The organism is Coprobacillus cateniformis, from assembly GCF_009767585.1.
Classification (GTDB): Bacteria; Bacillota_I; Bacilli_A; order Erysipelotrichales; family Coprobacillaceae; genus Coprobacillus; species Coprobacillus cateniformis.
The window spans coordinates 1,297,461-1,355,131 of sequence record NZ_WSNW01000001.1 but is presented as its reverse complement, the minus strand read 5'-3'; the positions used below and the strand labels follow the sequence as shown (position 1 = coordinate 1,355,131).

Here is a 57,671-nt window from a genome sequence, read left to right as displayed (position 1 = left end):
TATTTAATCTTTGCATCTATATTAGGTATTGCGGACAAAGTTCAAGAACAACTTGGAAAAATGTGTCCAACATTCAATGAACAATCAAATCTTGATACGATTTATACAATGCATATGGTTCATATGTTTGCTTATAATAGTATGCGTGCTTCAGCATCAGCACATGCTCAGGCTGAGGCTGCCAGATCTGGTGGATTTGGTGGTGGTTCTTCATTTGGAGGAGGCGGAGGAGGCTTCTCAGGTGGAGGCGGTGGCGGTGTTCGCTAGAAGGAGATAGAAAAATGAAAAAGATAGCTTTACTAACAATGATTGGTGCATTATGTTTAACTGGTTGTTCTATAGTAAAAGAAGAAGATAAAACAGCACCAGCATTAGAATTAACAAAAACAAGAGTACAGGTTGGAGTGAATTCACAAGTTGATTATCAATCTTATATTCAAAAAGCAATTGATGAAGTTGATGGAGATTTAATTTCAGCAGTTCAATATAATGAAATTGACACTTCAAAGACTGGTCAATATGAAGTTCAATACACTGTTAAGGATGAAAGTGGCAATGAAAGCAAACAAACATTATTGGTAGATGTTGTAAAATACTTTCAAAATGGAATCTTTAGTCCGTTAGGTGTAAAAGCAGATACAGTTGATAATCCAGAAGATGTAACAGTTCTTGTGAATAAATTACATCAGATTCCAGAAGGATGGACTCCAGATGATTTAGAACCAGTTATTGATAATGCTAATCAGAAATTAAGAAAAGAAGCAAATGAGGCTTATACAAAATTTTATAATGCTGCAAAAGCAAAAGGTATCGATATTTATTCTATATCTGGATATCGTACAAACGCAACTCAAACCTTATATTGGAATAATCAAGTGAAAGTTTATGGTGAGGAATATGCATCTCAATATAGTGCTTATCCAGGAAGAAGTGAGCATCAATTAGGTTTAGCAATTGATGTTTCATACACAACTCAAGGAGATCGTTTAAGTGAAAAAGTTGCTGATAGCGCAATTGGTAAGTTTATAATCAGTGATGCTTATAAATATGGATTTACCTTAAGATATAAGAAAGATAAGGTTGCTATTACAAATTATGGATACGAACCATGGCATATTCGTTATGTTGGTATAGATTTAGCAACAAAATTACATGATCAGAATTTAACTTTAGAGGAATATTACAAACAATAGGAGGAGTTATGGATACAGCAAAGTTTTATAAAGTCTCATATGAGCAATTTGAAGAAGGTTTCTTAGATTATAATGCTAATGCTTCAAAAGAAATAATTCATAATATTTATAATGAATTGAAGTTACCCAAAAGAGCAACGAAAGGATCAGCAGGGTATGATTTTTATACTCCTATTGATGTTTATCTTAAACCTGGAGAAACATTAAAAATACCAACAGGTATACGTTGTGAAATGAATGAGAGATGGGTTCTTATGATCTATCCAAGAAGTGGATTAGGATTTAAATATCGTTTACAGCTTAATAATACAGTTGGAGTTATTGATAGTGATTATTTTTATTCTGATAATGAAGGTCATATTTTCATTAAAATAACAAATGATTCTAATGAAGGAAAAATTGTAGATGTCAAAAAAGGACAAGGTATCGCTCAAGGAATTTTTATGCAATATGGTATTGTTGAAGATGATGATGTATCAGAGTTGCGTAATGGAGGATTTGGGAGCACAACCAGATAAGGAGTTTATATGAAAATAATTAAATTAATAGTAGCAATGTTATTGATTGTAGGCTGTTCAGCCCCAAAAGATACAACAAAAGACACACCTGTAACAAAAGAAAATAAAGTCTCATTTACAGCAGTTGGAGATAATCTTATGCATCAGTTATTGTTAGATAAAGCCAAGACTGATAATGGTTATGATTTTAGCCCTTATTATACAAATATCAAGCCATTCATTGAAAAGAGTGATCTGGCATTTGTGAATCAGGAAACAATTTTAGGTGGAGGTAAAGCTTCAGGATATCCTAATTTTAATACACCTGATATTATGGCAAAGAATTTACAGGATGTTGGTTTTGATATTGTGAATGGTGCAACAAATCATTCATTAGACAAGGGTGGAGATGCTATATTAAATTCTATTAAAGTTTTCCAGCAATATAAGAATATGAAATACATAGGTTTATATGAATCTCAAGAAAAAAGAGATGATATTACTGTTGTTGAACAAAATGGAATTAAGATTGCTCTGTTATCGTATAATCAATTAACAAATGGTCACAAAATGCCAAATTCGTATTGTATGAATCTTTTTGATGAAGACGTTATTAAAAAAGATGTAGAGAATGCAAAAGAAATTAGTGATTTTGTTGTTGTGTCATGCCATTGGGGAAATGAATACGATACAGAACCAGATGCTTTTCAAAAGAAATATGCAAAATTATTTGCTGATTTAGGAGTGGATGTTATCTTAGGAACTCATTCACATACTTTACAACCAGTAGAATGGGTAGAAGGCAAAGATGGTCATAAGACATTAGTTGCATATAGTTTAGGTAACTTTGTAAGTGGTATGATGGAAGAAGAAACACAATTGGAAGGTATGATATCTTTTGACTTAAAGAAAGAAGATAATCGTTGTTCTATTGAAAATGTAGTTTTAACACCTTTGGTTAATCATTATGAAATTACTAACTTAAAAGATGCTTATGGAACAAGACAAAATTTTACTGTTTATAGATTAAAAGATTATACAGAAGAACTTGCAAAGAAACATGGTCTTAATGGTTATGAAGGTATTCAAATTTCTATAGCAAAGATGAAAGAGAAAGTAAATAAAAGAATATCGAGTGGAATTCAAATTGATATGTAGATGTGTAGAATTCATCTAATAAATTTGATTGTCTTTTAAATAATGGCATATATAACTTTGCCATTATTTTTCTTATTACTGGATAGTTTATATCGAATGGATAGTCGTGAAATATATAATATTGTAGGAATAAATAGATTATTGCATTAACAACTGGCTAGAATTATATTTTAGTTTTTATTTATTTGTAGTGTTATAAATTGGATATTATATTTCTTATATAGAAAAAAATCTTTGAAAATGTATTGAAGAAGAAAAGAATCAAGATGTTATTAAATATAAGAATTTTTTGAATCTATAAAGTCATAATTTACCATTTTATCATGAAATATTGAGTTTTGGATACAATCAAGAACAAAAGAAAAGGTAATTTTTGTGATTTGATAAAAGGGCTATAAAAAAATGTAGAAGTATGCTATAATACAGACGTTAAACTAGAAATTGGGAGAAGAATATGATTGGTTATTATAATTATACGGTTATATTAACGTATTTAAGTCTAATCAGTGCTTTATTTGGGACACATTTGGCATTTCAGGGAGAAACTGTTGCTGCTCTCACATGTTTGTTATTATGTGGAGCTTTTGACTCATTCGATGGAATGGTTGCTCGTACCAAAAAAGGTAGAACTGAAGCAGAAAAGAAGTTTGGTATACAAATAGATTCACTTGTTGATATGTTTAGTTTTGGTATCTTTCCAGCAATCATTGGTTATACAATGGGACTTACTGGCTGGTTATGGGGAATTATATTTGGTATCTATGCTATTTGTGCAGTGAGTCGACTTGGATATTTTAATGTTGTCGAGGAAATGAGACAAAAAGAAACAACTGAAAAACGTAAATATTATCAAGGACTACCTGTAACAAGTGCTTCTTTAATTTTTCCAGCAATTTACTTGTTAAAGGGATTTTTGAGTCCTTTGTTAACATATAGCATATATGGATGGTGTATGGCACTTGTGGCTATTGCTTTTGTTGTTGATTTTAAGGTGATTAAACCAGGATTAAAAGGTATTATAGGAATGGCTTTTGTAGGATTTCTCATTTTTATAGGATTGATGTTTGTATAATGAAAATTTATGATAGAAATGGTCAAGAGGTCATTGTTGATCAGGGCCAGAATAATCTCTTAAAATTATTATATAGTCATTTTTTAGGAAGATGTGTGCTCAAAGTGCTAACCCTTCCTTTTATTACCCATATTGGTGGGATGTATATGAATAGTTCTTTTTCAAAACGTAAAATTCAGCCATTTATTCATAACAATCACATTGATATGAGTCAATATGTTCAAAAGGAATATAGCAGTTATAATGATTTTTTTACAAGACATATTATTGAAGGTCAAAGACAAATTCGATTAGAAGAAAATATTTTTATAGCACCTGCTGATTCAAAACTTACATACTATCCAATTACTGAAAATATTCAATTAAAAATAAAAGATTCTCTCTATAGTTTAGAAGACTTATTACAAAATGTAGAATTAGCGAAACAATATCATGGAGGCATCTGTTTAATCTTTAGATTAACAGTTGATGATTATCATCGATACTGTTTTGTTGATTCAGGAACAAAAGAAAAGGATTGTTATATTCAAGGGATTTTCCATACAGTTAATCCAATTGCAAATGATTATTATCCAATATATAAACGTAATTCACGCTCATATTCTGTATTGCATACAGATCATTTTAATGATGTTATTTATATGGAAGTGGGAGCAATGATGGTTGGTAAGATTGTGAATCACGATTTACAAAGTTTCCAAAAGGGGCAAGAAAAAGGTTATTTTGAATTTGGTGGTTCAACAATCGTTGTCCTACTTAAAAAGGATATTATAGATGTTGATGAAGACATTATTAGAAATTCTAGTCATCATGATGAAACAAGAGTTCTTATGGGTGAAAAAATAGGTATAAAAAAGAGAAAGGCTATGTTAAAATAGTTACGCATAATTATTAGAGGAGGAAATATAAATGTCAAAGGTTATAGCAGTCACAAATCAAAAAGGTGGCGTTGGAAAAACAACAACAAGTGTTAATTTAAGTGCTGCGCTTGCGTATATGGGAAAGAAAGTGCTATTGGTTGATATTGATCCTCAAGCAAATGCTACACAAGGAATAGGTGTAGATCGTTCATCGTTATCATTAACAGTGTATGATGCAATTACACAAAGTACACCATTAAAAGACATTATTATTTCTACAGATGTAAAAAATTTAGATATAGTTCCTGCTAATATAGATTTGGCAGGTGTTGAAATTGAACTATCACAAGTAAAATCAGGTAGAGAACAAAGAATTAGAAATGCATTGGAAACAGTGAAAGAACGCTATGACTTTGTAATTATTGATTGTCCCCCTGCGTTGGGACTATTAAATACAAATGCTTTGACAGCCTCAGATGCAGTATTGATACCAGTTCAATGTGAATATTATGCATTGGAAGGATTAACACAATTACTTAATACTATTTTATTAACACAAAAAGTTTTTAATGAGAAATTAACTATTGAGGGTGTTCTTTTAACAATGTTAGATTCACGTACAAATTTAGGTATCGAAGTTTCTCAGGAAGTGAGAAAATACTTTAGAGAAAAAGTCTATGATGTTGTCATTCCTAGAAATATTAAATTATCAGAAGCACCATCTGAAGGATTAAATATCTTTGATTATGATAATACATCTGAAGGTGCAAAAGCATATGCAAAATTAGCTAAGGAAGTGGTGAAACGTAATGCCAGCAAGTAAAAAAACAAAGAAGTTAGGAAAAGGATTGGATGCTATTTTTGGAGAGGCATCACAAGGTGGAGATTTACAATCAGTCATTAGTGCTATTGAGAAAAAAGCCCCACAGTTATCCCAGGTAGAAGTTAAGTTAAAAGATATTAGACCTAATCCATATCAGCCTAGAAAGCATTTTGATGAAGAAAAGTTAAATGAGTTAGCTGTTTCAATCAAAGAACATGGAATTTTCCAGCCAATTATTTTGAAAGAATCTGTTCAGGGCTATGAAATTGTTGCTGGAGAAAGACGTTTTAGAGCAGCATCTATTGTTGGTTTAGAGGAAGTTCCAGCTATTATAGTTGATTTTTCGGATCAGCAAATGATGGAGATTGCATTATTAGAAAATATTCAAAGAGAAGACTTAAATGCAATTGAAGAAGCTCAAGCATATCAGTCTATGATGAAGAAATTGAAGCTGACACAAGAAGAATTATCAAAACGTGTTGGAAAATCAAGAGCTCATATTGCAAACACAGTAAGACTTTTAAAAATGCCTAAAAAGTTACAAGATTATGTTTTAGAAGGTACATTAACAATGGGTCATATTAAACCATTGATTACAATAGATGAAAAGAAAGCTTTAGAAGTTGCTCAAAAAGCAATTGATAACGAATTGTCTGTTAGAGAAGTTGAAGATATTGTGAAAGGTATCAAACTTCAGGATGCAAGAAAAGCGAAGCCTAAAGAGGAGAAGCCTAAAGAATATGTTTATGTAGAAGGATTATTAAGAAAAAAATATCGTACAAAAATTAAAGTAGATGATAATACGATTACAATTAAATATTCTGATACAAAGGATTTAAATAGAATATTAGAAATTATGGGAGTTATTGAAGAAGACTAAAGATAGAGGTATCTATCTTTTTGTTTACAGGGAGATATTATGGAGAAGAAGATTAATTTATTAGAGGGACCAATATTTTCAAGCTTAATGAAATTAGCATTACCAATTATGGGAACATCCTTAATTCAAATGGCTTACAATTTAACAGATATGATTTGGATTGGAAGAATCGGTGCTAATGCAGTTGCTGCTGTTGGTAGTGCTGGGATGTATATGTGGTTATCTAATGGTATCAGTACACTTGCAAAGATGGGTGGACAAGTTCGTGTTGGTCAATCAATTGGCTCACAGAATAAAAAAGATGCTGCTCAATATGCTTCTGCTACTATTCAGTTAGGAATCATTTTTGGAGTTATTTATGGAATGATTACATTATTATTTCATAGTCAGATGATAGGATTTTTTCATTTGACATCACCTGATGTTATTAAAGATGCAGAAATATATCTAATTATTACTTGTGGGTTTGTTGTTATTAATTTTGTTAATCAGATATTTACAAGTTTGATGACTGCTATTGGAAATAGTCATCATCCATTTGTTGCGACTGCTATTGGATTGGTTATTAATATTGTCTTAGATCCATTATTAATATTTGGACTTCATATGGGTGTTATGGGAGCTGCTATAGCAACAGTTATTGCCCAGGCAATTGTGTTGATATTGATGTTATACTATGCTAAAAAAGATAAAATACTATTTGATGAGATGAGAGTCATGCAAAAAAATACATCCTCTATATTTATGAAGATTATTAAAATAGGATTTCCAACAGGTATACAAAGTATGTGTTTTACTTTCATTTCAATGGTTATTGCTAGATTCATTGCAGGATATGGGGATGTAGCAATTGCAGTGCAAAAGGTAGGATCGCAGATAGAATCTATATCTTGGATGAGTGCAGAAGGCTTTGGAAATGCATTGAATGCCTTTGTGGCACAAAATTATGGTGCAGAAAATATAGAAAGAGTTAAAAAAGGAACTTTTTCAGCCCTTAAGACTTGCATGATATGGGGTGTTTTTACAACGCTTGTGTTACTTATATTTCCACAGTTTATATTCCAAATTTTTATTAGTGAAAAAGATGTTATACCTTTAGGTATAGATTATTTACAAATACTCGCTTTTTCACAATTGTTTATGTGTATAGAAAGTACTTTAGCAGGAGCGTTAAATGGGCTTGGAAAAACCTTTATCCCTTCCTCAGTATCCATTGTACTCACAGTGGCAAGAATACCTCTTGTTATGATTTTATCAACAACCTTCTTAGCACTTAATGGAATTTGGTGGTCTATTTCTATATCAAGTATTGCTAAAGGAGTTGTTATAGCTATCTGTTACAGTAGAGTCATGAAGAAAATAAAAGCAGAATAAAATATTATGGATACTGTAGGGATATTTAGTGATGAAGCAGTTTCTAAAAAATCTATAAATTTTGAAGATATTGTTGATAGTATTGTTTAAGTAACATGGCTTGAATTATTATGAGAAACCTTGCTATTAAGTAAATGACATGATTAAATCATTTAATGATAATTTTTATCTCTAGTATATGAAAAGACATATCATTGAATATGTCTTTTTCTAAAGGTATTATTTAAATTTAGTTGCAGATACACCATTAATACTTTCTGCTTCACCATACTTTATTAAATCTTTATGAGTTCTTTGAAAGTATTTAGTACGTTCATATTCTTTTGGATATTTCTTGTAAGCTTCTTCGATTTTTCTAGGATCATCAATAGGAATCTGTAATTGATGAAAATATTGAATAATGTTTATGAAATCATCCTGATTTTTGGCTTTCCATAAATACGTACCTTCAGCAGTTTTAAGATCAACCAATACTGAAAATGTATATTGACTAAATAATCCAAAGTTGACAAAGCGTGCTTTTAAATTAAGACTGATTTCTTGTACTGAAGATAAATCAAATTGGATATCATCATTTTTTTGATTGCGATATCTCACAATTGTTCCATTGATATGAAGAGGTGTATTATGTCTTTCACGATCTTTATCATAAGGTTGACCATCTATAATAATATAAAAACTTTGACGAGAAACAAATTCTTTTTTTGTATCCTGAATAGCTATTGCTGGAATTGCATCTTCTTCATAAGTTTCTTGTAAATCATTTTCTGGCAAAACATCTTGAGAAAATTCTTTTAATAAGCTATCTTGTGTAGTAATACTATTAATATTTTTAAAGAATTCAATCTGAGTATCTTGATGTTTATGAATGACTGTTTGAATACCACCATCATAAAGATACATCATTGTCTTTGCATAGCTTGCGATCATTGCATCATGAGTAACAAGAAGAATCGTTGTCCCAGTTTGATTTAAATGAGATAAAATTTTGAGAACTTTATGCGAGTTCTTGGAGTCTAGATTACCAGTTGGTTCATCACAAACAAGAATTTTAGGTTGATTAATTAATGCACGGGCAATAGCAATTCTTTGACATTCTCCACCTGAACATTCATTAGGGAATTTATCAAGTAAATCTTCTATTTCTAAGTCTCGAGCAATTTCAACAACTCTATTTTGAAGTGTTTTTGGATTTTCTTTAGCCAACATTGCAGGTGATGCAATATTGTCAAAAACTGAAAGATAGGAAATGAGATTATGATCCTGAAATACAAAACCTAAATACTCATATCTAAATTGACATAATTCATTTTTATTAAGTGTTGAAATATCCTTGTTCATGATTCTGATACTTCCACTTGATATTTTATCAAGTGTAGATAAACAATTAAGAAGTGTGCTTTTTCCAGAACCAGAAGGTCCCATAATACAAATAAAATCACCTTCATCTAAAACAAAATTTACATTATCTAATGCATAAATATTTTTACCACGTTTCAAAAATATATCTGGGTCATAAACCTTTGTAATATTATTGGCCTCTATTAAGATATTTGACATTATTCGTAACCTCCTTTAAAGTTATTCTTTCTTTTATAAAAATATATATCATAATAGCCATATAAATACAGAAATAAGAAACAGCAATGCCTATAATTGTTGAAATACTTAATAAATTTTCTAAATATGACTTATATAAGAGTTCACCTAAAAAAAGAAATGGAATAATTATAACTAATATCAGAAAAAGCAAATTCTTAATGATTAAAATTAATTTTAATTTTTGGGGACTATAACCAATAGCATAATAAGTGGCTAATGGCATTCTTTGTTCATGATCATATATAGTGAATCGGAGTAGAAAACATAAACCAATCATGATAATTGTCATCAAAAAACATGGAAAAACAATGGCTGCAACTACAGGGTTATATGATGAGAAAAATAATAAGAAGATAATAATAGGAATAATACAGACATTTAAATTCATTAATGTTGCCATAACTCTTGAAAATTCACTGAAATGTGATAGACCATTCATCAAAATAGGGTGTTTTAATAGTATTGAATTATGCATTAAATCATATATAAGTGGAATCGTTGTATTAACTATTAAAATAATGCCAGCTAATGCATAAACAAATGACATTAAGAGATTTTGAAATGATAAATCAGAATTCATTAATTGAAATAACGATTGCACTGTTAAAAAGACAATAAAACAGGAAATAATGATTGAAAAAATAGGTGTCTTCTTTTTATGAATTGCACTCATTTGAGGTTTATATGGTGGTTTAGCTAAAACAGATTTATGAGAAACATATTTTGCAAGATCAGTGTCTAAACGTACAAATTGATGTGCACTTATTGCAAGAATAACAAGAAGTGTGAAAATAACAAAACAGAAGTTATAAAGAATAACTGTCGGTACCTGGTAGTTCATCTGAACTGATGATGTTCCTGATAATGTATAATTAATGATATACATAATACCATTTCCTAAAGCAATTCCAATAAGAAAGGCTATAGCAGTGAGACCTCCAAATTGAATCATAAGGTAAGTAAATAAATCTTTAGGTGACCTTCCTGATAATAAGAGAATAGAAAATTCTTGTTTTTTATTGATAATGAAATATTTTGTGACAAAAGCACTCAAAATAAAGGCAATGAATGCAGGTAAAGCGGGTATAGCATTGAGTGATGCTCTTGTTTCAATCGGAAACTCAAAATGTGTAAAAGCATCATACATTGCCAGAAAACTAAACTCAAATGCAGAAAGAAATATAAGAATGATAAGTAGTAAATGATATTCTTTCTTTCTGTTATGGTAAACCTTTCTTATAAATGTTAACATAACATTCACCTCTCTTATCTAAATAATAACACACAACAAAAATAATATAAATAATAATATGATATTATATATATATTAATCATAATTTTTATGTTCATACAAATGTATATTTGACAATCTCATAAGATTCTTCACTTATCATATATCCTAGTATACTTATTTATTGGTGAAAGTATAATAAGTTTTTATTTAAAGTCACGTTAATAATTACATATCATTAAAAGGGATTACCTCTACTCTATGTAGTAATCAAAACTATATTAATATTGACATTATCCGACAGATTTGGTAACGTATACATAAGAGGAAGAATATGAGGAGATAGATTATGAAAATTATTACAGATACAGGTTCATTATACTCACCTGAAGAAGGAAAAAAGATTGGTATTGATGTATTACCCCTAAATGTTATGGTAGATCATAAAAACTATCAAGAATATGTGGACATTCAAAGTTCAGAATTTATTGAAATAGTGAAACAAGGACATGTTCCTACATCATCACAACCTGCAATAGGAGTGACAATGGAAGTGTTTGAAAAGTATCCAGATGAAGAACTTCTTGTCATTAATATGGCAGATGGGTTATCTGGAACTTATCAGAGTACATTGGGAGTTAAAGAAAGTATGGATCATCCAGAGCATATACATGTCATGAATTCTATGACTTTATGTGGACCGCAAAGATATTTAGTAGAAAAAGCTGTCCGTTTAAGGGATGAAGGACTTTCATTAGAAGATATCAAGAAAGAACTCTATAAAAGTATTGCAGGTGAAGTTTCATTTTTAATTCCACAAGATTTTGGTTTCTTAAAAAGAGGTGGTAGATTAACTCCATTGGCTGCAACTGTTGGTGGTATGTTACGTATTACTCCTATTATGACAAAAACTAAGGATGCAAAAAGACTTGAAAAATTTGCCATGAAAAAAACATTCAAAAGTGCTATTAAAGAAATTATTAAATACTTTCAGGATAATGGAATTAACGAAAATTATAAAATTTATATTTCACATGCAGGAGTGCTTGAACAAGCGAAATCAGCAATGGAACAAATCCGAGCTGTCTTTGAAAATGTTGCTATTGAAATATACGATTTATCTCCAGCATTTATTACTCAAGGTGGACCTGGGTGTATTGCTATTCAAACGATAAGGAAATAACATCAAAAGATGTTATTTTTTTAAAAATATGTTGAAACGTTTCAAAATAAATTGACAAACGATTACAGAGTGTGTATATTATAATTGTGAAACGTTTCAAAATAATTAGGGAGGAATTTATATGGAAGCATTAACTGAAAAATTGACAAACTTATTATTACCCATTTCAAACGCATTGAATAATAATAAACATCTAACTGCTGTTAAAAATGCAATGATGTTTACAATTCCGTTTATGATTGTTGGTGGTATCTTTTGTTTATTAGCACAACCACCTGTACCATCAACATTGGAACCAACGAATTTCTTTTATTCTTTCTTATTGTCATGGAAAGCTTGGGCAACAGCGAATGGTGGTGTCTTATTGCCAGTATTTAATTTGACAATTAACTTTATTGCTGTTTATGTTGCTTTTGGAGTCGCTTATGAATTAGCAAAAGATTATGCAATTGATAAATTAGCAGCTGGATTTTGTTCACTATTTATTTTCTTTTTAACTTCTGCTGCACCCTTCACTGATAAAACACTAGGAACTATTATTTCTTGTGGTAACTTAGGTGGTGTAGGTATGTTCTATGCAATAATTGTTGCATTTGTTGTTTGTGAGATCTATAGATTTTGTAAAGTGAAAAATTTTAAAATCAAATTACCAGAGCAAGTACCACCTAATGTTTCTGCACCTTTTGAGGCATTAATTCCATTTACAATCTCTACATTACTTTTCTTAGTTTTAAATATTATCAGTTTGAATGTGATGGATTCAAATCTTTGTAAATTAATTTATGCAATTATTCAACCACTTTTATCAGCATCTGGCTCATTACCATCAGTCATTATGATTAGTATATTATTGAGTTTATTTTGGTTTATGGGGATTCATGGAAACAATTTGGTTGGATCAGTTCTCACACCTATTACAACTGCTAATTTAGCCATTAATGCGCAATTTATTATGACTGGTCAAGGATCTCCAACACCTTTGGCAGGTGCATTTATGACGATATTTGGGAACTGGATGTCTTATCCAGCTATGATGTTAGTGTTCTTTTTAGTCGCAAAATCAGCACAGTTAAAGTCATTACGTAAACTTGCGTTGGTTCCAGATTTATTTAACATTAATGAACCATTAACATTTGGTGTACCAATTGTTATGAACGTTCTCTTAGCATTACCTATTATGATATGTAATGTCATTATGTGTACCGCTGCCTATTTATTAATGGATTCAGGCATTGTGGGAAGTATTTATATAAGTTTACCATTTACTTGTCCAGGCATTTTAAATCTATTTTTATCAACAGGAGACGTGAAAACAATATTCATGTGGTTGATTATGTTTGCTGTAGACGTTGTGATTCTCTTCCCATTTGTCAAAATGTATGATAAACAACTTTTAAAAGAAGAAAATGCAAGTATAGATGAATAAAAAAGAGGATAAATAAAAAGAGTTATGATATAATGACTATTACTAGAGAAATTAGGTGATTATATGGTAACAATTAAAGATATCGCAAAAAAATTAAATTTAGGAGTATCAACTGTTTCCATGGCTTTAAATGGAAATTCTAAAATTAAAGAAGAAACAAGAACTCTCGTTCTTAATGCTGCAAAAGAGTTAGGATATGTGAAGAATGGACTTGCTGTTGATTTACAACAAGGACATTCTCAGCTTATTTTGCTTGTTGTTGAAGACGCATCTAGACCATTCTTTTCTAAGGTGATTGATTTTATTCAAAGAAGAGTTGCTTATCATAATTTTGATTTGCTCATTACAACAACATATTTAAAACATGATCATACAGCTAAAAAATATATTTCTGAGCATCGTGCTGCTGGTGCCATTATTTATACAATGAATATTGATGATGATTTTATACTTCAATACGCTTCACCTGACTTTCCAATCGTTGTCATGGGAAGAGAAATCAAGGGAGACTATGTCACATCTTTACCAAAATTTAATAAAACATGTACAATTACAGAATATTTTATTTCACATGGATTTCATAAAATTGCATTGGTATTAGGTGCTTTAGATACATTAGGCTCAATTAGAAGATTAGAAAATTATTTACAATCATTAGATAATGCCCATATTTGTATTGATGAAAATAAAATGTTTTATGCAGAAGCAAGTACTTATGAAGCCGGTTATGAGGTTACAAAAACAATGATAGAATATATTCGTCAAGGTGATATAGATTCAATTGTTTATGCTAATGATGATATAGCAATTGGTGGTCTGTTGTGTTTAAATGCTCATGGCATTAAAGTTCCAGATGATGTCTCTATTATTGGTGGAACAAATTTATTACAGTCAAAAATAGTGACGCCAGCTTTAAGTACTTTGGGTTCTAATGATGAAACATTATCTTATCATTATGCGGTTGATTATTTAGTAGCTGCAATATTAAAAAATGACACTTCTGTAGTAGAACAAAAATATGAAGAGAGATTCAAGAATTTAAAAGAAGTCATTATTGAAAGAGAAACAGTAAAACTCCTAAAGAAAGTCATTCGGTAAAATGTCAAGAAAATAAATAAAATCTTTTTTAGATAAATCAAAAACCATCATCTAAAAAAGAGTACACTAAAAAGAAGTATGAAAAAATTTATGAAATTGACAAATTACTCAATGACTGTGTCATGAGACACAGAAACGTATAATTTACTGTCACGTAGCAAGACATAAATTAAACGAACTAGTTTTCTTGATGTAAGGACGAGTGCTCTACGATGCTTGTGTGTAGAGGCTTCGTTATACTTCTTACGATAAAAAGAAGTCGTATAATCAAAGCCATGCATCACTGACATCTGTGTGGATTGAGTTATGTAATATTTTAAATATTTATTACATGAATTCGCTGAATGTTTTTCATCAGCAATAAAATTGCCCGAGTCATTCTTCTTCCAATGGAAACCGGCATATTTAGCCAATGAAGCATCACTTTTGAAATAGGAAATATCACCAATTTCAGAAAGTATACCTGCTGCAAAGACAGGTCCGATACCTGTTATAGACATCAGAGATTGATATCCGTTAGGATAAAGACCTTTCATTTCCTTCTCAATGGCCTTATCAACCATCTTGATTTGAGATTCAATGCATTGAATCAGGTTGATAGAAGCAGTAATTGAGATAGTTATAGGGTCATATGCAGTTTTATCAAGTCTATAGGAAGAACGAATCGCTTTATCAAAAAGAGAAGCAATTTTACCATAATCATCACATCTGTTTTGAGAAGCAGATTTGAAATATTCAATGATTTCATCCAAAGGTTTTTCAGCCAAATCAAAAGGGGAAGCATAATCAGTTAAAAATTTCGTGTTGGAAGCAGAAAAATTATCACTGAAAGGCAAATCCTTATGAGGAAGGGTCATAAGACCAGAAACCTTTAAATAGATATTGTTGAGAACGTAATTCTTTTCTCTAATAAGCTGCTCAGCTAAATGATAACGTTCACGAGTGAGACGTTTAAGAGCGATATGTTGAGCAGCTTTAAAGGGACGAAGCTTTTTACAGCGACCAACACGAGCAAAATCTGCAATCAAAAAAGCATCACCCAGATCAGTTTTTTCCATTTCAATATAAGACTTCTTATAATTGGCAATGGATTTGGCATTAACAGAATATATGATGACAGAAGTGCCGACAATCGAAAGCTGAGATGAAAGATAAGCACAAATATGATAGTCATATATAGAAGTTGATTCAGTAACGATGATGATGGAATCGAACTTTTCTTTATCAACAAAAGCCAAGACAGATGTAATGAGAAGATCACATCCATCAGGGTTATTTGGAAAAGAGAGATTAAAGAAAACATCCTGATTAAAGTTAACAGCACAGACTTGATTATTTTTGGTTGAAACATCAATACCTACAAAGAGAGTGTTCATGGGATCACCACCTTTCAAAAAAGATAAAACTAGAAACAAAATATTGGAAAGACCTCCGTTCTTTAGACATGATGCGACCTCGCCATAAGAATAGAACAATACAGATCAAAGGCTACGTATCACAAAAGTATTGAACAAACAACATTCGGTAAGCAGAGACATTCTAAAGTTGAGAAACAGACTTTCTATAGAAGATATCATGAAGATACTTCAAGGAGAATTAGAATAAATTCCAATAATAGAGTGACTAGTAACTCTATTATAACTTAGGAAAATCCAATATTGAAATAAACTTGTAAAGATGACTAGTCATCTTTACAAAATATATTATACGAGGAGAATAAGTATGAAAGCAATTATGGTTATGTTTGATACATTAACGAGAAACTATCTTTCAACTTATGGAAATGATTGGTGCCATACACCAAATTTTAAAAGACTGGAAGAAAAATGTTGTGTCATGGATCGATTCTATGGAGGAAGTATGCCATGTATGCCAGCAAGACGAGAAATTCACACTGGAAAATATAATTTTTTACATAGAAGTTGGGGGCCATTAGAGCCGTTTGATTTTTCAGTGATTGAAGCATTAGGGAAGGCTGGAATTTATACACATCTTTGTACAGATCATTCACATTATTTTGAGGATGGAGGTTGTACTTATCATAATAGATATGCTTCTTGGGAAGGATTTAGAGGACAGGAAGGAGATCGCTGGAAACCACGTCTCAATGTTCCAGATATAGAAACATCAAAATATGGTAAAAAAGGAATATCATTGACTCAACATATAGCAAATAAATCTGCTCAGCAAAAAGAACAAGATATGTCATCAGTCAAAACATTTATAGCTGGATTAGAGTTTATTGAAGAACATAGACAAAATGATAATTGGTTTTTAACAATTGAATCATTTGATCCACATGAGCCTTTTTATGTTCCTGACAAATATCGTAAAATGTATGACCTTCCTCAAGAAATCAATTTAAATTGGCCTGCCTATATGCCAGTTGATGATGATTTGGATATCGTTGCATTAAGAAAGGAGTATGCCTCTTTAATGACAATGTGTGATGTTTATCTTGGAAAAGTTCTGGATATGATGGATAAGTACAATATGTGGGATGATACAATGCTGATTGTGAACACGGATCATGGATTCTTACTAGGAGAACATAATTACTTAGGAAAGAATTTCTGGCCAATGCATCAAGAAGTTATTCATACACCTTTTTATATACATGTTCCTCATCAATCTGTTGGGAGAAGACAAGCTCTGTGTCAAACTATTGATATTGCTCCAACATTACTTGATTATTTTGAGATCGACATACCAGAAAATATGGAGGGAAAATCTTTATTGCCAGTTGTTACAGATGATAAATGTATTCATGACTATGCCTTATTTGGTATTCATGGTGGCCATGTCAATATTACTGATGGTGAATATGTATTCATGAAAGCCAGTTGTAATGAAGCGAATCAACCATATGTAGAATGTACATTAATGCCAACTCAGATGCGTGGCTTTTTCCAAAATGAAGTTTTACAAACAATGAAATTAGAAAAAGGTAACAAAATGAGTCAAGGAGTTCCTTATTTGAAAATGAAAGGAAAGACTTATTTAAAATCAGATTTATTTGGTGATCTTTTGTTTGATGTAAGAGATACTGAAGTTCAAATTGAGGATAAGAAAATTCGAAATAGGTTACAGAATGCCATGATTCATATGATGAAATCTATTGATGCACCAGATGAGGAATATGAACGCCTAGGATTAGAGAAAAACTAATATATCAATATTTATGAGATTGGAGGAAGTGTCTTGAAATCTGTGAATCTATTAATTAAACCAGCTTCATCTTTATGTCAAATGGATTGTAGGTATTGTTTTTATAAAGATGTTGCCAATCATAGAAAAGAATATGAAGTTAAAATGATGCAAAGAGAGACTGTTGATGTATTGATAGAAAAAGCCTGCTCATTTGCTGGTGAAAATGGATTCATTACTTTTGGATTTCAAGGAGGAGAACCAACTTTAGCAGGAATTGAATTCTTTGAATATTTTTGTCAGAAAGTGATAAATACGAAATTATCATCACAAAAAATACAATATCTTATACAAACAAATGCTTTAAAGCTTCATCAGCAATGGTGTGATTTATTTATTAGATATAAATTCTTAGTTGGTGTATCGTTAGATGGCTATAAAGAAAATCATGATTCTTTAAGAACAATAGATAATCATGCCTCTTTTTCTCTTGTTATGAAATCAATTAATTTATTAAAAAAGAATAAAATTGATTTTAATATATTAACAGTTCTTACCAATCAGCTTGCTAAACACCCACAGAAATTATATCATTTATATAAAAAACAAAATTTTGAATATGTTCAATTTATACCTTGTCTCAATGATTTGAATTATTTAAATCAATATGCATTAGATAGTCATTTGTTTTCAAATTTTTATAAAAAGCTCTTTAAATTGTGGATGAAAGATTATTACTCTCATAAATATATTCATATCACACTATTTGAAGATATATTGGCATTACTACAAAAACAACCACCAATGACATGTGGATTTATAGGTCAATGTCAACCTAACTTTATTATTGAAGCCAATGGTTCAGTCTATCCATGTGACTTTTATGCATTAGATGAATATCAATTAGGAAATATAAAGGAATTAGATTTTAAAGAAATGTCAAAAAATAAACTCTTTTCAGATTTTTCTAGAATAGAGAATTCAATTCCTTCATTATGTGAAAAGTGTAAATTTTCTCAAATTTGTCATGGTGGATGTAAAAGAATGAGAAGTGTTTATATACAAGAAAACTATTGTGGATATCAAGACTTACTTGAAGATTTACTTCCTGAATTTTATAAATTATTATATAATCACTAACAATAGAAACCCCAGTAAACTAGGGTTTCTATTTATTTAATTCATGATTTTCAAGTGAATTAGGGATAAGTTTTTGATATGTTTTTTGAATCCACTTCTTTGTGAATCCATTTTTATAGTGATAGTGTGATTTTTCAAGTTCTTCTGAATATTGGTCATAAGGTATAAGTTTAAAGTTTTTTAGCTGTCTATCATAGTAGTTAATGATAGGTATGTAGTCAATATTTCGAATAGATATTTGATTATTCTGTTCTACTACATCAAGTGTTACCATCATTGAGACATTATAAGCATTCTTAAATTCTTGATGAGTACGATCAACAATATGATCAGCTGATACAAAATTTCCCAATGAATACATACAGAGTGTTCGATTGTTATTAATCCATTCCATTGTTTGTGAGCAATGTGGATGATTTCCAATAATAATATCTACACCCAAATCACTTAAATACTTAGAAAGTTCTTTTTGTTGATTATTTATATCATATGTAAATTCTGTTCCCCAATGCATCATTGCAATAAGGACATCACAATTTTTACGTGTTTCTTCTACTTCTTTTTTGAGAATTGTTTTATATTCAGATGTGAATTTTCTATCGCTTGGTCGATTGAATAATCCAACTTTTGAACGATTCTTATCTTGTACAATCTGATTTGTTGCATATGTATAAGAAACATAACCAAAACGAATGCCATTAATCGTTTGATAACGTCCCTTATTACGATCATCTTGGTTTTCATAAGTTCCTACAGATATAATATCTTTTTCTTTGAGAAACTTTAATGTATTATCAATTCCTTTGTTACCACGATCATTTGCATGATTATTCGCAGTAGAGACGACTTCTAAGCCTAGAGACGCAACTTGCTCACCGATTTCACGAGATGCATTAAACGAATAACCAACACCAGATATTTTTAATTCAGTTCCACCAATAGGAGTTTCTAAGTTAGCAATTGATAAATCATCTTTTTGAAAAAATGGTTTTACAAGATCGTAATAACCCTTATCCTGTGAATCTTTCTCAATCCAATCATAATATGGTTGTTCATATAATAAATCACCTACAAAAGTACAATGTACTGTTTGTGTTTGTGGTGTAATATCTTGTTGTGGAGCTTCTGCTGTTTGACATCCTGTTAGAAACATAACTGCAACTATGTAAATAATTCTCTTTCTCATTTTTATCACCATATTTATTGTAGAATAAAGTCGAAGAGAAAACAACATTTTTAAAATATGAAAATTGATTTCATCTTCTGAAAATTGTTATGAAAAAATGAATTCTTTCATTATAATGAAATAGAAATAAAAGGAGGAATGAAATATGAGTTTTCCAAAAGGATTTTATTGGGGTGGAGCAACAGCTGCGAACCAATTAGAAGGTGGTTGGCAAGAAGGTGGTAAAGGTATCTCTTGTCCTGATATTTGTACAGGTGGTACTGCCACAACAAGCAAAAGAATTACGCCAGTTTTAGAAGAAGGAACATTTTATCCATCACATGATGCAATTGATCATTATCATAGATTTAAAGAAGATATTGCATTGTTTGCAGAAATGGGCTTTAAGATGTATCGTTTTTCTATTGCTTGGACAAGAATATTCCCAAATGGAGATGAATCTGAACCTAATGAAGCAGGATTAAAGTTCTATGAGGATTTAATAGATGAATGTTTAAAATATAATATTGAACCATTAGTGACAATTTCTCACTATGAAGTGCCTTTTCATTTAACAAAGAAATGGAATTCATGGACTGATCGCAGAATGATTGATTGTTATTTGAATTTCTGTAAAGCAATCTTTACAAGATACAAGGGGAAAGTGAAATATTGGTTAACTTTTAATGAAATCAATTCAGCGACAACTGCTATGGGAGCATTTTTAGGACAAGGAATTCTCAATGAAATTAAACCAATGGATTTTATGGATCAAATAGATGTTCCTAACAATCGTTTCCAAGGTTTACATCATCAGTTTTTAGCAAGTGCTTTGGCTGTGAAAATGGCTCATGAGATTGATCCAAATTATCAAGTTGGATGTATGCAAATTATGGCAACAAGTTATGGGTTAACATGTCAGCCATCAGATCAAATTGAAAATCAGCAAAAGAATCATATTATGAACTGGTTCTGTAGTGATGTTCAATGTCGTGGAAAATATCCAAACTATATGAATAGATATTTTAAAGAAAATAATATTACAATACATATGGAGCCAGGGGATGATGAAATCTTAGCAGCTGGGCCAGTTGATTTCTATACATGTTCTTACTATATGTCAAATTGTCAAACTGCTGATCCAGAAAAACAAAAGGCAGGAAAAGGAAATATTTTAGGTGGAGTTCCAAATCCATATTTAAAAGCAAGTGATTGGGGTTGGCAAATTGATCCAGAAGGTTTACGTTATTCATTAAATGAAATTTGGGATCGCTATGAATTACCAATCTTTGTTGTAGAAAATGGTTTAGGTGCTTATGATAAGATTGAAGAAGACGGCCAAGTCAAAGATGATTATCGTATTGATTATTTGAGAAGTCATATTGAACAAATGCATGAAGCTGTATTAGATGGTGTTGATTTAAGAGGATATACACCTTGGGGATGTATTGACTTAGTATCAGCTTCTACTGGTGAGATGGCAAAAAGATATGGATTTATCTTCGTAGAAAGATATGATGATGGAACTGGAGATTTTTCTAGAAGAAGAAAAGAGTCATTCTATTGGTATCAAAAAGTTATTCAAACAAATGGTGAAGATTTAGGATAGATATTTCTATCCTTTTTTCAATTTTTGCTGAATATCTGTCTGTTTTGAACAAAGTTAGTATAATAAAGATGAGGTGAGAGTATGGTTCAAGAAGCAAAGGAAGAAGATTTAAAAGATATTTATTCATTAATATGTGAGTTAGAACAAGAACAAATCAATCAAGAACATTTTAGAGATGTCTATAATCAGGGCTTAAAAAGTCCACATGTTAAGTTTTATGTTTATTTTTATGAAAAAAAGATTATTGGATTTATAAGTTTATATATTCATCAATATTTACACCATCATGGTGCTACAGGTGAGATTGTAGAATTGGTGGTTATGCCAGAATATCGAGGTCTACGTGTTGGAGATCGTTTGCTTAGACATGTTGAAAAAATTGCCAAAGAAAAAGGTTTGGTTGAGTTAGAAATTTCAACATCAACATATAGAAAAAAAGCCCATCACTTCTATGAAGCACATGGGTATTTAAAAAATCATTATAATTTTACGAAAGAACTTTAAAATGCTACATCATTGGTGTCATCACCATTTCCACTGACAGGAAATGCATCACCAAGATATGTTGGTTCTGGTTTATAGATGCATGCGACAACATCTTTAACGCGAGCTGCCACTTCTCTTAAATCACGCATTGTTTGACCAGAATATGAACGAGGATTAGCAGGAACACCAACAGCCTCAATCCCTAATTGATTACCTATGTATAAAGCACGATAAAGGTGGTAGTCCTGAGTGACAATAATCACCTTTTTAGCTTTGAAAATTTCTTTGGCACGGTATAGGCTTTCATATGTTGAAAAACCAGCATGATCCATAAAAATAGCGGAAGAAGGAACACCATTTTCAATCGCAAATGTTTTCATAATACCAACTTCATTATAATCTTCTTGACCATGATCACCAGACATAATGATTTTTGAGGCTTTTCCATCTTTATATAATTGAATAGCTACTTCAAGTCTATCATTAAGCATAGGTGTGGGTTTATTGTTTCTCACTCCTGCACCTAGGACCAATATACAATCGGCATCTTCCAATGATGCATTGACTTGTTTTTTAGTTGTTGCATATACATAAACATTACTACCAGCAATCAAAACAACAGCCACCACAATAACGACACCTATCATCATAAATCCTTTTTTTATCACATTCATAAGATCACCTCATACATCATTATATTACATGATTGATGTGAACATCTTAAGAACATGTTAAGAAATCTATCACTTGATCTAAAGAATCGAGAATCTTTGTTGTCATTTTCTCAAATTCTTGTTCAGGGTATTTCATATCTGGTATACAAATGACATCAATATTTCCACTATATGCTGCTTGAATTCCTGCTTCACTATCTTCTAAAACAATAGCATCACTAGGATTCACTCCTAATTTCTCACAAGCACGCAAAAATACCTCAGGATGAGGTTTTCCATGAGTCACCTCATCACCACAGATAGAATCATCAAAATACTTGATGATATCTGCCAAGCCTAAAATATGATCAACTCTTTTACGAGTACTCGATGTTGCCACTATAGTCTTATAGTTATTTTCTTTCAAATATATCAAAAGTTCTAATAATCCTTTTTTTAATGGGACACCTTCCTGATCAAACAAGTCAGCCATATATTGATGAACGTCATTTAAGACTTGCTCCATGGGAAAGTCATCCCCATATTCATTATAAAAAATTTGATATGCCGTTGGAAGCGTCTTTCCTAATAACTGTTTATAAAAGTCTTCACTTATTGATAAACCTAATTTCCTCATCACCAATTGATAACCTTCAAAAGTGACTCTCTCACTATTTATCATTAAACCATCCATATCAAATATTACTGCTTTTTTCATTGTCTATCCTCCAATTCCTTTAAATGTAGTATAAAAAAACAATCATTTTCTGTCAATCAAAAAAACAAAGAATATACCAATATTATTTTGCTTATTTTATAAGTTTATATTATAATGGAAAGGGTTTGGAGGTTAGAGTATGAATAATATGATAGAAAGATTGGAAACAATCGCAAGAAGATATGAAGAATTAAATGAAATCTTAATGGATCCAAGCATTGCTAGTGATATTCATAAGATGACAGAAGCTTCAAAAGAACAAGCATCACTTGAAACTGCATATCAATTGTATCAAGAATATAAGAAAGTTTTAAGTGGTATTGAAGAAGCAAAAGAATTAATGAAAGAAAATGATCCTGAAATTAAAGAAATGGCAGAATTAGAATTAAGTGAATTGGAAGAAAAGAAACCTCATTTAGAAGAAAAGCTTCACTTAGAATTAATTCCTAAGGATCCAAATGATAATAAGAATGTTATTGTGGAAGTGCGTGGTGCTGCTGGTGGAGATGAAGGAAATATATTTGCTGGTGATTTATATAGAATGTATGTCAAGTATGCAGAATCACAAGGATGGAAGGTTGAAGTCATGGAGACACAAGAATCTGAAGCAGGAGGGTTTTCTTTAGTTTCATTCATGGTGAAAGGTGAAGGTGTTTATTCTAAACTAAAGTTTGAATCTGGTTCACATCGTGTTCAACGTGTTCCCAAGACAGAAACACAGGGACGAGTTCATACATCTACTGCGACAGTCCTTGTTATGCCTGAAGCAGAAGAGGTTGATGTAGAGATTAATCCAGGTGATCTCAGAATTGATACATATCGAGCATCTGGAGCTGGAGGACAACATATTAATAAAACGGATTCAGCAGTCCGTATTACCCATTTACCAACTGGAATTGTTGCATCAAGTCAGGATGGTCGTAGTCAACATGACAATAAAGATAAAGCAATGCGTGCTCTTCGTGCAAGAGTTTATGAAATGGTTCAACGTGAACAGGAAGAAGCATTAGGAAGTGAGCGTCGTAGTAAAATCGGTAGTGGAGATAGAAGTGAGAAAATTAGAACTTATAATTATCCACAAAATCGTGTGACTGATCATCGTATTGGTTTAACAATTCAACAATTAGACCGTATTATGGAAGGTAAGTTAGATGATGTGATCGATGCATTAATTAATGAGGATCAACGATTGAAATTACTTGGAGAAGAAGAGTAATGACGATAAGAGAATTGCTTCGAGAAAGTGAAACTATGCTGGATGATACAAATAAAGATTGTAATGTTGCTAAGGTATTATTTTATCATTTGGCAAATAAAGAACCCCATCAATTGTACCTAATGATGGATGAAGAAGTTGAAGATGAATTATATCAAGCTTTTCAGGCTGGTATAAAGAGATATATGGATGGAGAACCTATTCAATATATTAAAGGAAAAGAAACATTTTTTTCAAGAGATTTTATTGTCAATGAAGATGTCTTAATTCCACGTTATGAAACTGAAGAATTGGTAGAGAATATTCTTTATAAGATAGATGATTATTTTGAAGATTATGAATCTATTGATTTATGTGATGTTGGAACCGGTTCGGGTGCTATTGCGATTTCTTTAGCGTTGGAAGAAAGTAAACTCAATGTCGTTGCAACTGATATTAGTAAAGAAGCTTTAGAGGTTGCCCGTTTGAATGCACAGGAATTAGGGGCAAATATTGAATTTTATCAAGGAGATATGTTAGAACCATTGATAGATAGAGAAATGAAAGTGGACATATTTGTATCTAATCCACCATATATTCCAGTAGAGCAAGATATTGAGAGTGTTGTGAAAGATAATGAACCACATGTTGCCTTATTTGGAGGTAATGATGGTTTATACTTCTATAGAAAAATCTTCTCAAAAGTTCAAAGTGTTATCAAGGATCGTGCTCTATTAGCATTTGAGATGGGCTTTGATCAACGAGAATTAATGTGTCAAGCTGTTGAGCATTATTTTCCAAATATTCCCTATGAGATTATTAAAGATATCAATGGAAAAGATCGCATGTTATTTATATACTATCACTTAAATTAAAGGACAACATATGATACTAGAAACAGAAAGATTATATTTAAGATATTTAGAAGAAGCAGATGCATTGCGTATGAGTGAATATCGAAGTAAGCCTGAAGTGGCACAATATCAATCCTGGACTAGTTATTCACAAGATGATGCCAAACGTCGTATTCAACAATGTCAGTTAATAAAAACTATGAATCAACCAAAAACAGATTATCATTTATCATTTGTATTGAAAGAAGAAAATAAAATGATAGGTGATTTATTTGTAGAAGTTGTGAATAGAAAAATTTTTGTATTGGGATATACACTTGATAGTGCTTATTGGTCACAAGGATATGCAACAGAAATTGTCACAGCATTTTGTGATTATATGAAAAATGAACAGAAATTTAAAAAAGTACTTTGTTATGTTTATAATGATAATGTTCGTTCAAAAAAATTATTACGCAGACTTCATTTTGTTAAATTTGATGAATCATATTATTATGATGATGAAGGTTATATGAAGAAATTATGAGAGTCATTTCAATAGAAGTGGCTTTTTTTATTTATTACTAATTTTGAAACAACATTGGAATCTTTTATTTTTAGTTACAGATTTTTGAGTAATAACCTTAATAGAAGTGATTGTTTTTAATTATTTATAGTAAGATAAATAAATTTAATGTTTATTTAATTTAAAATTAATTTTTCTCAAAGATTTTAGAGATGATGATAAATATTTATTCAATTTAAAATATTTAAACATTTGATTAAATAAAATTTATATAAATAATCTAAATTTATTAGTCAAAATATTATACTTATAAATAAGTAATATTTATAATTTAACGGTTAGGGGAAAATCATTGCAAAAATAATGAAATGTATTTATTATAATAATATAAGGTAATACTCATTGTGAATGTTCAATATTTTGATGAAGTTTTGTATAAAATTAATCATTAATTAGTTATGATATGACTTAGTGATGTTGAAAATATTATAATTAAATTATTCAAATGCATAGAAATATAATCCACGATTATTGTTAACAAAAATAGAACGTAAATAATCTTTGAGGAAGTTATTCTCAATAAGGCTAAATATTATTGACAGAGAAAGATTATTAAAAAATGGTATAATATGTTTGATTATTTTAGTTCATATATGGATATGAATTAATCAATATATTCAAACTAAATATATGGTTTTTATTGTTAAGTTTGAGTATAGAGCATAGTCTGATAAAAATAAAAGGTGGGTGAAATATAATGTTACTAGAATCAATTAATAAAACTTATCATAATCACAACGAGGATATTCAAGCTCTAAATAATATCAATTTATATATTCAAGAAAAAGGTATGATATTCATTGTTGGACAAAGTGGATGTGGAAAAACATCGTTACTTCATATTATATCTGGTAAAGATAATGACTTTACAGGTCATATTGAAAGAGATGGTAAAATTGAAGTTGTTGAACAAGATATTCTTTTAATGGAATCAATGAAAGTTATAGACAATTTATTGATTGTTAATAATAATCGTCAACTTATTGATGAGTGGTTAGAAAAATTTCATATGAAAGAGTTTGTTCATCAAAAGGTTAAGAAGTTATCCGTTGGGCAAAAGAAGCGTATACAAATTATACGATCATTACTAGTAGAAAGTGATTATTTAATTTGTGATGAACCAACTGCTTCATTAGATTATGAAAATGCTGAGATAATTATGGAGATTTTACAAACTATATCTCAAGACAAAAGTGTTATTATAGTTACACATGAGGTGGCGTTAATAGAAAAATATGCTGACCGTATTATTACTATGAAAAAAGGAAAGGTTGTCAATGATAAGGTTGTTAATGAAAAAGAACAATTGATAATTAATAAAATATCAGATATTAGTAAAAGTAATAATCAAAGGTTAAGATTCTTAATAAAAAGTTTAAAATGTCATCCAGTTGAACTTATATCAAAATTCTGTTTGATTTTTCTAATTTTAATAATAGCATTTGTTTGTACTTCACTGTTTTCATCGACGAGAGAAGCAGTCATTGAAAAAAATAAATGGCGTAATTCAGAAAATCTTATTATTACTCAACCTCATGAAGATAATAATAAGTATAGAGGTGTTGATGATAGAGTAGAAGAAGATGGTAGTTATCTCTATTATGATATTTATGATAAAAAGACGCTTCAATTGGTTAAAGATAATATTAGTCAGGTTATTGGTTACCGTTATGGCTGGACTCCTCAAAACTATTCATTATCAAATGGTTCTTTTACACCTGAGATGACAATTGATGATATTAAAGAAGCTGTTATAGAAGGTGATAGAATTTATCAAGAAACTGGTGAAGTTCCTTTTGCTGATTATGATGATTTTTGTAGAATTCTTGATCAAGCTAATTCTTCTCATCCTAATGGGGATTTTCCAAAAGATTTTGTTCTGACATTTGATTTTAGAAATTATGAAGGTTTTAAAGATAATAGTTTTTCGAATGCCCCTGCATTTGATATTTTTAAAATAGGCAATAAAAAAAATACTGAGGTTGTTCCATATCAACTCTATGATCGATATGAAATATCACTACAATATGGGTATAAGCCTGTTCATAATAATGAGATTATTGTTTCTTTAGAAGTGGCCGCAGCATTGACTAAAGAATATCAATTAGATAGTTATAAACAATTAATAGGAAAGGAAATGCCTTTTTCTTATTTTGGTGGCGAAGAAACAAAAGTACAAATAAGTGGAATCAGTTATACAGAAAATAAGAATGAAAATCAGATTTACTTTAAAGAAGGAGCTTTAGATGAGTGGATTGAGGAAGCCTATCAAATGATCCCAGATAAGTTAAAATACATTTATGTTTATTTTTTAATTGACCCACAATATAATGCAGAAAAAGTGGCTAATGATATAAACAAAACAATTGTTGGAAGAGAAAGTTCCTTTATTCCTTATAATAACTCTTTTTTAACAGAGTCTCAAGAGTATCAGAATCCTGCTTATTTCTATCTCTTTAGTAGTTTGGTATGTATAGGATTACTTATAATTGAAGTGGGAATGATATTGGCTTGTCGTAAACGTTATATAAAAGAAGAAAAAGTGATGAGGAGTTATGGGTATTCTCCAATATTTTATATTTTTGGGTATCTAATTTTATTATTTGTAACAGTTATTGGATTGCAAATGTTAATGCTACCATATTTATGCCAAATATTTAATCAATTCGTAAATACACTTGGTTTTGCTTCTTTCGTTGAATATAACATATTTAATTATCTTTTATCTACCAGTGTAGCGCTAATTTTTATAGTAATTATTGAAGGGGGATTATATGCATTTAGAACTCAAAAACATTCATAAAACATTTGATAAGCATGTCCTTTTTCAAAATCTTAATTTTAATTTTTCATACTGTGGTTTCTATTTTATATCTGGGAGTAGTGGAAGTGGGAAATCTACACTTTTAAATATATTAGCCGGATATGAAGATGTTGATAATGGAGAGAGATGTATAGATTCAGATGTATCTATAGCATGTATTTTTCAAAACTATGAACTTATAGATGAATTGACAGTTCAAGAAAATATCATAATGATACATGATGAAAATGAGTATTGCACAGATATTTTACAGCAACTGAATATTACAGACTTATTAAGCAGGTATCCTAAAGAATTATCACAAGGGCAAAGGCAAAGAGTTGGAATAGCAAGAGCGTTATTTTGTCAGCCACAGATTATTATTTGTGATGAACCAACTGAATCATTAGATATAGATAATAAAGAACGAGTTTTGAATCTTTTAAAAAAGCTTTCTCATGATCATGTTGTTATTGTTGCATCTCATGAAACTTTATTATTAAAAAATTATTATGATTATCATTATGAACTCAAAGATTATCAACTTTATCTTAAAGATCAACATCATCAAATGAAGACAATGAGAATAATAAAAAATAATTCTAATGTTAATTCCCATAAAACAAGACAGATTATACATAAGATTATACATAAAAGAACCATGTTGCAAACAATCTTTATGAGTCTTTTAATTTTAATGCAACTGACTATTAACCAAATAGGAACAAATCTCTTTGTTGAAAACAAAGATGGTATAGCGGTTAATAAGAATAGTATTTATGTAAAAACTTATGGTCATAATTCGGATATTTTGAATAGATATAGTCAGGCGAAAAGGCCTATTCTCGAATTTAGTTCTGTTCCCATAAAGAATAAACTTGTTAAAATAAATATTTATCCTCAAAGTGTAGATGATAGTGTTTCCCATATTCACCTAAAACAAAATGAAATTCTTATTAATCAAAATGTAGCAGATATTCTCAAAAATCAATTTCAACTAACTGACCAAGAACTTATCAATTATAAATTAGATTTAAACTATCAATTAGGACAAAGTCAATATACAATTCAGTTTCAAATTATTAATATTGTTCAGGAAGATGTTAATGATTTAAAGCAAATCTATTACTCTTATAATGGAGTCAATAGTTATCTAAAAGAAAAGAAGTTTACAGTTGAATTTCCTACACAATATGATTATTTAATGCAAAATAGTGATTTTTATGAACTTCAGTGTGGAACAGATGTAGAACATTATTTTCAATCATTAATAAAAAATAATGATTTTTCAATTCAACATTCTATTTTCTCAGAGCAACAAGATAATCTCGGTCAAAAGAGCTTGTATCAATTCATGTTTATGATAATTCAAATTATCTTAGGAATTGTGACCATTATCTATATTATTTATATAACATGGAAAGATGTAACAAAAAATTTAACAAGTTTGTCAATTCTTCATGCAGTAGGAGTTCCAATGTCTGAGATTAAAAAAAATTATTTTACAGAAAAATTAAAATATTTAGTTATTATCATTCCATTTCTTATGTGTATATGGATAATCTTGTTTGTTTTTCTTCATCAAGATATAAATTATTTAAGAATATTAGGATATATTATAGTTTGTTATAGTTTATATATTATTGTCTTATTTATAAAAATGAAGAATCTTCGTCAAAAAAATATTTCTATTATTTTAAAAGAAGGAGTAGATTCCTAGGGGTGAAAAGATGATTTCTTTAAAGGAAATCATCTTTTCTTTGTTATTTACATAATTTTTTCACAAATTTATATTATAATGAAAAGGGAATGAGGTGTCATAGATGAAGGTATTGTTAGTAGAAGATGAAAAATTAATTCGTTTATTTATTGTAGAGTATTTTAGTAAACAAGGTGCTGCCGTAGTAGAGGCAAGTGATGGATATGAGGCTTTATCATTGTTGGATGAAACATATGATATTGTATTGTTAGATATTATGATGCCTGGAATTGATGGATATGAAGTTTGTAAATTAATTAGACAAAAGAGTGATATACCTATTTTGTTTATTAGTGCATTAAGTGAAGATGAGAATAAATTAAAAGGATATGAATTGGGTGCTGATGATTTTATATCTAAACCATTTACTCCTTCATTGTTGTATGCGAAATGCAATGCTCTTTTGAAAAGATTGAATAAAGGAAATGAATCATTAGATGTAGGTATGATTCATATTGATGAAGATACTCATGAAGTCTTTGTTAATGACGTTGAGATTCAATTATCACATAAAGAATATTTGATTTTGATTTATTTTATAGAGAATAAGAGAAAAATTTTATCTAGAGATCAATTGTTAGATCATGTTTGGGGTTATGATTACTATGGGGACCAGAGAATTGTTGATACATATGTCAAAAAACTAAGAAAGAAATTATTAGAAGCATCATCATATATTCAAACCGTTGTGAAGATAGGATATATGTTTGATCCAAAGGAGTAGAAGCTAATGAAAAAAATAAGTTTTAGCTTAATTCTTAAGATTTCTGGTATTGTTTTTTTAGCTTTTGCAGTGGTTTTAGGAAATGAAATTCGATTAGGAATTGATCGATATATAAAGAATACTTTAGAAACCGATGCTGAAGTCACTGTGAGAAATTTAGATAAGTTTGCTAAATCCTATATTGAAACAGTAGCTGTGAATAAAGTTGATATTACATCAGATGCATTTCAATCAATATATAGCAGTGCATTATCTGGTGATAATACGAAAATCAAATGTTTAGTTGATAGTCAGGGGAAAATTGTTTCGACATCAAGGGAAGGTGTCTCAAGTCCTACGTTGTGTATTTTCGCTGATGAATATTATGGTTCCCAATCATGGCCTCTTTATTTTAATCTGACATCATTGCCAAAAAAAGATCTCAATTCTATTGAAAATTTTTTAATTGAACATCAAAAGGAAGTGGGGAATATTTCAATAGAGGTGAAACTTGATCATCAGCCAGAAGAGGGAGAAGCGAGTTTTAATGATATCCAAGTTAAAAACCTTGTCTATAATGATGAAATTATTTATACAGGAGATGTCAAAGGAAAAACCCAAACCTTTCAAGGAACAGTAAGTGCTTATACAAGTTATAATAAAGAAATTGTCTTCTTTTCATCAGCATCTGGAACAATGAAGATACAAAAACAGACTGAAAAACAAGATAGTTCAAAAGAATTTGAAGAAAAGCAGTCTGCTTTGGTAGTAGACTATCAAAATGCTATGAACGGGTTACAATATCAAATTCAAAGAAATTTTAAAAAATTTAAAAGTTCTGGAAAAGAGTTTCATTCTGCAGGTAATGATTATTCTAATTACTATCTTTTATCACCATATGAATACAATGGCAAATATTATTCTACAGTCATGATGCGATTAGAAGACTGGTCGTTACTCGTAGATGCAAATCAAAGTTTAGACTATACAACAGAAGAATCGTTAGATTTACTTTCAGCAGGATATATCTTTGTCACACAAGAATATACTGATTTAACCATGAAATCTTTACAACAATTTATGGTTGATAATTCGTCAACATATTTTCTAGCATTTATATTAATTATTTTAATTTGTTTATCTATAGCCTATATGATTGTACGTCCAATTCGTCGTATTGAAACAACTGCAAAACATATTGCTCGTAAGGAGTTTGATTATCCTATTGATATGACAAGGCATGATGAATTAGGTGATCTGGCACGTAGCATAGATATAATGAGTAAAGAACTGGAAAAGACTATTAGTAATTTACATCAGGAAATTGAACGTGTTACTCAATTAGAAGGTGTAAGAAAAGATTTTGTATCTAATTTTACACATGAAATTAAGACACCATTAGGAATTATTAATGGTTTTAGTGAACTTGTAGAACTTGAACAAGATGAAAAGAAACGAAATGAATATATTGATATCATTCAAAATGAAGCTAAACGTATTAATGAACTTGTTTTAGCAATGCTGGATTTATCAAAGTTAGAATCTCAAAATATATCATTAACAATGGAAGATGTTGATTTACTTGATATTGTGGATGAAAGTTTAGATTCAATGGCCTATTTATTAGAGAAGAAAAACATACATTTGAATGCCGAATTAGATTCAGCAACAATACATGCTGATCACTTTAAGATTGAAATGGTCATTAATAACTTTATTAGTAATGCGCTTAGATATACAGAAGATGGCAAGAGTGTATATGTACATTTGGATGAACATTGTTTTGAGGTTGAAAATGAAGGAGCACAGATTCCAAATGATGAAGTTGAAAAAATCTGGTTAACTTTCCATAAAGTCGATAAAGCGAGAAATGAAGAGGGAACGGGTTTAGGATTAGCAATATGTAAAGCAATATTAGATTTACATCACTTTGAATATGGTGTTAAGAATACTGATAAAGGAGTTTTGTTCTACTTTAAATTTTAAAAATCAAAAAAGCTGGATTTTAATAATCTAGCTTTTCATTTGGATTTTAAATTTGTAGTGTTTGTATATCAATATGTGTAGTCAAGCCTATCTTCTCTAAATATTGAGAAGCCGAAATGAGGTCATTTATCATAAGGCGTTCTACTATATGTGAACAATGATTAAAATCCTTTATATGTAAACATTCAATAAGAGTATCTATATGAATTGTGATATTATGAAGAACTTTCATTATACTCCGTAAAGGATATCCCCAAAGTAATTGTTCAAATAATTGTGAATAAATTATACTAATAGCATTATAGGGGGCGTATTTCACAACATAATGCAAAACAGAATATGCAGCTAATTCACAGCGATGAATGTTTCGTAGTTTTTCAAGTAATATTATGAGTTGATTAATTTCACTTTCATCCATATGTACTAAAGTTAATTGAACAATTTCTTGACAGGAGTTTGTAAGAATATAAAGGCTTTGAACAAAATCACTTAGTCTCTTTTTGGTAGAGTTTTGAGAAAAGTCACAGTTTTCAGCAATTTTATTTATAGGTAGAATTTGAGTGCCAACACCATTGATTGATTTTACAGCACCAATTTGCCTAAGTAAAGTCAATGTTCTTCGAACAGTACTCACTGATACATTTTTTTGAATTGCTAATGAGTCTAAAGATGGTAAGAAACTACCTTCTCGATAGTTACCACGACTCAAATCCTGAATGATTTCAGTTCCTAAAGAATACTGTTTTTGTTCATTTCGCTTATATACATCCCAAGAAAATGCAATTTTTTCATGACTAGAAGCATAGTGAATATGACTTTTATAGAATTGCATAAGATTAGTATGAATCTGTTCGTGAGATTTATCTATAGCTATTTTTAATTTGTCCCAGTCTTGCTGGCGACATAGTCTGACTATTTCTAGAAGTAAATATCCATTTTTTTCTAGTATAGAGATTTCTTTATAAACACTAAAGAAAGGAATTTGATAGAATATATAAATCCACCAGATTAATCTTATTAATATATCATTTTTTAAAAAACTAAATAATTTTAGGAAAATATGAATAGCTCTATAAGAGACAAAGATTTCTCTCTTTGTAATCAATTGCTCTAATTCATTTAACGATTCTTCAGAAGCATTTTTTAAACTGAGCCATTGAATATGACTAAAAAGTGGTTGCATTGATTGACTTAAATCGATTAATGCATCTTTTCTTGTTATAAAGAACTCTTGTATATGATTTTGAATCTCATCCTGACTATATTCGATAATGATTTTCGCACCTGTATTTTTTGATAACGAGATATAATGATTGTCTTTTAATTTATTATATGCATATCGAATGGTTTCTGGTGCGACTTGGAGATATAGACTCATTTCTTTTATGTAGGGAAGATGATCATTGAAATGATAGACACCTAGTTTTATTTGAGTCACTAGCATATGATAGATAACATTTTGTAAATCATGATTACTTTTCAAAATGGTTGCCCCCTTCTACATATGATAAGTGTTTAGATATTCTTATTCTAACACCTTTTTGATGTGATTTCATACACTTATTCATTCTTTTTCTACAAAAATCAAAACTTATTCTTTTTCCAAATCGTATATGATATAATAAACATATATATGAACAAGGGGTTATTTGGATTTGATATATACAAATGGAGGCAAAGGAAATGAGAGAAGGTATACAGGGAAGTTCTTTTGAACTTAATCATATTTGTATCGCGATGAGTAAGAATTTGTTAGATGAGAGTTTAAGTATAATCTGGGCTAATGATTACTTTTATCAGTTATTAGGCTTGAAGCGAGAAGAAAAGTATAATCTTAAAGATTTATATGATCATTTAGAAGATTATGAAAAGATGAAAGCAAGTCTTATGGATGCTGTAAAGAACAATAAGCAAATGTTAGAATATGATACATGTTTGTCTATAAATAATGGTCAGTCTATATGGATGCGTATGACAGTAACAATCATAAAAACTCAAGAGAAAGTTGAAATATCTATTGTTTATACACAGATTGATGATATTATGCATGAAAAAGAGACTTTGTATCAGCTTAAAGAAGAGAGAAAGCGTAATTTTGAGTGGTTAATGTCTGAATATGAAGGAAATGTTTATTTGAGTGATATGGATACTTATGAATTGTTGTATCTTAATAAAACAGCTTATGAAACTTTGAAAGCTACAAAAGAACAAGTGATTGGAAGGAAATGTTATGAAGTCATTCAGGGAAGGACATCACCTTGTCCTTTTTGTACAAATCATATTTTAAAAGAAGATGAATCATATAATTGGGAATTTTATAATCCGACGCTTGAACGTACTTTTATGATTAAAAATCGTCAAATCAATTGGGAAGGACATAGAACAAGAATAGAATTATCTCACGATATGTACAGTGCAGAATATAAATTATCTAAGAAAGATCAAGAACGAGAAGCCATTTTAAAATCAATACCAGGTGGGTTGGCAAGGTTAGATACACGAGATTTTAGTACTATATTATGGTATAATGAAAAATTTTTAGAGTTAATTGGTTATACTGCAGAACAATTTGAAAATGAACTTCAGTCACAATGTCGATATATACAAGAAGATGATTTAAAACGAGCTTTAGTGATTGCTCAGACCCTTACAAAAACAGGGGATAATGCAGTTTTTGAAGTGAAAATGAATAGACGTGATGGAGAAGAACGTATTTTAACAGTTACACTTTGTTATTTAAGTGTAGAAGATAGTTGGGATGGAATTCCATCATATTATAGTGTAGGACTTGATGTGACTGAAGCAAGGCGAGAGGAAGAAAGACAACGTCAAGCATTAGAAGATGCCTACCAAATTGCGAAAATTGCAAATTCTGCAAAAACTGATTTCTTGTCTTCAATGTCACATGATATTAGAACACCAATGAATGCCATTGTAGGAATGGCATCAATTGCACAGGCTCATATAAATTTTCCAGAAAAAGTCTCTGATTGTCTTCATAAAATTAAAATTTCTAGTCGTCATTTATTGAGTTTAATAAATGAGGTCTTAGATATGTCTAAGATTGAGAGTGGAAAAATTGATTTAATGCTTGAAGATGTAAATTTACCAGAATTAATTGATGATGTTTCAGATATGTGTAGAGCGCTTATTGATGAAAAACAACAAGATTTTAGTATAGTCATTGGTAGAATTAAACATGAAAAAGTGGTTGCTGATGGAGATCGGTTAAAACAAATATTTATGAATCTTATTTCTAATGCTGTTAAATATACACCACGAGGTGGTCAGATCTCTTTAGTTATTAATGAATTGGACTCATTGATTTTAGATAAAGGTAGATTTGAATTTAAGTTTTATGATAATGGCATCGGTATGTCTGAAGACTTTTTACCACATATTTTTGAACCGTTTAGTCGTGCTGAAGATACACGTATTAATAAAATTCAGGGAACAGGACTAGGAATGGCCATTACTGAAAATATTGTGAATATGATGAATGGAACTATTGAGGTCGAAAGTCAATTGGGGAAAGGGACAATCTTTACAGTTTCCATCCCCCTTCAATTACAATTAGAAGAAGAGGAAAATGAAGAGAAATTAGTGGGACAATCAGTTTTGGTTGTTGATGATGATCAAATTGTGTGTGAAAGTGCTGTTATGCTTATTAATGAACTGGGGATGCGGGGAGAATGGGTGTTATCTGGAATGGAAGCACTAGAAAGAGTTACTCATGCTCACAATATAGACAAAGGATATTTTGCTGTTATTATTGATTGGAAAATGCCAGATATGGATGGTTTGGAAACAGTCAAAGCAATTCGTGAAAAAATGGATGAAAACGTGCCTATTATAATTGTTTCAGCATATGATTTGTCTGATATAGAAGAAGAGTTTACACGTGCTGGAGCAGATGCCTTTATTACAAAACCATTATTTAAGTCAAAAATACTTCATGTTTTAAGTTTATTTTGTACGAATGAAATATTGAATTCCAAAGAGGATATATTAAGAGAACATTATTCAGATATATGTGGGAGTCGTATTCTATTAGTCGAAGATAATGAACTGAATCGTGAAATTGCAGAGGAATTATTATCAATGAAAGGTGTCTTAGTTGAAAGTGCAGCGAATGGCGAAGAAGCTTTAAAAATGTATAATACTTCACCTGAATATTATTATACAGCTATTCTTATGGATATTCAGATGCCAGTTATGAATGGTTATGAGGCAACAAAGCATATTCGACAATTGAAGCGAGAAGATGTAAAATCAATACCTATTATAGCTTTAACAGCTAATGTTTTCTTTGATGATATTATACAAGCACAACGTGCAGGAATGAATGACCATATTGCAAAACCAATCGATATTGATAATTTAACAAGTATTTTAGAAAAATATATATGATAACAAAATAAATTCATAAAGAAGCAAAGGGGAAAAATATATGATGAATGTAAAAGAATGTTATGAGATGTTTGGGGGGAATTATGAGGAAATCATGCGATTACTCATGACAGAGGCAAGAGTTATTAAATATCTCTTAAAATTTAGAAAAGATACTTGTATGCAAGAATTAACAAAAGCATTGAAAGAAGAAAGGTATGAGGATGCTTTCCGTTATGCACATACGTTAAAGGGTGTGAGTACTAATCTTATGATGGAAAGGTTAGTTGTTTCAAGTTGTGAATTAACTGAAGCATTGCGTCACAATGAGACAGATGTTGAAGACCTCTATAACAATGTTAAAGAAGATTATGATTTAATTATAGAGGCTATACGTTGTCTTGAAGAAGAATAAAGAGAAAGAAGAATATAATATGGGAAGTAAAAATAAAATACTTATTGTTGATGATTCACCTATAAATCGCTCTTTATTGATTGATATTCTATCTCCAGAATATGATATTGTAGAAGTAGAAAATGGATTAGAGGCTATTGGGTATATAGAAAAAAATCTTGAGAGTATCTCACTTGTTTTGTTAGATATAGTAATGCCAGTAATGAATGGTTTTGAAGTTTTAATGTTAATGAATAAGAATAACTGGATTCAATATTTACCAGTCATAACAATAACTTCTGATACGGCCTCTCAATCTATTGATAAAGCATATGATTTAGGTGTTTGTGATTATATCAATAGGCCATTTGATGATTTAATTGTTCAAAAAAGAGTTCAAAATACAATCTTACTCAATGCTAAACATAAACAACTAGAAAATATGATTACAGAACAAATACTTGAAAAAGAGAAGAATAATCTTTTAATGATTGAAATTTTGAGTCATATTGTAGAGTTTCGTAATGGTGAAAGTGGTATGCATGTTTTACGTATTCGTATTATTACTGAATTTTTGATGCGTTCACTTTCTCAAAGGTCAGAAAATTATCATTTTTCTGATAGTTATATAGCCGAAGTCATGAATGCATCTTCATTACATGATATTGGTAAAACTATGATTTCTGATACTTTGCTAAATAAAACTGGAAAATTAACTGAACAAGAATTTGAAATTATGAAGCGACATACTCTTTTTGGAGCTCAGATTTTAAAAGATATCCCATATTTTAAACAAGAAAGTTTAATTCAAACAGCACATGATATTTGTCGCTGGCACCATGAACGCTACGATGGATGCGGTTATCCAGATCATTTAACTGGTGAACAAATACCTATTAGTGCACAGATTGTTGCATTAGCGGATGTCTACGATGCCTTAACAAGCAAAAGAGCATATAAGCCACCCTATTCACATGACAAAGCAGTTGAAATGATCATGGCAGGACAGTGTGGTGCATTTCATCCAGAGTTATTAGATTGTCTTTTTCATGGGAGTCAACAATTAAATGAAAGATTAACAATATATGAAACAGAAGATTCTCTTTTAAATTTAGAATCTCAAAGTATGAATGAACATATATTTAAAAAAACTAGCGTCTCTAACAGAACATTTGCACTTTTAGAGCAGGAAAGAACTAAATATAAATTTTTTGCATCCATGTCTGGTGAAATACAATTTGAATTTAATATAAAATCTAATATTTTAACAGTATCAGAATGGGGAGCTCATCATTTAAATATGCCAGAGATTATTATTGCCCCAATAGAGAATCAGACAATGTTGGAGATTATTTCATTAGATTCCTTAAATGAATTTCAAAATAAAGTTAAATCTGTTTCTATAGATCATCCAATTGTAGAAATCATTACACAAATAAAAGTAAAAGAAGATTGGCGCTGGTTTAAAATACTTGCAAGACCTTTATGGGTTGAAAATGATATTCCTGAAATAACTGATGTTATTGGTAAATGTGTTGATATTCATGATGAATATACCAAGATGAATAAATTAAAAAGAATTGCTGCACAAGATTCTTTAACCAAATTATCTAACCATAAGACGGCTCGTCAACAAATTGAAATGATTATGTCTAAACATCCTTATGAACATTATGCTATGATTCTGATAGATTTAGACTATTTTAAAAATGCTAATGATTTCTTTGGTCACATGTTCGGTGATGAAGTATTGAGATATTTTTCAAAGAAACTTTTAGACTGTATAGGAGAAAAAAGTATTATTTCACGAGTGGGTGGAGATGAATTTATGGTCTTCATTAAATATGAGGGTGATGTAGAAAAAAGGGTAAGAGAAATCCATGATTGTGTATCTTGTCGTTATAAAGAATATCCAATCTCATTAAGCATGGGAATTGCTTTATATCCAGAGAATGGTGATGATTATGAAGACATTTATAAGCATGCGGATCAAGCTTTATATAGTGCAAAAAAATCTGGTAGAAAACAATACTCTTTCTATCAGGAATAATTTAATTATGAAAGAGAATAGGAATTTTCTTTTGGGAGGTTTCTATTTTTTTATGAAGCATAGACAAAAAAAGCATAGTTTTAATCAAATTTAACTGAAAAATATTATCTTTTTAGCGATAATGTCATATTTCCAATTATTACCAGTAGAACTTTTATGAAAAGTTTGAGAAAATGAAAGTTTGAAAGGAGGTAAATAATGGGAAAAGTATATGGATATGTGAGAGTCTCTAGTAAAGACCAAAATGTTGCTAGACAATTAGCTGCTTTAGAGAAGTTTCATTTGGAAAGAAAATCGATATTTATTGATAAGATGTCAGGTAAAGATTTTAACCGGCCAAGTTATATGAGAATGATCAGAAGGTTAAGAGAAGGTGATTTGATTATTATTAAATCTATTGATCGATTGGGTAGAAATTATGATGAAATTATTGAACAGTGGAGACTTATAACAAAAGATAAGAAAGCTGATATAAGAGTTTTAGATATGCCTTTATTAGATACAACATTATCTAAAGACATTTTAGGAACTTTTATTGCTGATTTGGTTTTGCAGGTTTTAAGTTTTTGTGCCCATGAGGAACGTACAAATATTAAACAAAGACAAAGAGAAGGAATTGAGGCTGCAAAAAAGAGGGGAGTTATTTTTGGAAGACGCCCATTATCTTTGCCAGATGATTTCCAATATGTTGTTGATGCCTTTAATAAAAAAGAACTCAGTGAAAGAGAAGCGATTACACACTTACATATTAGTCGCACAAGTTTTTATAAATACAAGAAAGAATATCGTGAATGATATTCTTTTTTTGCCTTCTTAAAGTGACAAATAATTTAAAGAAGAGAGACTATAATGGCATGTGAGGTGAAAATATGGAACTGATTATCAATCCGAGTCGTACTAAAAAAATAAAAATTCAATTTGTCTTTTACATAACGCTTATTTCTTTTTTGGTTTCATTAGTCAACATTGATCATACATCATTGTTGTTTGTGTTACCTTTATTTTATCTATGCTTTATGTGTGGATATCAAGCGTTATTAAGTTATCTTGTAGGGATATCTGCTGGTGTATTGTTATTGCATGTCCCCTATGAGATCCTTGTTATTAGTCTTTTTTCATTTATACTCTTAGAATTTTGTTTGATTTTCCAATCAATGAAATCAAGATATGTTCCTTATCTGTTAACATTGATTGCAGGCGTTTATTATGCATATATTCAAATTGATCTTCTTTCAACACTTTTATTAACAGTTCTTACATATTTCAATACAATTATCTTTGCATATTTGGCACCATTATTTATTCACGGGGAATCTGAATTATTAACACATGAGCGTGTAAAATCTTTAGCTGTTGTGATCTTGATTTGTATGATGAGTTTATTGCCTTATTCACAAATTGTCACTATGATTATTATTCGTGTATTTATTTTGGTAATGGTTTATCATGAATGCTTAGATGATTTATTGCCAGGACTGTTTTATGCATCAATGTTGATGTTATTGATGGATTTGGGATATAAAGATGATATACTTGCCTTTTTAATTCCATTGTTTTTCTTTTACATGGTAAAATGTCAAACTAAGCTTACTATTGTAAGTATGTATTTTGTAGCCCATTTAATTCTGCCTTTCTTTTTAGAATTCTCTTATATGTATCATGGAATTATTATTAGTTTAAGTGGTCTTATATTCCTCATTTTACCAATGTTTAAGAATAAGCCGATTTTATCTTCTTCCTATCAGGAAGTAACAATGAAACAACAGTTATCTAAGCAGGTAGATTCATTTTGCAGGCTGTTTGAACAGATGACTTCATTATTCAATGAAACACCTTCTCATAATCATTCTTTAGAATATATTGGATATGTTTATGAAGATATGTGTCAAAACTGTTCGAGTCAAGAAACCTGTTTTAATAAGAAATATGGACCAAATCGTTTGGTTAAATTAATGAATAAAGGTTTAAAAGAAACATATAGTGAAGATGATGAAGAATTTATCTTTAATTATTGTTTAAAACCAGAGCAATACTTAGATATAGTTCATTCTTATCATAAAGATTACCATAAAATCTATCGAGTTCAACAAGAATATCAAACTATGAAAAGAGATCTTTATCATCAATTTTCATTGCTAAACGATGTTTTTAATCAATTTTCAACCCAATTAAAGATTGGTAATATTGAAGAAAGTCATATTTATGAGCATATGAGTGGATATCATTTCCAAATAGCTCATTTGAAAAAATGTTATGAATCACAATCTGTTTATTACATAGAAATTGGTTTATATGAAGTGACAAGAGAAGAAATTGAAAATGAATTTGTACCTATTTTGGAAACATATTTAAATGAGACATTGGATATAGAAGTATTAAAAACACCAATGCATCAATTGGGCTATACATATCTTGTTTTAAAGCATTGTACGCGTTATTATGTTCAATATGGGATTTCTCAGAGTTCTAAAGATCCAGTGGCTTGTGGAGATAGTTATGCATTGTTTTCAATGAATGAAAATCAATATTTTGCATTAAGTGATGGTATGGGACAGGGTCAAAAGGCAAGTGATGATTCTTCTTTAACATTGGATATTATGAAACAGCTGATTATTAATGGGATTTCATTAAAGGATGCAGTACAGTCTGTAAATGCTTTGTTGAAGATTAAAAATCGAAATGATATGTTTACAACATTAGATTTGATTCAAGTCAATTTGGTATTAGGAAAAGCAGTATTGGTTAAATATGGTGCATGTCCAACATACATTTTAAGAGATAATGAATTGATAGAATTGAAATCACAATCATTACCAATGGGAATTGTTTCTCCATTAGAAACTTCTACTGACAAATATCAGTTATTAGAAAACGATATTATTTTTATGGTCTCAGATGGTTTCACAAGTCAGTTTGGTGATTTTATAGAAAACAATAAATATCTTATAGATGAAGATCATCCAAAAGAAATAGCACATTTATTAACAAATCTAGCAAGTGATGAAGAGAAAAATGATGATATGACACTGATTGTTTTAAAACTTTGTAAGCAATAATCCCAAAATATTGGGATTTTTGTTTTTGAATTCACATTTCTTTGTTATAATAGGCTAGTGGAGTGATCGATGTGAATGAAAAACTATTAAATAAAACTTCATATTATGTCATTGGTGTTTCTGGTGGCTGTGATTCTATGTACTTATTGGATACTTTAAGAAAAAAGGGATATCACTTACTTGTTGCGCATGTGAATTATAATTATCGTCATGATAGTTATATTGATTATGAACTGGTTTGTGATTATTGTGCAACTCATGGTTTGCCTTTTTACTATAAGCAGTTTCATGAAGCTGATTATCATGATGGAAACTTTCAAGATCAGGCACGTACATTGAGATATCGTTTTTATAAAGAAATATATAAACTTTATAAATGTGATGGATTAATTCTCGGACATCATCTTGATGATCATTTAGAAACTGTATATATGCAATTAGAACGCCATAATACAGTCCATTATCTTGGAATTAAGGAAGAAAGTTATGTCCAGGATATGCGCGTGATTAGGCCTCTTATGAGGAGTTATAAAGATGAAATATTACAAGTCTGTCATGAGCAGCATATTGAGTATCATGATGATTATACAAACTTTGAAATTGATTTTGAACGTGATAGAATTAGAAATACAATCTTAAAACATTATACCAAAACGCAAAAAGAAAATCTGTTTAAAAAAGCTCAGGAACATAATCAAAGAATCAAAGAATTAGAGTTTAAAGTTAACCCTTATTACCAACAATATAAAGCAGATGGACAAATTTACTATTACTATATTCCATCTGACTTAAGAAAACTATTCTTATATTTAATTTTGAAAGATGTCATGCACCCCCAATTAATTTCTCATTCATTAATTGATGAAATTGAACATCAGATTAATAGTGTTAAACCAAATATTCAAATGAACTTACCAGTTAATTATCTGTTCATAAAAGAATACGATAATGTTTATATCATCGATAAAGAAAAAACCAAGGGCTATTACTATGAATTTAAGGAATATATTCCTTTTGGTTGTGAACACTTTCATTTATTGGAAAATGGACACATTAATGAAGGTGTATATTTAAGCCCAAATGATTATCCTATTACAATAAGGACAATGCAAGATGGCGATAGTATTATGACTTCTTCAGGAACAAAGAAGCTTTCTCGCTTATTTATTAATGCAAAAATACCTGCATTAAAGAGAAAAACATGGCCAGTTGTGTTAAATAAGGATAAAACTATTATTCTAGTCCCACATATTGCAAAAAACATTGATTATTTGACTACAAAACCTAATGTATTTGTGATAAAATAGGATAACCGTAATAAGGAGTGGAAAATATGCATAAAGATGTAAAGGAAATTTTATATACCCAAGATGAAATTTCTCAGAAATGTAAAGAATTAGGAAAGTTAATTATGAATGACTATCATGATAAGAATTTGGTCTTAGTAGGTTTGCTGAAAGGTTCTGTTCCTTTCTTGGCAGAGCTTTCTAAGTATGTAAATCTTGATGTCACTTTTGATTATATGGATGTGAGCAGTTATGAAGGTACTGAACCTCGTACAATCACTATCAAGAAAGATCTTGATCAGGATGTCAAAGGTAAAGATATTTTATTGGTTGAAGATATTTTAGATACTGGAAAAACTTTGTCAACAGTGAAAGCAATGTTAGAAGAACGTGGAGCAGCAACTGTTGAAATTGTAACAATGCTTGATAAAAAAGAAGGAAGAACTTTCCCGATAGAAGCTAAATATGTTGGTTTTGAAATTCCAAATGCATTTGTTATTGGATTTGGGTTAGATTTTGATGAAAAATATAGAAACTTACCATATGTTGGTATTCTTAAAGAAGAATGTTATCAATAAAAAGGAGATCGTATGAATAACAAAAATAAGAGTTTATTTAAAGCGATAATGCCTTGGTTAGTTGTCATTATCTTATTGAGTTCACTTGTGCCATTGTTAAACACAGGAAAGTCAAGTGCAGTCAATTACAATGAGTTTGTTTCCATTTTAGACAAACAAAAAGTTACTGAAATGACAGTTATGCCAGGTATTTACGTGACAAGTGTAGAAGGAAAGTACACAAAAAATGAAAAAGGAAAAGATGTCACTTATGCATTTAAGACAAATGTTCCGCAAACTGATGAAGAATTAAATTCATTGATGCAGTTATTAGAAGATAAAGGCATTAAGGTTAGTGTTCTAGATGCTAAAAGTGAAAATATGTTAATGGATACCATTTTAGGATTGCTTCCTTATGTTTTATTAATTGGTGTCATGATATTTGTAATGAGAAGTATTGGTGGTGGCGGTGGAGCCAATGCCAAAGCTTTCGATTTTGGAAACTCACGTGCGAAGTTAGAAAAAGACAGCAATACAAAATTTGCTGACGTTGCTGGTGCTGATGAAGAAAAAGAAGAATTAACTGAATTGGTTGATTTCTTAAAGAATCCTAAGAAGTTTGTAAGTATGGGGGCTAAAATTCCAAGAGGTGTTTTATTGGTAGGGCCACCAGGTACAGGGAAAACTTTACTTGCGAGAGCAGTTGCTGGTGAAGCCAACGTTCCATTCTATTCAATTTCAGGTTCTGAATTCGTAGAAATGTTTGTTGGTGTAGGTGCTGGACGTGTTCGTGATATGTTTAAAAAAGCCAAACAAAATGCTCCATGTATCATTTTTATTGATGAAATTGATGCAGTTGGTAGACAAAGAGGAACTGGTGTTGGTGGTGGACATGATGAACGTGAACAAACTTTAAATCAGTTATTAGTAGAAATGGATGGATTTAGTGGTAATGAGGGTATTATTATTTTAGCTGCGACAAACCGTGCTGATGTTTTAGATCCTGCATTACTTCGTCCAGGACGTTTTGATAGACAAATTCAGGTTGCTAATCCTGATAAGAGAGCAAGAGCAGAAATCTTAAGAGTTCATGCGAGAAACAAGAAGTTTGCACCAGATGTGAATTTTGATAATGTTGCTCAGCGTACTCCGGGATTCTCTGGTGCTGAATTAGCAAATGTGTTAAATGAAGCTGCTTTATTAGCAGTAAGACAAGGTCATCAATTAATTACTTTAGATGATGTTGATGAAGCGATTGATCGTGTTATTGGTGGACCTGCGAAAAAATCTCGTAAGTATACTGAACATGAAAGAAAAATTGTTGCTTATCATGAAGCTGGACATGCGATTATCGGTTTGACTTTAGAACATGCCAATAAGGTTCAGAAGGTAACTATCATTCCAAGAGGGAATGCTGGTGGATATAACTTGATGACACCTAAAGAGGAAACATATTTACAGACTAAATCTCAGTTAATGGCTAGTATCACTGGCTATATGGGTGGACGTGTGGCTGAAGAAGTCTTCTTTGGTGATGTCACTTCAGGTGCTCATAATGATATTGAACAGGCAACAAGAATTGCAAGATTAATGGTTACAGAATTAGGTATGTCTGATTTAGGTCCAATTAAATATGCATCTGGACAAAATGCGGTATTCTTAGGGAGAGATTACTCTTCACAGGATAACTCACATTCAGGACAAATTGCATTTGAAATTGATCAGCAAGTACGCAAGATTATTGATGGGTGTTATGCTGAATGTAAGGAGATTATTGAAGCTCAAAAGGATAAATTAGTGACAATTGCCAATGCTTTATTAGAACATGAAACTTTAAATAATGAACAAATTGAATCATTATACAATACAGGTGTTATGTTAGAAATGCATGATGGTAAAGTAGATGATACTCAAGATCATCAAGATATCACATTCCCTGATGCGCCTAAGACTCCTGATCCAGTAGACTTAGATGATGATTTATTAGATGAAATGAAATAAGCGCTTAGCGCTTATTTTTTCAAAGGAGAATGAAAATGAAAAGAAGTACAATGAGCAAAATATTAGTATTTATTTTAGTGTTATGTATGATTCTACCATTAATAAGCTATTTTGCTTTTGGAGGCTAGAACATGAAAGATTATTTAGTAAGAGGAATTGTTGAATCAAAGAATTGCCGTGTCTTTGCATGTCAGACAACAAATCTTTTAGAAGAAGCAAGAGCAAAACATGGATTATGGCCAACGGCCTCTGCAGCATTAGGGCGTGTTATGTCTGCGACTCTTATGATGGGTGCTATGAATAAAAATAATGAAAAAATGACTATTACAATTAATGGTGGAGGTCCAATTGGAACAATCTTAGCAACGACACATAGTGATGGGAAAATTAAAGCCTTTGTAGCAAATCCTGAAGTTCATTATACATATAATGATACAGGTAAATTAGCCGTTGGTGTTGCAGTAGGGAAAGAGGGTTCATTACAAGTTATTAAAGATATGGGATTAAAAGAACCCTTTGTTGGAACTGTTCCGTTACAGAGTGGTGAAATCGGAGATGATTTTTCATATTATTTTATGGCTTCTGAACAGATACCTTCAGTTGTTTCTGTTGGTGTTCTAGTGAATGATACTAATGAGATATTATCAAGTGGTGGTTTTATTATTCAATTGTTACCTAATGCAACAGATGAAGATATTCAATTTATTGAAGAAAGAATGAAAGATTTCCCACCTGTTTCTGCTTTAATCCATGAAGGAAAAACACCAGAGGACATCTTAAAAGTTATTTTTGAAGATGTAGAAATCTTAGCAACCCAAGATTTATTCTTTGAATGTGATTGTTCAAAAGATAAAATGGCAACAGCTTTAATGACAGTTGGTAAAGATGAAATACAAGCAATGATAGATGAAGATCATGGTTGTGAAATGAAATGTCAATTCTGTAATGAGAAATATCAATTTAATGAAGATGATTTGAATGAAATTCTTAAAGAAATAGATTAGTTTTAATAGACTAATCTTTTTTTAATGAAAAAGAGCCAATTATGAATAATTGACCCTCCATTTATATTACTTTCTATCTTTAATTGCATCAATTGGCTTTTTCTTAGATATCTTATAAACTGGAATAGCTGATGCTATACAAGCAACCGCAATAGAAATCATAAGAAGTAATACAATTTGTAACAATCCAAAATTAAGAATTGTCACAAGCACCCCAAATTCATTTCTAATATATTGATTGATTAAAGTGACTCCAGCAAAACATGCAATAACTGAGAGTATCCAGTTAATAACTGCAATCATCAAACTTTCATTTAAGAATATTTTAAGAACATCTATACCACGTGCTCCCACTGCCCTTAAAATACCTATTTCACGTTTTTTATTAGCAATACTTGTGGCAATGAAATTACAGAACATGATGGAAGCAAAGACCGCAAAGCCAATTCCTATATAAAAGAATACATTTTCTAAAGTAGATATAACTGAATTGACAGAAGATAACATAGGCATGACCTGATTATTAAGAACATAACTTGATTGATCTATGTTATCATTATATGTGTATGAAATGATATCTTTTAACATCTCATCATCAACCATAGGAGCAATAAGGCATTCAGAGTAACCATCAGTTTTAAGATTGTATTTTTGGATGAGAGTATCTTTTAAAACAAAACTGTGACTTTCTTCATGAGACAAATCAATATAGACACCTGCAATTTTATCAATGATATTTTCTAAGTATGTGTCAGAAGAGATAGATAATTTGATTTTAGAATTAACAATCTGAGACTCATATTTTTTTACTGCCTCTTTAATGATACGCATCATTTCTTTTTCATTTGAAGAATTAGTTATATTTTGATTCACATAATCTTGAATTGTTGTATTACCAAAACGTATATTCTTAATCGTTTGATAATTGACATAGAAACTACCACCATTATTAAAATCTATAAGTTGATCTTTATTGATGTCATCATATCGATAGAAAGATTCAGGATTGTAGTAATTATCTTCATAATTAATATCCATATATCTTCCATTTGTTTGCGTTACATAAACATTGTAATTATCAATAGCATCCTGTAAACGAGAATCGCTTACATAGCCTAAGCAATGATAACTGTTATATAATAAAGTTTGTAGTTCAGTAGATAAATAGTATTGAGAGAAATTCTGCTCCTTATCTTCCTTAAGGCTTTCATATCTAGATAAATCAATATGTGTATCTAAAATACCAGAGATTCTAAAATTAATCTCTTTATCATTTACAGTTAATTTTAATATTCTTCCTATCAAATCTTCTGATGATTGAATATTATTATGATTTGTATTTCCTTTTGCATCAGTTATTTGATATCCCAATTGTTTAAAAGTATTTGCTAGAAATTCAGTTATAACAATTTCAGTATCATTTTGTGGTAGACGGCCTTTGAAAGTAAATTGATTGGCCTTAATCATTTCATTATCAATTTGTGCTAATGCAGAGAATGAAGTTTGATAAAACATTTGTTCATTATTTCCAGATAACTTAGCTATTTTCTCAATATGTTGTGTAACATCTAAACTTGTTGAAACATTACTAGAAAATGTATTTGTAAAATGAAGCGTTGGATATTTCTTTTGAAGATTTTGATAATCTTCTTTCTTAAGTTTTGTAGGTGCCTCATAAGTGTAATTTTCAGTACCCATTTTTTCTGTTTTTCCAATTGAAATATAATTAACTTGGCTATCCTTCATGGAGTGAAATGTTGTTGTCTCTTTGTTGTATTGAGAAAGCGTATTCGTAAATCCAAAGAGAGTAAAAGAAGATACAGATAGCATTATCGTTATAAATAATCGAAATGGTTTTAATTTCAGATTAGATAATGCTATCTTCATAGAACTTTTAAAAGGTAGTTTTGATTTGATAAAGGATATCGTTTTGGATGCATAATCTTTCATATTGAGATGTTTTTTAGAAGTTTTATGAAAAACTTCTAAATTTCCACTATCATCAATATGGTTAGTTTTCTTAATCTCTTTGTTTGTATTTTGATTAAATGATATAACAGTTTCACCATCATGTGTCTTTAATCTATTGACAATTTCCTGAATATCTTCATCTGTCAATTGTTTCGAGTTCTCTATATTTATGAATTCATCTTCTAAAATAGAAATACCATTATTGATTTTTTTTGGAGCAATACTTTCCTTACTTGTATCACTAATGATTTTTCCATCTGCTAATTCAATAATACGATCAGCATAATATTTAGCAAATTCTTTATCATGTGAAACAATTAAAACGAGTTTGTTTTTAGATAGTTTTTTAAGGGTATCAAAGACCTGTTTTCCTGTATGACTATCAAGTGCACCAGTTGGTTCATCAGCCATAATAATTTCAGGATTCTTAATCAATGCTCTGGCAATTGCGACTCTTTGCAATTGACCACCTGATAACTCATTAGGTTTACGATCTTCAAGTCCTTGCAAATCAACTTCTTCAAGAATGCTTTGGATAACAGTTTGTTCAACTTTCTTACCCTGAAGCTGTAAAGCCAGTTCAATGTTTTCTTTCACAGTAAAGTTATCCATAACATTGTACTCTTGAAAAATAAATCCTATGAAAGTATTTCTATAAGAATCAAAGTCACTCTGTTTAAAATTCTGACTCGATTTCCCACAAATAATAATTTCACCTTCATTAAATTGATCTAACCCTCCTAAAACATTTAAAAGAGTAGACTTTCCACTTCCACTTTTACCTAAAATAAAAACCATACCTTTGTCTTGAATTTCAAGATTTATATCGTTAAGAGCATGGACTTCAACATTTTTAGATTTATATATCTTAGATAAATGCTTAATTTGTAACATTATTATCACCTCTACTCCATTATAGCAAATGGATAAGTAAAAAATAGTAAGAAAATCTTAAGAATTTATAAATATCTATAAGAATATTCCCGATATCAATATATCATATTGACACTTTTTCTCAGAGAGGGTATAATACTTGTGTAAACACTTACAGAGGGGAGAAAAAATATGGATAAATTAAAAGTGTTTTTCGACAAGTTTCAAAATGTTATGGAAGAGAAAGTTGTTCCAGTTGCAACGAGGATTGCATCTCAAAAGCATTTATCTGCTTTGAGGGATGGATTGACTATTCTTATTCCGTTTACAGTCATTGGTGGGATATCATTAATGATTGCAAATCCACCTGTGGATTTAGAGGTGATGAAACCAACAAACTTCTTTTTTCAGTTTATGATTATGTGGAAGAATTGGGCTACTGATTGGGCAACGTTATTAACGATTCCATTTCATCTAACTATTGGAATTATTTCGGTATATGTTGTTTTAGGTATTTCGTATCGTTTTTCTAAATATTATAAAATGGAAGCTTTACCTAACAGTTTAACAGCATTATTTGTATTTCTATGTGTTGCAGGAGTCCCACAAAGTATCAATGAGGGTTCGTTTATAGATGTGAGTGGTTTAGGAGCTTCTTCAATGTTTGCAGCAATTATTATTGCTTTATTGGTTATTGAAATCAATCATTGGATGATTATAAAAAACTTAAAAATTTCAATGCCTAAAGGTGTACCACCAATGGTTGCTGGACCATTTGAAGTATTATTGCCACTTGTTGTAAATACAATTTTATTTATTGTTTTAGATCAAGTTATTTTCATGATAACAGGAAGTGGCTTAACAAATCTCGTATTCACTATATTTTCACCATTAATATCTGCAACGGCTTCATTACCATCAATGTTATTTATTGTTGTATTAACAGTTGTCTTCTGGTTCTTTGGAATTCATGGGGACAATATGGTGAGTGCCATTACAACACCTATTTTTACAGGTAATTTGGTTGCTAATCTTGATGCATATAATGCAGGAAAAGATATTCCAAATATCATAGCAGGAAACTTTACATTTATATTTGGACTTGCAATTGTCTATTTAGCCATTTTATTTAATATGAATTTTATATGCAAGAATAAAAGATTGCGTTCTTTAGGTAAATTAGCGATTCCATCTTCTTTGTTTAATATTAATGAACCATTGGTATTTGGGGTGCCAACAGTTCTCAATATTTTAACATTTATACCAAGTGTTATATGTATCATAATCAATGTTGCAATAGCATATGGGGCAACATCAGTAGGCTTTATGAATAGAACATGTATGAGTGTACCATGGACATTACCAGCACCACTTTATGCATTTTTATCAACCTTAGATTGGCGTGCTATTGTTGTATGGATAGGATTATTTATCATAAATGTTATTATCTTTATACCATTTATGAAGAGTTATGATAAACAAATGGATATTGAGGAACAAAGTTCAATGGAATAGGTGAATAGCTATTCTTTCAGTGGTAAGGAGAAGAGAAATGAAAATAGCTGAGATAATAAGTTGTCTAGATAAGCAGGGAGAGTGGGTAAATAGATCACTTACTCGAGATAGATTACTGATAGGTGATGATGAACAAGAAGTTAATCAAGTTATTGTATGTTGGGTTGCAACATTTGATATTATAGAAAAGGCAATAAATGCAAAATGTCATTTTATCATTACACATGAAAATCCATTTTATTTAGAATCAACGTTATTACCAACAAATGTGAGAATTGCCCAGCACGAAAAAAAAGCATTATTAGAAAAAAATAATATCGCAGTGTATCGCTGTCATGATTTATGGGATCTTTATCCAGAATATGGTGTCCGAGATCAATGGGCACAATTATTAAAACTGAATTTTGAAGAAGCAGTGCAAGACAGTTTTATTCGTATAGCAACTGATGTCAATATGAGTACTTTACAATTAGCGAAACACATTACAGAGTGTATAGAACCATATTTCCAATATGGCATTCAAATCATTGGAAGTCAAACGAAAAACATTAAGCGTTTGGGGATAGGAACTGGAGCATGTACAAATATATTTGAAATGTGTCAAAAACAAGTTGATGCTTGCTTGGTTAGTGATGATGGAATTGATAATTGGGGAGCAGTTCAATGGGCTGTTGATCATCATATTCCGCTTTTAGTTGTTAATCATATGACAAGTGAAGCAGCAGGGATGAGAGGGTTAAAAGAGTATTTAAATCATCAAATAACAGGAGTAGAGTTTATTTATGAACCAAATACTTATGGAATTTATAATATAGGAAAAGACACTTCATTTTAGTGAGGTGTCTTTTCATTTATGTTCTAGATAGATTCCATAGTAATATGAAATAATTTCTGAGAAGAAATAGAGAGTTGTTCTATTGTCTAATTGATTAAGAACTATTTTATTTTGAAGATTAGAGATACTTGAAGGTAAAATAAATTGAATATCAGCATAATGATTTATAGGTGAATCGTTATTCATTGAGATTATAACAATTTTTGAACCAGCATTCTTAGCAGCTTTTAATAACTTTGAAAAAGTATTGGATGATCCTGTAACAGAAAATATAATTAAGAGATAATCTTGAGTTAAGCAATTCGATAAATAATCAAATTGAACATCATCAACAACTGCATCAAAAAACTTGTTGTGAGAATAGAGAGAATATACTAATTGATTAGCACAAAATGCTGAATTTCCAATTCCTATAGCCTTTACATATGTATAACTATCAATAAGAGAGGCTAATTCTTTTAATTTATCTTCATAATCTAAAAGTCCTAGAGCCTCAATGGTTTGTGCATAAGATGTAGAAATTTGCTGAAGAACAGTTTCTTGATTGTTCGGAATAGGTTGGTCATTATGCGTCTTATTATAGTATTCTTCTACAGCATATTTAAATTCACTATACCCACGATATTCAAGTTTCTTGGCAAATCTTAATATAGCAGATTTGGATGTATGACATAAAACCCCTGCTTCAACAATGGAATTTTTTATAATGATTTGTGGATTATCAAATATCATTGTACAAATTCTTTTTTCAGTAGGTGTTAATGAGGTATAATGAATTGATATCTTTTCTTTAAAGTTCATAAAAACCCTCCTCGTATATAGTTTTATTATACAATAAAAAAAACAATTTGATAATAAGAAAAAATAAGCACGAGGGGCGTGCTTATTTTCTTCTTGGGTTTACCAATATTAGGAATATAACTAATCGATAACTTACATCTATTTTAATGGGGAGGAAAAATAGAGGGGAAAGTGCAAGTTATCTATATATAGATTTACCACTTTTTTAAATTATATACATAAAAAATAAATAAAAATGAAAACTCACGGGAATAAGTTTTCATTTTCGTATTATATAATTCGATAATATAAAGACTTTTAGGGAGAGGGAGGGAGACTTCATATCATCTATGTTATCATGAGAAAAGAATATATTACTTTCTTATATAAATTTTTGTATTTGTATCGCCTCCTATGTATATAATATATCATTCATTTGTCTTTGTTTTATAAAAGAATTATGTTATATTGTGTTATGGTGAATAAAATGAAAATAGGAAATATAGATATAGAAAATAGAATAGTTATGGCTCCAATGGCAGGTATTACAAATGTTGCATTTCGTAAAATTATTAAGGAGTTTGGTGCTGGATTAGTTGTCAGTGAAATGGTGAGTGATAAAGCATTATGTTATGGAAATCAAAAAACAATTGAAATGTTAAAGGTTGATGAAAATGAACATCCGATGAGTATTCAAGTCTTTGGTGGAGATGTTGAATCAATGGTCACTGCAGCCAAGTTTGTTGATGAGAATTCTAATTGTGATATCATTGATATCAATATGGGATGCCCAGTGAATAAAGTGCTCAAGGCACATGCAGGAAGTTATCTTTTGCAATTTCCTGATCTGGTTTATGATATTGTCAAAAGTGTTGTTGAGGCAGTCAGTAAACCAGTCACAGTGAAAATAAGAATAGGGTATGATTTTGATTCGATTAACTGTGTTGAGATTGCGCAACTTATTGAGCGTGCTGGAGCAAGTGCCATTGCAGTTCATGGAAGAACACGTTCACAAATGTATGAGGGGCATGCTGATTGGAGCTGGATTAAAAAGGTCAAAGAGGCAGTTTCCATTCCAGTTATTGGTAATGGAGATGTTAAAACTGCCAAAGATGCCAAAAGAATGTTAGAAGAAACTGGCTGTGATGCTGTTATGGTAGGGCGTGCAGCACTTGGAAATCCTTGGGTGATTAAGCAAATGGTTGAATATGTTGAACATGATATTTTATTAGGTGATCCAACTGCTGATGAAAGAATAGATCAATGTTTAAAACATGCACAAAGACTTATTCCAGTTGAGGGTGAAAAAAACGCAATTCGGCAAATGAGAGGACATGCACCTTGGTATATTAAGGGCTTAAAATCAGCGAGTGTTATTAAGAATTATTTATCTAAAGTGGATACATACCAACAGATGCAAGAAATTTTAGAAGCTTATCGTCATTATCTCAATACTGGTGATAAATCAGTATTTAATTATTTTACAGAAAATTAACGTTTTCATGTCTGTGAAAGCGTTGACACAAAAAAAGAGAAGTGCTATGATAATTATGTAATATATGGATTGTTAGAGCACAAATTGAGGCTACACAAAACCTGTTTACAGATGTTTTTAATCTGCGAACAGGTTTTTTCTATGAGGGAGGGATAAACATGATTATTAAAAAGATTCTTAATAACAATGTTGTTGTGACAACAAATGATAATAAAGAGGAAATTATTGTTATGGGAAAAGGTTTGGCTTATGGTAAGAAAACAGGTGATGTTATCGATACTGGAAAGATTAATAAAACATTTGAAATGAGTTTGAAACCAAGTCAAAGAAAAATGATAAACATGTTAAAAGACATTCCTATTGAATATATGGAAATATCAGATCAAGTGATTCAAAAAGCGAAAAGAGAATTAAATAATGATATAGATGATTCTTTATATATTAGTTTAACTGACCATATTCATACAAGTATTGAAAGGTATCGTGAAGGAATTCTTTTGAAAAATCAACTTTTATTAGAAATTAAACATTTTTATAAGAAAGAATTTGAATTAGGATTATGGACTTTATCTCTGATTGAAGAAAAATATAATATTCAGATGGATGATAATGAAGCTGGTTTTATAGCATTACATATTGTAAGTAGTGAAGTTGGAAAGAATATTAGTGATGTTTATGAAATAATAGGGTTTATTCAAGGTATTTTAGAATTGGTAAAGAATTATTTTGGGAGAGATTTTAATGAAGATTCTTTATCTTATTATCGTTTTGTCACACATTTGAAGTTTTTTGGATTGCGTGTTTTTAATCAGGCAAAGCATATCCAAGATGATTCTTTAAATAATGATCTCTTAGAAATTATGAAAGAAAAATATGTACAACCTTATTTATGTGCATTAGAAATCAAATCTTTGATTGAAAGAAAATATGATTACTGTTTAGAGGATGAAGAGGTTTTGTTTTTAACAATACATGTTGCTAAAATCGTTTCTAATAAGTGAGGTGAAATAATAAAGAAATGGTTTGCATATATACAGTTGGATGGTGACATTAAGTTGGCCAAACCTTCATGAATTGAAGTTTTCAAGAAAATGGAGGATAAGAAAATGAAATATGAAAAACTTTCAAAAGAAATTATTGAAGCTGTTGGAGGAAAAGATAATATTATTTCTTTACAGCATTGTATGACACGTTTAAGATTCACATTAAAGGATGAATCGCAAGCTGATGATGAAAAGATTAAAGGGATTGATGGGGTATTATCATTGATTAAAAAAGGTGGTCAATATCAAATTATTATTGGTACACATGTACATGATGTTTATTTAGATGTTTGTAAAATTGCAGATATTTCAGATGAACAAGAAATCAAAGAAAAACCTAAAAAGAAGAATATTTTTAATTCTATGTTCTCAGCAATCATTGGTGCTATTGGACCAATAATTCCAATACTTGTAGGAACTGGACTTGGAAAGTGTATCTTATTATTTATTTCAACAATGGGATGGGCAAGTGCTGAAACATCAATGACTTTCTATGTTTTTAGTTTTGTCTTTGATGCAGGATTTACATTCTTGCCAGTATTTGTTGCTGTTGCTGCTGCTAAACATTTTAAATGTAATATGTTTATGGCGGCATTGTTGGGTTGCGCATTGGTACATCCAAACTGGAATGCCATTGTTTCGTCTACTGATCCAAAATTCATTGGACAAATGTTTGGTGTGTTACCACTTTATGGTATGCCATATACATCTTCACTTATCCCAGCATTATTAATGGTTTGGGTTATGAGTAAAGTTGAATTCACATTAAATAGATATTTACCAGAACTCTTAAAAGGAATGTTAACACCTTTATTAACGCTCCTTATTATGACACCATTAACATTTGTTGTCTTAGCACCAGCAATGGGAATTATCTCGATTTATTTAGGTGATGCATTATTGTGGGTTTATAATACATTTGGAATGTTTGCAATAGCAATTATGTGTATTGTTTATCCATGGATGGTAGCAACTGGAATGCATGCGACATTAGCAATCGCTGGTATTCAAATTTTATCACAGTCTGGGTATGACCCATTCTCTAGAACGTTAACATTAACTGCTAATATGGCTCAAGGTGCAGCAGCTTTTGCGTGTGCTATTAAAACAAAAAACAAAGAATTTAGGAATACATGTGTGTCTGCTGGTTTTACAGCATTCTTTGCTGGAATTACTGAACCATGTATCTATGGTGTTTCATTGAGATTAAAAACACCTATGTATGCAGTTATGATAGGAAGT

General features: G+C 30.3%; 46 protein-coding genes (2 of these 46 cut by a window edge). 37 read left to right on the top strand and 9 right to left on the bottom strand.

Translation table 11 applies throughout. From position 1 onward, the window contains the following. The 9 genes from GQF29_RS06885 to GQF29_RS06845 form a co-directional block, all read left to right on the top strand. On the top strand, positions 1 to 267 hold the end of the coding sequence (locus GQF29_RS06885) for a DUF2207 family protein (RefSeq protein ID WP_017144054.1). Its footprint begins 1,518 nt before the window's first position; only the last 267 of its 1,785 coding nucleotides appear in the window; the start codon falls outside the window, past its left edge; it ends in the stop codon at positions 265 to 267. A 14-nt stretch (positions 268 to 281) separates the two neighbouring features. Next, the gene (locus GQF29_RS06880) at positions 282 to 1,193 is read left to right on the top strand and encodes a D-alanyl-D-alanine carboxypeptidase family protein (protein ID WP_008789264.1); all 912 of its coding nucleotides are present in this window, start codon (positions 282 to 284) and stop codon (positions 1,191 to 1,193) included. 8 nt (positions 1,194 to 1,201) lie between these two features. Then, complete coding sequence (locus tag GQF29_RS06875) at positions 1,202 to 1,711, top strand: dUTP diphosphatase (protein ID WP_008789265.1); 510 nt, start codon at positions 1,202 to 1,204, stop codon at positions 1,709 to 1,711. A gap of 9 nt (positions 1,712 to 1,720) precedes the next feature. After that, positions 1,721 to 2,848 carry a CapA family protein gene (locus GQF29_RS06870; RefSeq protein ID WP_117599011.1) on the top strand — a complete coding sequence of 376 codons (1,128 nt, stop codon included), beginning with the start codon at positions 1,721 to 1,723 and terminating at the stop codon, positions 2,846 to 2,848. Positions 2,849 to 3,302: 454 nt separating this feature from the next. After that, positions 3,303 to 3,920, top strand: a complete 618-nt coding sequence (locus GQF29_RS06865; protein ID WP_008789267.1) for a CDP-alcohol phosphatidyltransferase family protein — start codon at positions 3,303 to 3,305, stop codon at positions 3,918 to 3,920. Further along, complete coding sequence (locus GQF29_RS06860; protein WP_008789268.1) at positions 3,920 to 4,798, top strand: phosphatidylserine decarboxylase; 879 nt, start codon at positions 3,920 to 3,922, stop codon at positions 4,796 to 4,798. Before GQF29_RS06865 ends, GQF29_RS06860 begins: the two co-directional genes overlap by 1 nt. A gap of 31 nt (positions 4,799 to 4,829) precedes the next feature. After that, positions 4,830 to 5,603 carry a ParA family protein gene (locus GQF29_RS06855; protein ID WP_008789269.1) on the top strand — a complete coding sequence of 258 codons (774 nt, stop codon included), beginning with the start codon at positions 4,830 to 4,832 and terminating at the stop codon, positions 5,601 to 5,603. Continuing rightward, positions 5,590 to 6,483: a ParB/RepB/Spo0J family partition protein gene (locus GQF29_RS06850; RefSeq protein WP_008789270.1), complete on the top strand. Its 894-nt coding sequence runs from the start codon at positions 5,590 to 5,592 to the stop codon at positions 6,481 to 6,483. The genes GQF29_RS06855 and GQF29_RS06850 overlap by 14 nt, the downstream gene beginning before the upstream one ends. Before the next feature lie 39 nt (positions 6,484 to 6,522). Further along, on the top strand, positions 6,523 to 7,857 hold the full coding sequence (locus GQF29_RS06845) for an MATE family efflux transporter (protein WP_017144055.1): 1,335 nt from the start codon (positions 6,523 to 6,525) through the stop codon (positions 7,855 to 7,857). A 219-nt stretch (positions 7,858 to 8,076) separates the two neighbouring features. Here the strand turns inward: GQF29_RS06845 and GQF29_RS06840 are convergent, their stop codons facing one another. Together GQF29_RS06840 and GQF29_RS06835 are read right to left on the bottom strand one after the other, a co-directional pair. Continuing rightward, positions 8,077 to 9,417: an ABC transporter ATP-binding protein gene (locus GQF29_RS06840; RefSeq protein ID WP_008789272.1), complete on the bottom strand. Its 1,341-nt coding sequence runs from the start codon at positions 9,415 to 9,417 to the stop codon at positions 8,077 to 8,079. Beyond that, positions 9,389 to 10,711 (bottom strand): FtsX-like permease family protein, encoded by a 1,323-nt coding sequence (locus tag GQF29_RS06835; RefSeq protein WP_008789273.1) that lies wholly within the window; start codon positions 10,709 to 10,711, stop codon positions 9,389 to 9,391. The genes GQF29_RS06840 and GQF29_RS06835 overlap by 29 nt, the downstream gene beginning before the upstream one ends. Positions 10,712 to 11,039: 328 nt before the next feature. On the opposite strand from GQF29_RS06835, the gene GQF29_RS06830 reads away from it, so the two are divergent. The 3 genes from GQF29_RS06830 (at position 11,040) to GQF29_RS06820 (ending at position 14,397) form a co-directional block, all read left to right on the top strand. Next, positions 11,040 to 11,873 (top strand): DegV family protein, encoded by an 834-nt coding sequence (locus GQF29_RS06830; RefSeq protein WP_008789274.1) that lies wholly within the window; start codon positions 11,040 to 11,042, stop codon positions 11,871 to 11,873. A gap of 121 nt (positions 11,874 to 11,994) precedes the next feature. Next, complete coding sequence (locus GQF29_RS06825; RefSeq protein ID WP_008789275.1) at positions 11,995 to 13,299, top strand: PTS sugar transporter subunit IIC; 1,305 nt, start codon at positions 11,995 to 11,997, stop codon at positions 13,297 to 13,299. A 63-nt stretch (positions 13,300 to 13,362) separates the two neighbouring features. Further along, on the top strand, positions 13,363 to 14,397 hold the full coding sequence (locus tag GQF29_RS06820) for a LacI family DNA-binding transcriptional regulator (RefSeq protein ID WP_008789276.1): 1,035 nt from the start codon (positions 13,363 to 13,365) through the stop codon (positions 14,395 to 14,397). 104 nt (positions 14,398 to 14,501) lie between these two features. Here GQF29_RS06820 and GQF29_RS06815 read toward each other — a convergent pair whose 3' ends face one another. Then, positions 14,502 to 15,773 carry an IS110 family RNA-guided transposase gene (locus GQF29_RS06815; RefSeq protein WP_008790900.1) on the bottom strand — a complete coding sequence of 424 codons (1,272 nt, stop codon included), beginning with the start codon at positions 15,771 to 15,773 and terminating at the stop codon, positions 14,502 to 14,504. Positions 15,774 to 16,119: 346 nt separating this feature from the next. Between GQF29_RS06815 and GQF29_RS06810 the strand changes: the two genes are divergently transcribed. Both GQF29_RS06810 and GQF29_RS06805 read left to right on the top strand, forming a co-directional pair. Further along, the gene (locus tag GQF29_RS06810; protein WP_008789278.1) at positions 16,120 to 17,565 is read left to right on the top strand and encodes a sulfatase; all 1,446 of its coding nucleotides are present in this window, start codon (positions 16,120 to 16,122) and stop codon (positions 17,563 to 17,565) included. A 42-nt stretch (positions 17,566 to 17,607) separates the two neighbouring features. Next, positions 17,608 to 18,684 (top strand): radical SAM/SPASM domain-containing protein, encoded by a 1,077-nt coding sequence (locus GQF29_RS06805; protein ID WP_237713659.1) that lies wholly within the window; start codon positions 17,608 to 17,610, stop codon positions 18,682 to 18,684. 28 nt (positions 18,685 to 18,712) lie between these two features. Here GQF29_RS06805 and GQF29_RS06800 read toward each other — a convergent pair whose 3' ends face one another. Continuing rightward, positions 18,713 to 19,870, bottom strand: coding sequence for a CapA family protein (locus GQF29_RS06800; protein WP_017144056.1), 1,158 nt, complete (start codon positions 19,868 to 19,870; stop codon positions 18,713 to 18,715). Positions 19,871 to 20,015: 145 nt separating this feature from the next. Here GQF29_RS06800 and GQF29_RS06795 point away from each other — a divergent pair, with 145 nt between their 5' ends. Together GQF29_RS06795 and GQF29_RS06790 are read left to right on the top strand one after the other, a co-directional pair. Beyond that, positions 20,016 to 21,458, top strand: coding sequence for a glycoside hydrolase family 1 protein (locus GQF29_RS06795; protein ID WP_008789281.1), 1,443 nt, complete (start codon positions 20,016 to 20,018; stop codon positions 21,456 to 21,458). Between the two features lie 81 nt (positions 21,459 to 21,539). Continuing rightward, positions 21,540 to 21,962, top strand: a complete 423-nt coding sequence (locus tag GQF29_RS06790; RefSeq protein WP_008789282.1) for a GNAT family N-acetyltransferase — start codon at positions 21,540 to 21,542, stop codon at positions 21,960 to 21,962. Here GQF29_RS06790 and GQF29_RS06785 read toward each other — a convergent pair. Continuing rightward, positions 21,959 to 22,618 carry a SanA/YdcF family protein gene (locus GQF29_RS06785; protein ID WP_008789283.1) on the bottom strand — a complete coding sequence of 220 codons (660 nt, stop codon included), beginning with the start codon at positions 22,616 to 22,618 and terminating at the stop codon, positions 21,959 to 21,961. The genes GQF29_RS06790 and GQF29_RS06785 overlap by 4 nt on opposite strands. 46 nt (positions 22,619 to 22,664) lie before the next feature. Beyond that, entirely contained in the window at positions 22,665 to 23,315 is a 651-nt protein-coding gene (locus tag GQF29_RS06780; protein ID WP_008789284.1) for an HAD family hydrolase, read from the bottom strand. A 139-nt stretch (positions 23,316 to 23,454) separates the two neighbouring features. On the opposite strand from GQF29_RS06780, the gene prfA reads away from it, so the two are divergent. From prfA to GQF29_RS06745, 7 genes are all read left to right on the top strand, one after another. Next, entirely contained in the window at positions 23,455 to 24,531 is a 1,077-nt protein-coding gene (prfA, locus tag GQF29_RS06775) for a peptide chain release factor 1 (protein ID WP_054689511.1), read from the top strand. Then, positions 24,531 to 25,385 carry a peptide chain release factor N(5)-glutamine methyltransferase gene (gene prmC / locus GQF29_RS06770; protein ID WP_008789286.1) on the top strand — a complete coding sequence of 285 codons (855 nt, stop codon included), beginning with the start codon at positions 24,531 to 24,533 and terminating at the stop codon, positions 25,383 to 25,385. Before prfA ends, prmC begins: the two co-directional genes overlap by 1 nt. 10 nt (positions 25,386 to 25,395) lie before the next feature. Further along, entirely contained in the window at positions 25,396 to 25,890 is a 495-nt protein-coding gene (locus tag GQF29_RS06765; protein WP_008789287.1) for a GNAT family N-acetyltransferase, read from the top strand. 736 nt (positions 25,891 to 26,626) lie between these two features. Then, on the top strand, positions 26,627 to 28,732 hold the full coding sequence (locus GQF29_RS06760) for an ATP-binding cassette domain-containing protein (RefSeq protein ID WP_008789288.1): 2,106 nt from the start codon (positions 26,627 to 26,629) through the stop codon (positions 28,730 to 28,732). Beyond that, entirely contained in the window at positions 28,704 to 30,452 is a 1,749-nt protein-coding gene (locus GQF29_RS06755) for an ATP-binding cassette domain-containing protein (RefSeq protein WP_008789289.1), read from the top strand. Before GQF29_RS06760 ends, GQF29_RS06755 begins: the two co-directional genes overlap by 29 nt. A gap of 103 nt (positions 30,453 to 30,555) precedes the next feature. Continuing rightward, on the top strand, positions 30,556 to 31,215 hold the full coding sequence (locus GQF29_RS06750; RefSeq protein WP_008789290.1) for a response regulator transcription factor: 660 nt from the start codon (positions 30,556 to 30,558) through the stop codon (positions 31,213 to 31,215). Positions 31,216 to 31,221: 6 nt separating this feature from the next. Continuing rightward, complete coding sequence (locus tag GQF29_RS06745; RefSeq protein ID WP_008789291.1) at positions 31,222 to 33,180, top strand: sensor histidine kinase; 1,959 nt, start codon at positions 31,222 to 31,224, stop codon at positions 33,178 to 33,180. A 46-nt stretch (positions 33,181 to 33,226) separates the two neighbouring features. Here the strand turns inward: GQF29_RS06745 and GQF29_RS06740 are convergent, their stop codons facing one another. Beyond that, entirely contained in the window at positions 33,227 to 34,663 is a 1,437-nt protein-coding gene (locus GQF29_RS06740; RefSeq protein ID WP_017144057.1) for a GntR family transcriptional regulator, read from the bottom strand. Positions 34,664 to 34,863: 200 nt separating this feature from the next. On the opposite strand from GQF29_RS06740, the gene GQF29_RS06735 reads away from it, so the two are divergent. The 9 genes from GQF29_RS06735 (at position 34,864) to hslO (ending at position 47,917) form a co-directional block, all read left to right on the top strand. Beyond that, positions 34,864 to 37,590 (top strand): response regulator, encoded by a 2,727-nt coding sequence (locus GQF29_RS06735; protein ID WP_117769007.1) that lies wholly within the window; start codon positions 34,864 to 34,866, stop codon positions 37,588 to 37,590. A 40-nt stretch (positions 37,591 to 37,630) separates the two neighbouring features. Beyond that, on the top strand, positions 37,631 to 37,984 hold the full coding sequence (locus GQF29_RS06730; protein ID WP_008789294.1) for an Hpt domain-containing protein: 354 nt from the start codon (positions 37,631 to 37,633) through the stop codon (positions 37,982 to 37,984). 19 nt (positions 37,985 to 38,003) lie between these two features. Further along, complete coding sequence (locus GQF29_RS06725) at positions 38,004 to 40,013, top strand: diguanylate cyclase (protein WP_236916397.1); 2,010 nt, start codon at positions 38,004 to 38,006, stop codon at positions 40,011 to 40,013. 198 nt (positions 40,014 to 40,211) lie between these two features. Further along, a complete protein-coding gene (locus tag GQF29_RS06720) occupies positions 40,212 to 40,808 on the top strand; it encodes a recombinase family protein (protein ID WP_008789296.1) in 597 nt (198 codons plus the stop codon). Between the two features lie 74 nt (positions 40,809 to 40,882). Beyond that, entirely contained in the window at positions 40,883 to 43,069 is a 2,187-nt protein-coding gene (locus tag GQF29_RS06715; protein ID WP_008789297.1) for a PP2C family protein-serine/threonine phosphatase, read from the top strand. 71 nt (positions 43,070 to 43,140) lie between these two features. Beyond that, positions 43,141 to 44,376 (top strand): tRNA lysidine(34) synthetase TilS, encoded by a 1,236-nt coding sequence (tilS, locus tag GQF29_RS06710; RefSeq protein ID WP_008789298.1) that lies wholly within the window; start codon positions 43,141 to 43,143, stop codon positions 44,374 to 44,376. Positions 44,377 to 44,402: 26 nt separating this feature from the next. Beyond that, positions 44,403 to 44,933, top strand: coding sequence for a hypoxanthine phosphoribosyltransferase (gene hpt / locus GQF29_RS06705; protein ID WP_054689506.1), 531 nt, complete (start codon positions 44,403 to 44,405; stop codon positions 44,931 to 44,933). Between the two features lie 12 nt (positions 44,934 to 44,945). Beyond that, entirely contained in the window at positions 44,946 to 46,913 is a 1,968-nt protein-coding gene (gene ftsH / locus GQF29_RS06700) for an ATP-dependent zinc metalloprotease FtsH (protein WP_008789300.1), read from the top strand. Between the two features lie 131 nt (positions 46,914 to 47,044). After that, positions 47,045 to 47,917, top strand: coding sequence for an Hsp33 family molecular chaperone HslO (gene hslO, locus GQF29_RS06695; protein ID WP_008789301.1), 873 nt, complete (start codon positions 47,045 to 47,047; stop codon positions 47,915 to 47,917). 66 nt (positions 47,918 to 47,983) lie between these two features. Here the strand turns inward: hslO and GQF29_RS06690 are convergent, their stop codons facing one another. Next, positions 47,984 to 50,782: an ABC transporter ATP-binding protein/permease gene (locus tag GQF29_RS06690; RefSeq protein WP_008789302.1), complete on the bottom strand. Its 2,799-nt coding sequence runs from the start codon at positions 50,780 to 50,782 to the stop codon at positions 47,984 to 47,986. Between the two features lie 171 nt (positions 50,783 to 50,953). On the opposite strand from GQF29_RS06690, the gene GQF29_RS06685 reads away from it, so the two are divergent. Both GQF29_RS06685 and GQF29_RS06680 read left to right on the top strand, forming a co-directional pair. After that, positions 50,954 to 52,276, top strand: a complete 1,323-nt coding sequence (locus GQF29_RS06685) for a PTS sugar transporter subunit IIC (protein WP_008789303.1) — start codon at positions 50,954 to 50,956, stop codon at positions 52,274 to 52,276. Positions 52,277 to 52,313: 37 nt separating this feature from the next. After that, entirely contained in the window at positions 52,314 to 53,111 is a 798-nt protein-coding gene (locus GQF29_RS06680) for a Nif3-like dinuclear metal center hexameric protein (protein ID WP_008789304.1), read from the top strand. Positions 53,112 to 53,123: 12 nt separating this feature from the next. Here the strand turns inward: GQF29_RS06680 and GQF29_RS06675 are convergent, their stop codons facing one another. Further along, complete coding sequence (locus tag GQF29_RS06675; RefSeq protein ID WP_008789305.1) at positions 53,124 to 53,912, bottom strand: MurR/RpiR family transcriptional regulator; 789 nt, start codon at positions 53,910 to 53,912, stop codon at positions 53,124 to 53,126. A 466-nt stretch (positions 53,913 to 54,378) separates the two neighbouring features. On the opposite strand from GQF29_RS06675, the gene dusB reads away from it, so the two are divergent. From dusB to GQF29_RS06660, 3 genes are all read left to right on the top strand, one after another. Beyond that, positions 54,379 to 55,386 (top strand): tRNA dihydrouridine synthase DusB, encoded by a 1,008-nt coding sequence (dusB, locus tag GQF29_RS06670; RefSeq protein ID WP_008789306.1) that lies wholly within the window; start codon positions 54,379 to 54,381, stop codon positions 55,384 to 55,386. Between the two features lie 158 nt (positions 55,387 to 55,544). Further along, on the top strand, positions 55,545 to 56,387 hold the full coding sequence (licT, locus tag GQF29_RS06665; protein ID WP_054689502.1) for a BglG family transcription antiterminator LicT: 843 nt from the start codon (positions 55,545 to 55,547) through the stop codon (positions 56,385 to 56,387). Between the two features lie 105 nt (positions 56,388 to 56,492). Then, a protein-coding gene (locus GQF29_RS06660) for a beta-glucoside-specific PTS transporter subunit IIABC (RefSeq protein ID WP_008789308.1) crosses the window boundary here: on the top strand, positions 56,493 to 57,671 show its 5' portion. The gene runs 672 nt beyond the window's last position; 1,179 of the gene's 1,851 nt are visible here — the first part of the coding sequence; the start codon lies at positions 56,493 to 56,495; the stop codon falls past the right edge of the window.

Coding starts and splice junctions, on each gene's coding strand:
- GQF29_RS06880 (WP_008789264.1), top strand. CDS start 282: ATGAAAAAGATAGCTTTACTAACAATGATTGGTGCATTATGTTTAACT.
- GQF29_RS06875 (WP_008789265.1), top strand. CDS start 1,202: ATGGATACAGCAAAGTTTTATAAAGTCTCATATGAGCAATTTGAAGAA.
- GQF29_RS06870 (WP_117599011.1), top strand. CDS start 1,721: ATGAAAATAATTAAATTAATAGTAGCAATGTTATTGATTGTAGGCTGT.
- GQF29_RS06865 (WP_008789267.1), top strand. CDS start 3,303: ATGATTGGTTATTATAATTATACGGTTATATTAACGTATTTAAGTCTA.
- GQF29_RS06860 (WP_008789268.1), top strand. CDS start 3,920: ATGAAAATTTATGATAGAAATGGTCAAGAGGTCATTGTTGATCAGGGC.
- GQF29_RS06855 (WP_008789269.1), top strand. CDS start 4,830: ATGTCAAAGGTTATAGCAGTCACAAATCAAAAAGGTGGCGTTGGAAAA.
- GQF29_RS06850 (WP_008789270.1), top strand. CDS start 5,590: ATGCCAGCAAGTAAAAAAACAAAGAAGTTAGGAAAAGGATTGGATGCT.
- GQF29_RS06845 (WP_017144055.1), top strand. CDS start 6,523: ATGGAGAAGAAGATTAATTTATTAGAGGGACCAATATTTTCAAGCTTA.
- GQF29_RS06840 (WP_008789272.1), bottom strand. CDS start 9,417: ATGTCAAATATCTTAATAGAGGCCAATAATATTACAAAGGTTTATGAC.
- GQF29_RS06835 (WP_008789273.1), bottom strand. CDS start 10,711: ATGTTAACATTTATAAGAAAGGTTTACCATAACAGAAAGAAAGAATAT.
- GQF29_RS06830 (WP_008789274.1), top strand. CDS start 11,040: ATGAAAATTATTACAGATACAGGTTCATTATACTCACCTGAAGAAGGA.
- GQF29_RS06825 (WP_008789275.1), top strand. CDS start 11,995: ATGGAAGCATTAACTGAAAAATTGACAAACTTATTATTACCCATTTCA.
- GQF29_RS06820 (WP_008789276.1), top strand. CDS start 13,363: ATGGTAACAATTAAAGATATCGCAAAAAAATTAAATTTAGGAGTATCA.
- GQF29_RS06815 (WP_008790900.1), bottom strand. CDS start 15,773: ATGAACACTCTCTTTGTAGGTATTGATGTTTCAACCAAAAATAATCAA.
- GQF29_RS06810 (WP_008789278.1), top strand. CDS start 16,120: ATGAAAGCAATTATGGTTATGTTTGATACATTAACGAGAAACTATCTT.
- GQF29_RS06800 (WP_017144056.1), bottom strand. CDS start 19,870: ATGAGAAAGAGAATTATTTACATAGTTGCAGTTATGTTTCTAACAGGA.
- GQF29_RS06795 (WP_008789281.1), top strand. CDS start 20,016: ATGAGTTTTCCAAAAGGATTTTATTGGGGTGGAGCAACAGCTGCGAAC.
- GQF29_RS06790 (WP_008789282.1), top strand. CDS start 21,540: ATGGTTCAAGAAGCAAAGGAAGAAGATTTAAAAGATATTTATTCATTA.
- GQF29_RS06785 (WP_008789283.1), bottom strand. CDS start 22,618: ATGAATGTGATAAAAAAAGGATTTATGATGATAGGTGTCGTTATTGTG.
- GQF29_RS06780 (WP_008789284.1), bottom strand. CDS start 23,315: ATGAAAAAAGCAGTAATATTTGATATGGATGGTTTAATGATAAATAGT.
- prfA (WP_054689511.1), top strand. CDS start 23,455: ATGAATAATATGATAGAAAGATTGGAAACAATCGCAAGAAGATATGAA.
- prmC (WP_008789286.1), top strand. CDS start 24,531: ATGACGATAAGAGAATTGCTTCGAGAAAGTGAAACTATGCTGGATGAT.
- GQF29_RS06765 (WP_008789287.1), top strand. CDS start 25,396: ATGATACTAGAAACAGAAAGATTATATTTAAGATATTTAGAAGAAGCA.
- GQF29_RS06760 (WP_008789288.1), top strand. CDS start 26,627: ATGTTACTAGAATCAATTAATAAAACTTATCATAATCACAACGAGGAT.
- GQF29_RS06755 (WP_008789289.1), top strand. CDS start 28,704: ATGCATTTAGAACTCAAAAACATTCATAAAACATTTGATAAGCATGTC.
- GQF29_RS06750 (WP_008789290.1), top strand. CDS start 30,556: ATGAAGGTATTGTTAGTAGAAGATGAAAAATTAATTCGTTTATTTATT.
- GQF29_RS06745 (WP_008789291.1), top strand. CDS start 31,222: ATGAAAAAAATAAGTTTTAGCTTAATTCTTAAGATTTCTGGTATTGTT.
- GQF29_RS06735 (WP_117769007.1), top strand. CDS start 34,864: ATGAGAGAAGGTATACAGGGAAGTTCTTTTGAACTTAATCATATTTGT.
- GQF29_RS06730 (WP_008789294.1), top strand. CDS start 37,631: ATGATGAATGTAAAAGAATGTTATGAGATGTTTGGGGGGAATTATGAG.
- GQF29_RS06725 (WP_236916397.1), top strand. CDS start 38,004: ATGGGAAGTAAAAATAAAATACTTATTGTTGATGATTCACCTATAAAT.
- GQF29_RS06720 (WP_008789296.1), top strand. CDS start 40,212: ATGGGAAAAGTATATGGATATGTGAGAGTCTCTAGTAAAGACCAAAAT.
- GQF29_RS06715 (WP_008789297.1), top strand. CDS start 40,883: ATGGAACTGATTATCAATCCGAGTCGTACTAAAAAAATAAAAATTCAA.
- hpt (WP_054689506.1), top strand. CDS start 44,403: ATGCATAAAGATGTAAAGGAAATTTTATATACCCAAGATGAAATTTCT.
- ftsH (WP_008789300.1), top strand. CDS start 44,946: ATGAATAACAAAAATAAGAGTTTATTTAAAGCGATAATGCCTTGGTTA.
- hslO (WP_008789301.1), top strand. CDS start 47,045: ATGAAAGATTATTTAGTAAGAGGAATTGTTGAATCAAAGAATTGCCGT.
- GQF29_RS06690 (WP_008789302.1), bottom strand. CDS start 50,782: ATGTTACAAATTAAGCATTTATCTAAGATATATAAATCTAAAAATGTT.
- GQF29_RS06685 (WP_008789303.1), top strand. CDS start 50,954: ATGGATAAATTAAAAGTGTTTTTCGACAAGTTTCAAAATGTTATGGAA.
- GQF29_RS06680 (WP_008789304.1), top strand. CDS start 52,314: ATGAAAATAGCTGAGATAATAAGTTGTCTAGATAAGCAGGGAGAGTGG.
- GQF29_RS06675 (WP_008789305.1), bottom strand. CDS start 53,912: ATGAACTTTAAAGAAAAGATATCAATTCATTATACCTCATTAACACCT.
- dusB (WP_008789306.1), top strand. CDS start 54,379: ATGAAAATAGGAAATATAGATATAGAAAATAGAATAGTTATGGCTCCA.
- licT (WP_054689502.1), top strand. CDS start 55,545: ATGATTATTAAAAAGATTCTTAATAACAATGTTGTTGTGACAACAAAT.